Raw genomic sequence first — 52,280 nt, 5'->3', positions numbered from 1 at the left:
GCCATCCTTGTTGCGGTAGTGATCCCCGCCCGACCCCACCTCCGTCACTCCCTCGCCAAGCTCCTGGCCGGTACTGGAGACCCGCCCGGCTCTCAATTTGTTCAGACGCTCCATCTCGTCGCCCTGGCGGCGCATGGCATTGGTGAGCTTGTCCACGCCGCCCGCCGCGTTGCCCGCGCCGCGCCCCGCCGCCTCCTGCGCGCGGGCCAGCTCCAGGGTGGACTTGCCCGCCTCGTCCGCCGCCACGCGGTAGCCGCGCAGGCTGGCCTCGGTCTGTACCCAGGCCGGCGCAATGCCGTCGTTCGCGGCAATGGCGGCAGCGGCCGCTTTCTTGAAGCCCTCGCCCAGTTCGCGCGCGCTGGCCGTGCCGCTGGCGGCCAGCGTGTCGTAGGCGTCCTTGGTGCTGGCGGCGGTTTTCTTGAGCGCCTCGTCCGACGTAATGCCCAGCAGCTTCATCGCCTCGCGCGCGCCGTTGATGCCGGGGGTCGCTTTGTCGAGGGCATCCCTGAGCGCATCCGCCTTCTCCCGGGCCTGGTCGAGCAGGCCATCCGTGATCTTGTCGCCCAGCGCCTTGCGCATGCTCTCGATGCGCGCGCGCAGCGTGTCGATGGCGGCCTGGCTGTCGGCGGTATCAATCGCCCTGGTGAACGAGGCGGCAAGCGCCCGGCCCGCATCGACACCATCGGCCTTGAGCCTGTCCAGGCCGACGATGATCGCCTCGACATCGTTGATCGCGCTGCGCGACGCGGCGCCAACGCGCCCCTGGAGTTGCTCGTACTCCATGCCAGTGCGCCGCACCGCTTCGCGCACGATGCCATCCATAACCTGCGCGATGCGTTCGCCATCACGCCCAACGGCGCCCAGCGCCACGGCCGCTTTGGTCCGCAGCTCTTCCAGGGGCACTCCTGCGACTCCTGCGGCAATTGCCTGGCGAACATCTTCGGATGCTTTGTTGGCTGCAGCGACGGTTGCACCAAACGCCGCACGGGCGGTGATCTCGAATTGCGCCAAGTCCTTCCCGCTCAAGGCTTGCGCCCAGGCCGCCTCGAACTCGGTGGCGCTCACCTTCCCATCAGCCGCCAGCTTGTCCAGCGTGGCCGCGAAATCCTTCACGCCTTGCACCTCGCCCAGGTCAAAGCCCTCGGTGATCTTCTTCACCGCCTCCGCCGAAGACGTGCCCGCCTTCGTCAGCACGTCGAACTCGGCCACGGCAGACCGTGCTGCCTTGGAAAGCTCAAACTGCTTGTCGATGGCCGCCTGCGTCGCCGCCGCCAGGCGCGCCCGGTCGGTCGCCGCATCCTTGGCGATCTGCACCTGCACCTGCTCCGCGCGGGCCAGCTCCTCGGTGCGGTCCTTGTAGCCCATCAGCTTCGCGGCCGCCTCGCCGACCCACGTGCCGATGTCCTTGAAGTTGGCGGCCACCGTCACCAGCGCAAACGTCTGGATGCCGCCCAGCAGCGCACCAAAGCGGCCCAGCAACCCCGCCGCCGCGCCCGCCTTTGCGCCCACGTCCTGCACCGCCCCTGCCGCAGCAGCGGTGGCGGCAGCATTGGCCCGCGCGGCAGCCGTATTCGCCACCGTGGCAGCCGTGCTTTGTGCCGTCGCCATCGCCGCCGCCTTCGTCGCCTCGCCGATGCCCAGAAAGTGCTGCGCCAGCCGCAGCGCCGTGAACGCCGCCACGGCCTGCCCGGCATCCAACAGCAGCCCGCCGACGGTGTTCAGGTTGTTCGCCAACGCGCTGATCGCGGTCGCCGCCGCCGCGCTGGCCCCCGTGGCCTTGTCGGTCTCGGCCACGTACAGGCTCCACTGCGTGGACAAGTCCTGCATCGCCCGGCCCACCGTGGGCGGCAGCTTGGAGAACTCGGTCGCCACCGTCTCGCTCTGCCCCTTCAGCGCGCCAATCACCGTCTCGCTGGTCAGCGCCCCGGCCTCGGCCATCTTGCGCAGCTCGCCCGTGGTCACCCCCAGGCCATCGGCCAGCGCGCGCGCCAGGCGCGGGCTCTGCTCCATGATGGAGTTGAACTCGTCACCCCGCAGCACACCACCCTGCAGGCCCTGCACCAGTTGCGTAATGGCCGCGCTGGACGCCTGGGCGCTGGCCCCGCTCAGTTGAATGGCCTGGTTGATCGTCTCGGTCAAACCCAGGGCACTTGCCGAGGCATCCGCCGTGGACTGCCCCGCATCCTTGCCCGCCTGCACCAGCTTGGCAAACAGCGTGCCCGTTTCTTCCAGCGCGCTGTGCGTGCGCAGCGCCACCTCCGTCACACCCTGCCAGGCGTTGGCAAAACTCTCGCCTTCGCCCGTCACCAGCTTCAGGCGGCCTTGCAGGTTGTTCACCTGGTCGGCTGTGGCCGCCAGGTCTGTGGCCACGCCCTGAAACGCTTGCAGCCCTTGGAACGCCACGAACAGTCGCTGCACGCGGGCGAGCTGCGTGCTGATGGAGCTGACGCCTTCGCCAATGTTGCGGTGCGTGCGCACCATGGAATCCCCAGCGCTGGCGGCGCCTGCGGCGGCCGCCTGGTGCGCGGGCACCAGCTCCTGCACCGCGTCGCGCACGGCATCCACCTGCTGCTGCAGCCGCTGCTGCGCCGAGCCCGCATCCTTGGCGCTGATGCCAAAGCGCGTCAGCTCGGCCTGCGCCCCCTTCAGGGCCGTGGTGTGCTGGTCGTAGGCCGCCTTGGTTTCCTTGACCCGGGCCTGCAGGCGCACCAGGCCATCGGCTTCTTCCTTGGTCAGCAGCGCACCACGGCCGACCTGCGCGGCGTAGTTCGCCGCTTCCTTCTCCGCCGCCTTGAGCGCCTGGCCTGCCTGGCGCGCCTCGCGCTCCAGGGCGCTGAAGTTCTTGATCGCCGCGTCCTGCTGCGCCAGCTCGCGCAGCTGGGCCGCCGCCGCCGTGGCGGCAGTCTTCATGTCGCCATCGAGCACCTTGGCAACGCTGTCCAGGTCGTCGGCCAGCCCGGTAATGGACTCGCGCCCGCTCACGCCCATGCGCAACTCGGTGCTGATCTGCTTGTCTGTCAAGGCTTACTTCCTGCACAATGCGGCCATGCCGCGCCTGATCCTGTTCGTCCTCTGCATCGCCTTCCTGGTGGGGGCCGGTGCGTCGGTGCCTGCGGGCATGGCGGTCGCTGCGCTGGGTGTGCTGGCCCTGGCGGGCTTCGTGGCCTGGGGCCTCGTGCGCATGTTCATTGGCGAGCGGTGACCGCACTCATGTCCATGGCGTGACTTTCTCGCGTGCAGCACAAAAAACTAAGGCCGACATATGTCGGCCTTAGTGCTTTGGGAATGGGAAACGCGCGGCGTTTAAACCTTGCGCACCCGGTAGTACTTGCTGATGCCCGCGCCGTTCTTGGTGTCGTCCTTGAGCACCGCGCCCGACACGGGCAGGCTCGCAAAGCCCTTCTCGGCCAGCAGGCCGATGGACGAAGCCACCCCCTGGCTCGCGCGCCACACTTCCACGATGCTCGGCTTGCCATCATCGGCTTCGTTCAGGCCCTCGAAGACCAGCTCCAGCTCCTTCGCCTTGGTGGTCAGCGCCTCGATCACGGCGTAGGCCGCGTACGTGTAGTCCAGCTTCACGTCATCGTCGTCGGCCAGGTCCGCCGCATCGGGGAACACGAACACACCAGCGGCGCGTGCTTCCCAGTTGCCCGCAGCGGGCACGGGCGTCCCGACGGACGGGTGCTCGTAGCTGACCCAGAAGCCCTTGCCGTCGGTCACGCCGGGCGCATCCGCAGCCACCACCAGGGCCGAGGTGGCGCCCGCGTTGCTGATGGTGTAGTTACCCGCCGCCGCCAGCACCGTTGCCGTCGCCACGCTGTCGCCCGTGCGCACCACCACGTTCGTGGCCCCCGCATGCGCCAACGACACCGTGTCGCCTTTGCTCACGTTCAGGTGCTCTTCGTCGGTCACCGTGGCCGTGGTGGCGCCGGTTCCCTTGCGCACCACCATGCCGGTGGGCTGGATGTGCGCGGTGCGCAGCAGGCCGCCCAGCGTCACTTTGTGCGCCTCGCCTTCCACGGTCCCGCCTTCAACGCCCGTCACCGTGCCCAGCGACGCACGCGCCCAGTTCTTCACGTTCAGGTCGGCCAGCTTCATTTTGATCTCGACATCGGTCACGCGCCGCACTTCGCCGTGCGCGCCGCCGCCCAGTTGCGTCATGTCGGGCTGTGTCTGCACATCTTCCTTGTGCGAAAGCTCCAGCTCCAGCACGTTGCCCATGGGCATGGGCGCGGTGGCGGTGCCGCGCTCACGGGCATAAACGTGGCCCACGAGCGCCGTGGGAGAGAAAACCCGCTTGATGATGTTGGCTGCGGTAGTGGTCATCTTCTATTCCTTCATGGTTGAATGGTTGGGGTGGACAGGGATGGGGACACAGCCCCGACGGCGCGCAGCCAGAGGGCGATGTCAGGGTGTACTTCGATCTCTGCGCCGGGTGCGTGCGAGACGCCCAGGTGCGTGTGCTCGCGCGCCAGGCGCACGCGCTCCAGCGCGGGCGGGGCGGGCGCTGGCGGGGCTGCAGCGGCAGGCTTCTTGCGCTTGGTGGTTGTGGGCGGCTTCGTGGTCGTGGTCATGGCTTTCTCCATTCGGCCCAGTTGCGGGTCTTCAGGCCCAAGGCGGCGCTGTGGCACAGCACCCCCGCGAAATACACCGGCCCCGCGCTGGTGACCTGCACCCCACGCTCCTCGGCCAGGCTGGCGCCCAGCAGGCCGGGCAAGCCCAGGTTGCCCGCCAGCCGCACGGCTTCGCGCATGCGCTCGACCAGGTCGTCAAAGATCAGCTCGCTGCTGATCGCATCGCGGAACGCCATGTATCCGCGCACCAGCCAGGTGTGCTCGTTCAAGATGCGGCCATTGGTGTTCAGCTCGGTCGTGGCAGTGCGGCGCATGTACCAGCCCCGGATGTGCGGGTCGGCGCCAAAGGCATCCGCAGCCGGGTCGGTGTGCGTGTACAGGTAGGCCCGCTTAAAGCCTTCTTCGCCATCGGCGAAGCGCTCGCACGGATGCACCACACCCACAGCGGGCACGGCGGCCAGCAGGGCCTGCAGCGCGCCACGGGTCGCGGCCAGCGTGTTGGGCATCGTCATGCGCCACCCCCGGCCATGTGCGCCATCACCTTGTCGGCCGCACGCTCGAACAGGGCAACGATCTGCCCCTCGGTGGCCTGCGCCGCGCGGCGCATGGGGTACTGCGCGGGCGTGCCCTCGCGGGCGATCTTGCGCGCTACCAGGAAGGCCACGCTCTTGACCTCCTTGGGGTCGCGTATGCCCAGCACGGCCTTGATCCAAGGCTCCAGTGCTTGGGCAGGCGGCATGTGGGGCCTGGTGCCCAGTTCAACAAACAACGCACTGGGCTGGCTGCTGCCCACCACGCCCAGCACCCCTGCGGGGGTGCTGGCAACGTCGCTCGTGATGCTGGCGACCGTCAGGTCCGAAGCCCCACGGGGCATGTTCTCCTGCCACTCGCGCTGCAACAGCAGCGTGGCTTCTGTTATGGTCTCCTGCAGCACCTGATCGGTGTACGCGGGCGCTTCGCGCAACCCGCGCGCGAAGGACTGCAGGCCGCCCAGGCTAATGCTCATGTTCAACATGGTCAGGCCCCGTTCCTGCGCACCAGGCGGTGGCGCGGGTTGAGCGAAGGCCAGCTCACCACTCCAGCGGCTGCGGCGCCGGGTGCGCTGCTCGCGCCCGAGGATTTAAAGGGGTCCAGCACGCCCACCCCTGCGAAGTAGGCGGTACGCAGCTCGCGTGCGCGGTCGGCAAACTGCCGCGCCCGCGTCTCCGTCATGCTTGCGTCCGCCCCCATGCTGGCCTCGCGTTGCGCGCTGTAGTAGGTGGCGAGCTGGTGGCACAGCAAGTGCGCCGCGTACTGCGCCACCGGCAGGCGGTGCCGGGCCGGGATCGTGTCCGCATCGGCCGCCAGCACGTGCTCGGCCATCATCGTCAGCCGCACCACGGCGCCCGCTGGCACGTGGCATGCGGCCATGATCTGCCAGCCGTCGGGGGTCAGGTACGGCGCCACCTCGATCACGGCCCGGGGGTCGCGGCCAATGGGGTACTCCGCCGATTCCACCCATGCGCCTTCGGTCCAGCCCGCAGGCGCGGGTGCCGAGCTGCCGCCCGGCCAGGTCACATCTTCCACCGCCAGGCGCGGGCAGTCGGCGCTGTACTGCAGCCGCGCGGCTTCCAGGGCGCGCGTGCGGGCATCGGCGGCCAGCACGGCACCCTGGTCGCGTGCCAGGTCGTTGAGCAGGGCGGTGAAATCGGCCAGGGGCATCTTGTGGTTTGGGGGTTGCGTTGGTCGGCTTGGGGTTGCCCAAGGCTCCAGGTCCATATCCAGACCGGGGGCCCTGGACAACCCGCCCCTCGCGGGGCGGGCCGGGCTGTGTTCACGAAGGGGGGCCACCCCCTGGCGCCGCGTGGCGCCCGCTTCTCCTCGGGGTGAGTCCGGTCAGGCCACCACGGCCTTGGTGAAGGCGCGGTAGTCGGTCACCGCGCCGCCGTAGATGTGGCGAATCTTGTAGGTCAGCTTGTCGGCCGTGAACATGGAGCCCACGGTGGGCGAGTCCTGCACGAACAGCTCGGGCTCCTGCTGGCCGTCCAGGAAGCCGACCTCGATGCCGGGGATGTCGGCCGGATCGGCGGCGGTGCACCAGTCGTTGGCGTCCGCCCAGTACCACACGGGGATGATGTTCATCGTCAGCGACTGGATGAACGTCTTCTCGTTGTTGGTGGACAGCTTGAACAGATCGACCGCCGCCTCCTGCAGCTCCACGGGCACGATCAGGCGTGTGGGAGTGATGCCGATGCGGTCGTTGCTCGACAGCTCGGTCTGCTTGAGCATCGCCAGGCGGTGAGCGGCCAGCTCGGCCTTGGTCAGCGCGGCGGTGAACAGGTTGGCGTGGTCGGCGTGGAACAGCGCCTTGCCGTCGTAGATGACCGGGTTGCTGCGCAGGAAGTCGAACACAAACTTGGCGAGCGTGCGCTTGGCCGCGCGCGAGAGCTTCGTGGGAATGCGGCGGATCGCACCCACGTCGTCGTTCTTGATCATCTCCAGCGTCACGTCTTCCGTGCCGCCCTTCTTGGCGGCCTGGTAGGTGGCCTCCTCGTCGGTCGGGCTGCTCAGGGCCAGGTAGTCGGCACCCTCGGCCACCGTGGGCAGGTCGCCATAGCCGCCCCAGCGCGTGCGGTGCTGCATGCGGAAGTCCGAGACCGGAACCACGTTGACGATCTGGCGCCAGCCGTCGAAGTCCACCGCCGCGCGGTACTCGGCCAGCATGCGGCGCGTCACGCTGTCGCCCAGCACTTCGCCAAGGGTCGAGCTGCCCATGGATTCGGCCAGGCGCGACTGGTCGCACTCGCGCAGGCGGCCCGTCACCAGGCGGTCGCCCGTCATCTCGACGTAGCACTCCTTGAAGGACTGCACGCGGCCATGGTCCTTGTGGGTGGGGTCCCAGAAGGCATCCAGCATGTCGCGCATGGTCAGGCTGCGGTCGCCCACGGTGATGGCACCATCGCCGAACACCGGCACGCGCACCGTGCCGCTCTCGGTCATGCGGGCGATGTATTCGCCCTCGGCCTTGATCAGCTCGCCTACGGCAGCTTCGGTCAGGCGGTCGGCGCCAACGGTGGCGATCTGGCCCTGCAGGCGGTCCTTGGCGGCCTGCGGCAGCTTGGCCGCGTTGATGCGGTCGCGGGCTGCGCTGCGCAGCTCGAACACCTGCAGGTCGGCACGGGTCAGCGGTGCGTTGTCGCCCTGGGCCTCGGCCACGCGCTGGGTGCCCGGCTCGGGCACCAGCGGGCCGCAGACGGCCTCGTGCAGGTTGACCACTTCGTCATCGGTGATCGTGTCCACGTTGATCGTGGCGTGCTTTACCGGGTCTTTGGCCTTGATGGCCTCCAGCATGCGTTGCTTCCAGAGAGGCATTGCTTCTTCCTTCGGGTTGGGGATGGATGGATCAGCGGCGGCTTCAGTGAGACGATCCAGGCCGCCGCCAGCGCCCGGCTCGACAATCAGGTCAACGGAATGCACCTTGGTGAACTTGATGGCTTCGCGCAGGGACTCGCCGCCCGCCTTGCGTGTGCGGGTCCGCGCGTCGGCGTCGATGGACAGGCCCAGCAGGCTCTGCATGCCGCGCTTGACGGCTTCGGTCATCTTGGTGACGGCGGCTTCGCTCGGGTCCAGGGCCTTGAAGGTGCCCACCAGCGCGCCGGTATCGGGCGCCTTGCCCTCGACAAAGCGCACGCCGTAGATGCCGCCGATCAGGTTGCGAACGTCCTTGCCCTTGCCTGCGATGTGCTCGGCGTCAGACTTGGTGAACACGCGCACGCCCTCGAACATGGGTGCCGCCTCGCGCAGGGTGGCGTCGGGGTAGTAGTTGCGGTTGCCGCTGCGGCCCGCGCGGATCAGCGTCACCTCGATGGCGCCATCCGCTGCTTCGCGGAACACGGCGGCTTCCCGGGCCTGCATCTGCGCCTCGCGCACAGGTGCTGCGGGCACCGCAGGCGCGGTCGGTGCCGCACCCACCGGCGCGTACTCGGCCACCACTTCCGTGGCCTCGCCCACCGTCACGGTGTTGTCGTCCGCCACGGTGTAGGCGTAGCTGTACAGGCGGCCCTTGAAGCCCACCACGGCACGGTCGGGCCAGATGCCGCGCACGTCCACGTAGTAGTCGCCGTTGTTGACGGCCAGGCGCATCTTGTCGCGCACGGCCTGGCGCACCAGCTCGATGAGCTGCCCGTACTCGGTGGTCACGGCCTCGGTGAGACGCGCAAAGCCGAGGCCAGCGGGAATAAGCTTGATCGTCATGCGCGCTTACTCGCTCGCCAGGCTGGACAGCTTCTGGCCGTCCGTGGTGACCACGACAACGTGCGTGCCGTAGTCGCGGAACGACAGCACCTCGTCTGCCTTGACGGGCACGCGCTTGACGCGCTCCACCTTGCCGGGTTTTCCGGCGCCGTCTTTTTCGTCCACGACCTCGATCACCTGGCGCTGCACGCGCTTGGCGGCCTCGGCGGTGGTCAGCTCTTTGGACTTGCCCTTGTCGTTCTCGGGCGGCAGGTTCGGGGTTGCGGACATACATCACTCCATCCATGTGAGCCGCGCGGGGCGGCGGGTTGCGATGGAGTGACTGTGCCGATGGGGGTACAAAAAACTAAGGCCGACATAGGTCGGCCTGAAATCGATGGGCGGTGTTTTTTGGCTAACCGTTACCGACGTTTGTGGGGGACTAGGGCATCAAGGCCGCGCCCGAAACCCTGGAATTGCCCCTTGGGGCGAGAACCCGCCAGCACCAGCAAGCGCGAACCGCTTTAAAACCGCTTTAAATCGCCCGGCAAGGCCCCTCGGATCAAATTTCCAAGGGGTAGCCGCCCCGAAAGTGTTTAAAGCGCCACAGCGCCCCGGCGCTCCCGCCTCTCATTCCTGGCGCCTGCCCGCTGCGACAGAGCACTGTCAGGCGGGCTTTGTTCTTATATATAAAAGCGCTGCCATCAGGCCACCTTTGCAGCAGCCTCACGGGCCTGGCGCTTGGCCCGCCCGGCGGCTACGGCGGCGTCGGCCAGCAGCCGGGCCGCAGCCGCGTCGTGGGGGTTGGTGCCAAACACCCGCACACCGTCGGCATGGCGCCGCTCGCGCAGCGCCTGGGCGGCGCGGCGGTGGGCGTCGTATTGCGCCCGCTGTGCGGGTGTGAGGCCGAGGTCGTCTTTCGTCGTCATGATTTCTCCCGGGTATAGCGCAAGCCGAATTTTCGCGCAACCCGCACCCACACCTGATGGTTCAGCTCGGCCTGGGCAAACCGCTCCGCCAGTTCGTCTGCGCCCACCAGGGCGGCAACGGCCTGCTGCGCATCCTCCGCAGCCCGGGCCACCTCGGCTTGCAGTTGCGCGGTGGTCGGCCAGCCGACCGCGCCAGGTGCCATCATGTGCCGCAGCGTCGGCCCCACAGCGCGGATTTCGGCCAAGCGCAGCTCCGCCGCGTTCTCAATGTCGTCGAGTGAGAAGGTTCCGTTGCCCGGGTGGTTGTGGCTGAACGTGTCGCCCGCCCGCACGGCGGCCAAGTCCTGCGCGGTGAAGCTGACCATGTTGGGCTGGCCGGTCTTGCGGATGCGCTCGGCACCGGCAGGCGAGAAGAATGCCGCCGTTTCCAGGTCGTCGCGCCGCACCTGGTTCTCCAGCGCCACTGCTGCGGCGCGGGCGGGTGTCGATGTGTCGGCGGTTTTTTGAGGGTAGGCACCGTCATAGACGGTGAAGTCCCCGCGAGGCTGCTTGAATGCCATGTCTGCATTCTGCCCGGTCGGCAGTTCGCGCCGCGCCCCGGCCTTCTTCGCCGCTGCATCCAGCGCGGCTTTGCGCCCGTCCAGTCTCAGCTCCTGCGCCGTGAACGGCTTGGCCCCCGGCGTCGTCACCTTCCAGTGCTTCATCCACGGCAGGCTGATGCAGCCGCAGCGGATGACCTGCTCGGGCGGGGCTTTGGGGTCGTGCGGGCACTGCATCAGGTCGATGCCGCCGCCTGGGTTGGGCACCTTAAAGGGCTTACCCGCCTCGGCCACCTGGCCGTCTATCAGGTCGTGGTTCCAGCGGCTGTGAATCTTGCCGCTGCGCCGCCACTGCTTGCCCAGGCCGGGCACCAGCCCGGCGGCTTGCACCAGACGCTCATTGGCGGCCACGGCGAAGGCGCGGCTGACTTCGGTATGCACGATGGTGGCGGCGCGCTGGGCGGCCTGGCCGCCCAGCACCTGGCCCACGGCTTTGATGGCGGCGAAGGGGGTTTGCGCGCCGAGGGTGACCAGGCCGAGCTGGCGACCGATCTTGCCCGCCGCCTCGCGGCCCACGTCTTTGAGGCGTAAGGTGCCGAATGCCTGCATTTGCTTGAGTACGCCCGCGTCGAGCACGGGCAGGCGCAGCTCCACGTTGTGGCCGATGGAAGACAGGGGCTTGTCCACCACGGCTTCGCCCTGCTGCCAGGCGGCTTGCATGCGCTGCTCGAACAGGGCGCCGACCTTGGCGGTGGCGCCCTCCAGCACGGTTTCGATCTGGGCCAGCAGGCGCGTGAGCTGCCACTGCTGCCAGTCGGCGGGCTGCCCCGCCAGGGTGGTGAGAATTTGCGCGCGCGCGTCCTGCAGGGCTTGCAGCACCTCGGTCTGCCCGGCCAGCAGCAGGCGGGCGCGCTCGCGCAGGCGCATGGACAGCGCGGCCACGAACGCTTTGTCGGGCTTGGCCTGGCTGCCGCCAGCGTCCTGCGGGGGGTCAGTCTTGCGGGCCATCGTCTAGGGCGGGGCCAGCGGCGGTGGGCAGCATCTGGAACACGTCCTCAGCCTTGCGCTTGGCCGCTTCGGCGCGGGCCGCTTCCAGCTCGGTCTTGGCGTCAAAGTCCTGTCCGAAGCGCTGCGCCACGTCGGCCACGGTCTTGAGGGCGGTTTCCTCGGTCAGCAGCCCGGCGTCGATCATCTGGATCACGGCGGCCACCAGCGAGGCCATGGCCGACGCGAACTTGGTGATGTCGCGGTTGAGCAGCTCGGGGAAGACGGCGGTCACCTGCCATCTGTCCTCGGACCAGTCAGGTTTTTCTCCGCTCGCCTGGGCCGCCTGCCACAGCACGAAGCGGCCAATCTCTTCCAGCATGCGCTTGAGGTAGCCCTGGCGCATGCTGTACACCTTGAAGGTTGGCTCGCCCATTTCCGAGGCCGCCGCGCGGTTCACGTCGCCACCGCCGCCGAACCAGTGCTCTGGCACCGTGGCGCCACCCAGCACGTGGTTGCGCAGCAGCCGGGCGCTCTGGCTGGTGTCGGCGGCCTGCAGGCCGGGGGACTTGGCCTCCAGGTTGACCTGGTCGTTGTGGACGAACACGCTGTTGGGGCCGGGCGGCACGAATTCCTTTTCGTACTTCTTGACGGCAGCATCGTCGGCGCCGGTCATGGTCACGTCCCACACGAAGCGCCGCAGATAGTCGATGCGATCCAGCTCCGAGAACAGGAAGTTGTCGTAGGCATCCAGCCAGTCCATCTGCCCGAGCAGGTCGGAGCGGCCTCGGCTGCCGTTGGGGAACTTGTTGAGCTGGAACAGCAGCACATCGCCATCGGTGAAGTCCTCGGCGCGAATACGCACGGTGCGGGCGCTGAACAGAGCGGCATCCTCGCCCAGCACGATCACGCGGTACTTGTGCTGGCGCCCCCGGTTGTCGCGCTTGGTGATCACGCCGATGGGCTGCTCGGGGTTATCGGGGTCATTGACCACGGTGGCGATCTGTCGCGGGTCGAGGTAGCCCAGGCGCACGAAGCCGTCGCCCTCGCGCACGTTGGCGATGTAGCACTGCTCGCCCAGCAGTCCCAGGGCGCGCACGCGCTGCTCCAGTTTCATCGGCCAGTTGTTGATGGGATCGGACCAGAAGGCGTTGAGCAGCGCCTGGTGCTCGTCATCCACGCATTGCAGCGCCACGCCCTCGGCCAGCAGGTAGGCCAGCGGCAGCTCCACCAGGCGGTTGGCGAGCAGGTTGCTCTGCCACAAGTATTCGGCGAGCTTCTGCATGCGATCCTGGGCCATGGGCTCCAGGTCGCGGTCATTCATGCTTGCCAGGCCGTCACCCGAGAGGCGGCGCCAGCCAGCGTCGGCGTCGCGGTCGCCCTGGGCGGCGGCGGCCTCGCGCATGGGTGTTTCCGGGGCCTGATTCCAGCCCATGGCGGATTTAAAGCGGTCGATCATGCCCATGGGTCAATCCTCGGCAGCCAGCTCGGCACCGACCAGGGCGAGCGCCAGGCGGCCGTGGTCGTTGTGCAGCACGACCACCTCGCGCAGCTTGGCCGCTGCCAGTTCCACACCGTGGCGATCAGCTTCGGGCAAGGCGTAGATGGCGCCACGGATCAGCAGGAGCTGTTGTTTTTCTTCGTTCATGAGGGTCTCCGGAACATGCGCGCCGTCTTGCGCGCGTAGCGCTCGCGCGCGGTCTTGGGTTGCTGGGTGTTGCCGCCCTGAGCCATGGCGGCCACGCCGCCCGTCACACACAACATCCACAACATGCACATGGCGTCGGGTCCGTCGTCGTGGTCGGCTTCGGGGAAGTGCTTGAACTGGGCGATTAGCGTCGTCTGATCCGGGTGCAGCCGGATCAGGCCGTTGTGCATGTGCGGCTGCAGGGCCTCGATACGCAGTTCCTTGTCTTCGATGGGCGTGAGGGCGCGGGCCGGCACAGGCACGCCGAGTTGCGCGCTGCGCTTGACCAGCTCGGTGCGCAAGAACTCCTGGAACTGCACGCTCTCGAAGCCCCACACGATGCAGCAGTACTCGCGCTGCAGATCGATGGTGTCGCTGATGATGCGGTCGGGCGTGCGCCTGCGGATCAGTGCCTCGACGCAATCGAGAATGCCCGTCTCGCGGTTGTAGCCTCCCACCAGCAACGCGCTTGGGTCGCTCTTCTTGCCGCCCCTCTTGCCCTTCTTTCCCAAGGAAGGATCGGCGGCACCATAGAAGCGCCAGTCCTTCAGCCGGTTGACCCAAAAGTGGATGCTGTTGGCAAACGGGGCATCTTCACCTGCGCTCGGGTTGTTCTGCTGCTCGCTGTCGAAGGCATCGTGGCCTTCGCGTGCCCGCTTGATCATGAGCTTGACCAGGGGGCGCAGAGCGGGCCAGCTCACCGCCGCGCCCTTGTCCATCTCGGCCTTGCGTTCGTTGTAGAACGCCATGGCTCCCGCCTCGCCCCGTTGCGGCGTCTCGGCATTGAGCAGCAGTTCCTCGAACTGCTCCCACAGATCCATGCGATCCGGCCACTTCATGATGGCCCGGAACGTCGCCTTGTTCCACATCGGGTTGCGCAGGAAACGCGACAGCACCGAGTCGTAGGCCAGGATGGTGCCTACGAGGATGGCGTGCATGGAATCGTCGGGTGGCCCCAGGCTCAACACGCTGCGGGTGATGAACTTCTGCTTCTTGTCCCGCTGCTCGGGCGTGGCGACGTTCTCGTCGTTCTCGATGTCGTCCATCACCGCCAGGTCGGGACGGTGCGGGCCATGGCGGCGGCCCCGGATTTTCTTGGTGCTGCCGAAGGCCTCGACCTTGCGGTTGTTGCGCGTCACGATCACGTCGTTGCGCCACACGCGGCCCTGGCCCGCCATCTCGGGGAAGTCGCTGGCGAGGCGCGGGTTGGCGTCCAGCTCGGCCTTGATCGCTTCCAGCATCTCGGCGGCCTGCTCGAACACGTCCATGATGATGACGGGATACCAGAGGCGCTCGGTCACCACGCACCACAGCACGAACGACATGCTGATCTTGGTGGATTTGGCCTCACCGCGGGGCGCGGCAATGGCGTCGCGCTGACCGCTCTCGGAGAGCAGGATTTCCGGCAGGCGCTTGTAGAGGTACTTGTGCAGCTCGCTGGGCTCGGCGGTGCCGTAGTGGGGAAAGTAGTGCCGATCCCAGTACTCGAAGCCCGACACCGGGTCCATGACACACATGCGGCGCGCCACGGTGGCCTCGGGGCTCACGTCCCAGCCGTCGAGGTTGGCATCGATCTGGCGGCGCAGGGTGTCCGCCACCGCAGCCATGTGCTCGGCGAACTCCTTTCTCTTGGCGGTGCTGGCGCGGCCCATGGACTACCTCACGCCCCCTTCGCCAGCTCTTCGCCGAAGGGCTCCAGCATCTCCACCAGCGCGGCCAGGTGCTGCGGGTAGCGCGCCTTGGCGAACGCGGCAAAGCGTTGGATCACGTCGATCTGCACCGACTGGCGATCCAGGTCAGGCGCCAGCCGTTTAAACGCGGCCATCGTCTTGTTGAAGCTGTCGGCCATGCGCGAGAGCGTCTCGGCGCGCTGCAGCGGCCCCATGTCCGTGGCATCGCGCAGCAGGTCCATGGTGGACTGGTGCTGCACCAGGTAGTCTTCCAGCAGCTTCTTGGAGAGCGAGGCGAAGTTCTCGTCGCCCAGCGCTGTGGCGGCGCGCAGGAAATCCCAGTCGTCGCCCTCGGCAAGGGCTTCCTTCTTCCAACGATTGGCTGTGCTGCGCGGTACGCCCAGCTTCTCGCACGCGGTCTCCATCGGCTGGCGCTGGTAGACATACAAGCCCTTGAGCTGGGCGCGCTTCTCTCCTGGATGGGCCATCGCGATCAGTTCCCCAGGCCGGAGCCGCCGCCGCGCATGTACTGCTTGATGCCTTCAATGGCGAGGGCCACGCCGATGGACACGGCCGATCCGCTGAAGGCGCCATAGACGGCAGCGCGCTGCTCGACCTTGCGCAGGCGCGTGTCTAGCGCCTTGTTCTGCGCGGCCATGTTCGCCTCCAGCTTGTTCATGCGCTCGCTCTGTTGCCGCTCCATGCTGTCCATGCGCTGGTCTTGACGGTTGAGGTGCGATGTGATGCCGTCGAGCTTCCCGTCGATCTTGCCGAGCAGCATCAGTTCGTCTTTTTCGAGGGCCATGGGGCGCCTTCTCCTTCGGGTTGTTTGAGGTGGTCGATCAGGGCGCGGTAGCGCTGCCGGTCTTGGGCGCAGCTCTTGGCGTTGGCGGCGTGGTTGTCCCAGGCGTCTTGGAGCGTGAGGCCGGAGTCCTCGGCACAAGCGGCGTCGGCTCCTTCGGGGGCACCAGCAAGGCCGCAGGCACCGGCTGGCGCGTCGGTGGCCGTGAGGGCGCCGTTCCACATGCGGACAGCAGCGAGAGTGAGAGCAGGCCCGCCAGCGCCAGGATCGCCATTCGCAGCCCGCTCGACCGCAGGCCGCGCTTCACTCCCGCAGGCAGCAACAGCAGGAACAGGCCGATAGACCACAAGAGGGACACGGCGGCCCAGCTCGCAGTACTTGGATTCGAGGACGGCATAGCGGTCTTCCTGGTCGAGGTGTTCAGTGAGGTAATTGGCTGCGGCCTGGTCGGCGCGTTCGTTGGCCTGATCCAGTTCGATGCGGGCCTTGTCGGCGGCCTTGGCCTGGCGTGCAGCCCAGGCGTTGTCGGTGGCGGTGCGCCCCCACCAGTAGCCGCCCGCGACAAGCGCAAGGGCCAGCAGCAGTGCGGAGAGCAGTCGAGCGGCCATGCGTCAGCACATCCCGTGCGGGTGCCCTGTGCAGAGCGTGGCGTAGACGTAGGCGAGCAGCCCGGCCGCGCAGACCAGCGCCACGGCTGCGATCACGCCGAGGACTTTGAACGCGCGCTTCATGGCTGCAGCTCCATGCATTTCTTGTGGCGCTCCTGCTGGCGTGTCCACACGCCACGGCAGACCTTGTTGCCGGGCGTCGAGCAGTCGAACTCCCACCGGACGGGAGCGCCCTGCGCGTCACGCTGGCTGATCACCCAGCCCGGCCCTTCCTTGCGGCGGCTGGTGAGCTTGCGATAGTCGAGCAGCGCGTCGCATGCGGGGGCATAGCGGCCGGCGAGCAGTTCGCGGCGCATGCCGGATTTCAGCCAGGCGCCCGAGCCGTACTGATAGACCCAGTCCATGTAGAGGTCGTATTCGCCCTGGTGCAGGGCCACGCCGGGTAGGCTGTCGCGGAACGCCGCTTCTTCGCGGCTGATGTGCGCCTGCGCCTTGATGAGCGCCCGCACGGGCGTGGTGGTATCGCCCATCTTCACGGGCGATCCGTTTTCGTGGAACGTGGAGCCGAATCCCACGGTAGGCCTGTCTCCCTGGGTGGGGATGACGGCGGTGTTCGTGTAGTTCTCATGCACGGCGAGACCCACGAACGCGGCAAAGGAGAGCGACAGCCCCGCGACCAGCATGCGCGGGCTGACAGCGCCGCGCATCCGGCCCTTGCCGTGCGCCGCGCTCAGGCGGCCCTGGTGGCGGATCGTCGCCGCTGCAATGAGGACGAGCAGCGCGAGAACGAAAGACTGGGGAGTGAAAGCCATGCCGCGACTGTCATCGCGGGGGCACAAAAAACTAAGGCCGACATGTGTCGGCCCGAAATCGATTGGAGTGCTTTTTTACGGTAGCACGGCCCGGCTTGCACGGTCAACATGGGCGCGCTCGTGCCACGCTCATGGCATGCCAGGTGTGGCCGCCACTGTCACTGCATGCGCGCAAAAAATTAAGGCCAGCGCATAGCTGGCCTTAATCAATCAGGAAGGGGCCACTGGCGGACGCGGCTGGGCAGACAAAGGGGCCGATTCACGTGGCCCACGCGCCACGATTCGCGCCCCATTGAATCCGTAAAAGTGCATCAACGCCACCTCCCACCACTTGAGTGGATAGAACTTCTGGTGACGGGTTACGGCAATCTCATTCTGACAATGAATCACGAGGGCGGCAAGAGAAGCAGGCTCGTCCGACTCGGCCTTCGCCACCCGCCCCTTGAAGGCAGAAAGTTGCTCTTCGGTCCATTCCACGCCTACCACGTACATATCTGCCAGGATGGACTTGAACTGCGCCTTGAGCTGACCATGCAATCGCGCCCGCTCGGACAGCCCCAACACGAGCGGCAGGATGGACGCCACCGCAGCCAACAACGCGAACCACCTTCCCCAGTCCGACGTCTTGCCCGCGATATCGGCAAACGCGGAGGTGGCCGCAATGGCCGTCACCGCCTGCAGCAGGCGCTCCACTCCACCAAGAAAGCGCTCGCGCTTGCCGTGGTATCTGGCAGACAGCTCGCAGCGATCCAGCAATGCATCCTGCTGATCCCAGAGGTATTTGGCGCGCTCGGGATTCTCGCCGGTGGACATGAAGGCTCCTACTTTTTGGGTGGGGGCGGCGTGACGTTTTCACGCGGTGCGATGGGCTCTACTCTAAACCCACCTCCATTTGGAGGCGATTTCCAGTCCTCCAAGCTGGGGTGGCGGACTGACTCGCGTAGCCGCTCAACACCGGAGTTGCTCTTGCGGCCCGAGTCAGGCGCCTTGCTTCGGTCATTGTCTTTGGTAGCCATTTCATCCCTCCTTCAGTTATGTCATTGGCCGCATCACGCGGCCTTGGGTTTGCGCTTGACTGCAGCCGCAGGCTCAAGATTTCTTCCTGGCTTCAATAGGCAGCAGGCGGAATGCCGTCTCACCGTCATGCAGGCCCCGCAGAAAGTCGTCTGACGGCGACTCGCCTGCCAAGCTGGCCTCTATTGCCTTGATCTCTCGCACAAAGGCGTCCTGCGCCTGTTTAGCGTGCGGGTGGGTCTGCAACAGCGCCTGCACCATGACCTTCACCGCTGCCAGTTCACCCATCAGATAGTCGTCACGGCCTTGCGCCGTCATGGGCTGTGGCGCACGGCCCGTCAGCACGTATTCCACATTGATCTTCAGCTCAGGGCGTTTCGCCGCCAAGGCGTACAGCTCGACCTCGGGGAAGTTTGCGCTCTGCTTGCGGCCAGCCCACGCTCTTGGAGAAAGCCCCAAGTAGCTGGCTACTTCCTTGTCTTGTGTCACTGCCAGTTGCTGCTTGAGCCGCAGCGTGGCTTCTTCAAAGAAATTCATGGGCACCTCTTGACGAGTACGCTAACGTAATTAAAATACGCTTATGTATTTCAAATACCATTGCGTACTTGTAAAGAAAGGAGCCACAACGTGACCCCCATCCAAGCCAAGGCTCAACAGGTCAAGGCGTCTTTCGCCGATCAAGGCATCCCTGTGTCGCAGTGGGCCGACCAGAACGGCTACCGCCGCTCCGACGTGTACCGCGTGCTCAACGGCTTCACCGCCTGCAAGCGCGGCCTGCCTCACGAAATCGCCGTGAAGTTGGGCCTCAAGCCTGCACCCGCCAAGGCCAAGCCTTGAGCCAGCCAATTACTACACATCAATAAGGAATTCTGGCATGAAGAGCGCCCTTCAACCCTTGGTTTTCGACGACACCGTTTTCACGGTGGTGGACCGCGACGGTCAGCCCTGGCTGCGAGCCCCAGAGATTGCCACGGCCCTGGGCTATGCCCGCGAGGATGCCGTCAGCGGCATTTACCGACGTAATGCCGATGAGTTTTCCGCAGAAATGTCCCAGACCGTCAATTTGACGGTCTCGCAAAACGGCGGTCAGTTGCAGCGTGAAACCCGCATCTTCTCCCTGCGCGGTGCCTACCTGCTGGGCATGTTCGCCAGCACGCCCCCGGCCAAGCGCTTCCGCCGCTGGGTGTTGGACGTGTTGGAGGGCAAGGCCCAGGCCCAGGCCCAACCCGCCCGCGCCGCCCAGGCCGCGCCGCAGCAAGGCGACCTGTTTGGTGCCAGCGTGCCGCAGCAGTTGTTTGACGAAGTGGCGCTGCTGCGCCAGTTGCACGCCACGCAAACGCGGTTGGTGCAACTGCTGGAGGAGCAGATCAGAGGCCGCAAGCGCAACAAGCCGCAGCCGCTCACGGTGGACGAGATCAAGCTGGCGCGCAGCTTGAAGGCGCAGGGCGTAAGCCAGTCGGCCATAGCCCGACACATGGGGCGCTCGCAGGCCACCATCAGCTTGATCCTGCGCGACCTGCATTGAGGGGCATGCACCATGTGGCTCAACCCCGCTCAACTCGCAGGCCTCGGTGGCCTACCCACCAGCCAGCAGCGCATTCGCAAGTGGCTGCACAAGCACGCCATTCCCAGCCGCCCCCGGCAGGCCAAGGGCGGTGGGCTGGAATATGACTGTGCCGCGCTGCCCGCCAAGCTGCGTGCTGCCTTGGCTGCGCGCCACATTGCCACGGCGGGCAGTACGGCGCTGGCGCAGATAGACCCCGCGCCGGTCGTGTCCTTCGCCCCGCCCGAGAAGCCGCTGCCCGCGCCCCTGGCCCCCACGCCCGACCCCAAGCGCCGCCCGCCCAGCCTGACCGACAAGGCCACGGCAGACGCCCGCATGGTGTTGGTCAACATGGTGCTCGACCTGGAGCCCCTGCACGGCATCAAGCGCGCCTGCGCCATCGTGGCCTTGCAGCTCGCCACCGGCCAGGCCAGCGCCGACTTGCAAGCCACCGCCCGCAAGGCCAACCAGCGCGCCCGCGCCGACCAGGTGAGCGCCCGCACGCTGGAGCGCTACCTGGGCATCTACCGCGCCGAAGGCTGGTGGGGCCTGTTGCCTGCGCCAGCGCCCGAGCCCTCCCTGCATGACGTGGAGCAGGACGTGGCCGCCGTGCTGGGCCTGTACCACAGCCGCGATGCGCGCTTCCGCAAGCTCTCAGGCGCGGCCAAAGAGGTCACCCGCCAGTTGGGCCGCGACTTCGACACTTGGCGCGCCCTCTACGCCCGCGCCCGCCGCGCCCTCGACAAGCTGGGCAAGAGCCCCGAGGCCAGCACTGCCCTCATCAAGGCCCGCCACGCCCCCGGCGCGCAGCGCGATGCGCAACTGCCCTTTAAATGGCGCGACACCAGCAACCTCGCGGCCAATGACGTGTGGCTGATCGACGGCCACACCATGAAGGCCAAGGTGCGCCACCCCGACCACGGCGCGCCCTTCGCGCCCGAGTTGACGATCTGCATCGACGGCGGCACGCGCTTCCTCACCGGCTGGTCGGTCAACCTGTCGGAGAACGTGCGTGCCGTGGGCGATGCCTTGCGCTATGGCGTGGGCCTGTGGGGGCCACCCGCCATCCTGTACGGCGACAACGGCGCGGGCGAGACGGCAAAGCAGATGGATTGCCCCATCGACGGCTTCTGCGCCCGGCTGGGCATCACGCACAAGACCGGCATCCCCGGCAAGCCGCAGGGCCACGGCATTGTGGAGCGCGTGCACCAGACGCTGGGCATCAACCTGGCCCGCCAGTTCGCCACCTACCAGGGCCGCGACGTGGACGGCCACCAGGTCAGCGTGCGGTACGACATTCACGACCCGAGCTTCGTGCGGGTTTACACGCTGGCGGGCGAGTTCGTGTGCGATGCCCGCTTCGACGCCAGCAGCCGCGCCTTCTTCCCCACGCCCGTTATCGACATGGCGAAGGACAAGCGCGTGCAGGCCGCCATCAAGCGCCGTCAGCAGCAGATCGACACGGCGCTGCGCGAGCTGCGGCCCACGGTCGAGGCCGACGACACCGTTTTTCTGCCGGAGCCCAGCACCCCCTTCGTGGTGGTGCCCTCCGCCCCGGAGGTTTCTCCCTCCCTCCTCCCCAGCTCTTCCTCCGGGGGCGAGGCCGCGCAAGCGGCCTCGGGCAGACCTTTCTTCGACACCTCCAGCGACCGCTACGAGTGGCTCTTGGCCCATCGCAGCGAGTGGAACGCGGATGACGAGACATGGCTGCGCCAGTACGTGGCGAGCAGCGACTACGAGGGCTTGGCCGACTACTACGCGGCGCGGGGCTTGGAGTGGAGTGACGCGGGCGAGAACGCGCCCGGTTTTAAGAGTGCCCTGTGACGGTTGCAGCCGTCACAGAGCGTGCCTGAGTTGATTGATGAGACCCAAACCCATAGCGAAAGGGAATGTAAGGTGAAAAAAGGATTCGTGCAAACCGCCAACTTCCGCCTCCTCAAAGAGGCCGAGAAGATCGTCGCCCGCCGAGGTGCCCGCGAGGCGAGCCTGGTGCTGATCCAGGGCAAGTACGGCATCGGCAAGTCCGAGCTGACCGAGCGCTGGGCCAGCGAGAACGGCCATGTGTTCATCCGCAGCCTGCGCATCTGGACGCCGCGCACCATGCTGGAGGACGTGGCGACGGCCCTGGGCCTGTCGCTGCGCGGCTCGGCAAAGGATGTCGAGAACCGCATCAAGCAGCACCTCACGCAGACGATGCAGACGCTGATCTTCGATGAGGCCGACTACCTGGCCGACATGAAGAGCGCCGCCAAGCTGGAGACCATCCGCGACATCTCCGACACCACCGGCACCATGGTGTTCCTGATCGGCATGGAGAACTTCCCGGCCATCGTGCAGCGCTATGAGCACATCGCCAGCCGCGTGGCCCGCATCGTGCAGTTGCATCCCCTGGGCCTGGCCGACGTGCAGGCCGCGTGCAAGGCCAAGACCGAGGTGGCGCTGACCCCCGCCCTGGTGGAGCAGATCCACCGCGACAGCAAGGGCCGCATGCGCCACGTGCTCAACGCCATCGCCAACATCGAGCTGTGGGCCGAGGCCAATAGCTGGGCCGAGGTGGACGTGGCCCACGTCAAGGGCCGCTCGCTGTGCGTGGACTTCAACGGCCACCTGGCTGCAAACAGGGGTGTGTGATGCCCTGGCAATGGTTTGTTCCCCCCGCGTTGGCGGCACTCGCTCGCAACGTGAAAAGCCCTGCCCAAGTGGTCACCGCCCAGGAGGTGAGCGCCTGGGCCACCGATGCGCAGTTGGACTTTCCGCAGGGCATTGCAGAGCTGGCACTCAATGACTTGCAGCAACGCGGCTTCGTGCGCTCCAAGACGTACCTGCGCAGCACCTGGAAGGCGGACACCAACCGCTGGCACGTCACGCCCCAGGGCATGCACGCGGCCAAGGCCGCGCTGCGGGCCATGCCTGGCGGCCCCACACCCGACATGCAGTCGCTGCCCGTGCGGCTGTGGAACCTGCTGCGCATCCGCCGCCGCCTCACCGCAGCAGAAGCAGCCGAGACGCTGATCGACGCAGGCGACGCGGGTGGCGACTTCGCCGCGCAGACCAAGCGCATCGGCGCGCTGCTGGCGGCCTGGGCAAAGCACGCCCCCAAGGCCGTGGCGGTGGCCCACAAGCGCGAGGCGGGGCGCGTTCGCTACGTGCTGCTGACCGACCTGGGCCGCTGGCCCCCGCCCCAAGGCGCGGGGCAGATGCACCCCACCGACTTCGCCCACGTCAGGGACGTGCCCGCCCGCTACCGCAAAGCTGCCGCCGAATGACGCTGCCCGCCTACATGGAGGAACCATGGTTCGCACTTCTCAAATCACGCACCGAGGGCCAGCAGCGCGTGCAGATCGCCAAGCTGCTGGGCATCAGCCCGGCCACCTTGAGCCAGGTGCTCAACGGCGGGGGCGAGTACGGCAAGGGCAAGGCCAGCACCGCCCACGTGGCCGACAAGGTGCTGCACACCTTTGGCCGCTACGTCTGCCCGCACCTCACCGAGGAGGCCGGGGGCGAGCCGCAGGTGATTACCGCCGAGCAATGCCGCACACGTGCCCACGGCAGCGTGCCCACCACGCCCAGCGCCGCTAGGCATTGGCAGGCATGCCGCCAGTGCCCCCACAAGGCCGCCAGCGCGCCGCCCGTACCGCGCGAGCCCCATCCCCGCCCAAAGAGATCCATCCCCATTCAGGAGACACCGTGAACAGCTTTTTAAAGATCTACATCCAGGGCGGCCCCGTGGGCCTGTCCCACGCGCTGCGCGAAGCGTGGCTCGACCACCGCCTGCGCCGCGTCTGCACCCTCATGGACCGCGAGCGCGCCCTGCACCGCGAGCACATGGCCCAGTTGCGCGCCGAGCTGGACGCGCTGCAGGCACGCCAGATCAGCTCCACCACCCGCGCCACCAGCTTCTGGAAGGGCCTGTCGTCATGAGCGCCGCAGTAGCCACCACCACGGCCACCGCTGCTGCTGCGGCACCCGACTACCAGCGCCCGCCGCTGCGCTGGATCACGCGCCGCGCCCGCTGCCTGCAGAACGGCTTCGGCATCGCTCGCCGCGAGGCCCTGCGTTTCGCCGTCATCGACTACGCCTGGTTCCAGGGCGCACGCGGCCTCACCGTCGCCCAAGGGGGGCGCAGCCATGGCTAAAGGCATCACACTTTCCTGCGGCCACATCTGGCGCGGCATCGCACGCGCGGGCGGCTGGTGGAGCCTGCTGCGCGTGGCGCGCGAGTGGGACGGCGTCTTCGGCCTGGCAGAGATCGAGGAGCACCTGACCACCCTGGCGCGCGGCGGCTTCCTGGAAGCAACCCAGCACCAGCGCGAGGGCACCGTGTACGCCTACACCACCCGCTGCCACGTGCTGCCCGGCGATGGCCTGGTGCCTGTCACCCCCAGCCCGTCCCAGGCGGCGCCCGCGCCGATGGTCCAGGCCGCGCCAGCGCCTGTGGTGCAAGCGCCGCAGCGCGACGTGATGCGCACCTTCTACACGCCGCCCAAGCCCACCTACCGCCCCGGCGCGCTGGACTACGAGCGCCACCCCAGCCTGCACATGGGCCAGCGCCGCGACTACAGGAGCGAGGCCGCATCCACCGCACCGCAGGGTGCGCCCATTCACTGATTCGCCAACACCAACAAGAAGGAATTCACCATGGCAACCAAGAAGCTCAAAGCCAAAGCCTTTATTTACGCGCCCCAGTCCAAGGCCGACTGCCAGGCAGACATCAAGAAGCTGGGCGACCTGCAGCGCGATTTCATGCGCGTGCAGGCCGACATGAACGATGAGATCGCGCGCATCACCAAGGCGGCCACGCCCAAGCTGGAGTCCATCCAAGAGCGCATAGACACGCTCCAGGCTGGCATTCAGACCTGGTGCGAGGCCAACCGCAAAGACTTGTGCGGCAGCGGCAAGACGGCCAACCTGATCACCGGCGAAGTGCAGTGGCGCCTGCGCCCCCCGAGCATCGGCGTGCGCGGTGCCGAGACGGTGATCGAGACGCTCAAGCGCATGGGCCTGGAGCGCTTCGTGCGCGTCAAGGAAGAGCCCAACAAAGAGGCCATGTTGAACGAGCCCGACGCGGTACGCGGCATCGCGGGCATCACCATCAATTCGGGCGTCGAGGACTTCACGATCACGCCCTTCGCCATCGAGGCCCAGCAGTGAGCCGCAGCAGCCCCCTGCAGCGCGCGCAAGAGCGTATGGGCTACCTGTACCACACCCAGCGCGACGGCTGCGGCAACTGCGTCCAGGCCCGGAGCGTGGAGCCCAGCGGTGCCCTCAACGACCGCCACCGCTTGCGCTGCATCCCCGGGGGCTTCGGCACCACTGCTTTCTCCATCTGCAACCAGCACCAACGCAAGGATTCCCATGCCCACCAAGCCCACACCTGAAATGCACCGCAAGGCCACCATCGCCGAGGTCGCCAACTCCGTTCTCAGCAGCGATGCGGCCAACACCCTGAAAGCGGCCCAGGTTCACGGAGCCCTGGACATCGCGCTGCGCACCGTCATCGGCCTCAACTGCCTGGGCGGCCACACGCTGGACATCGACCAGGGGAACGGTCACGTCCTGCACTGCAGCCTCAAGCGGGTTGTCGGCCCCACCGACGTTTAAAGGAGCACCACCCATGCCCAAAGCAAAGCCTAAGGCGTCCAAGCCCATGAAGCTCCAGGCCAACACGGCCGGGGCCTGGAAGGACGTCATCACCTTTGACGGTGCCGAGGACCATGTGACCGACGAAGTCATGAACAACGTCCACTTCCTCGGAATCCATGACAGCGGCAACGCTTCGTTCCGCATCATCGCCATTGACCCGCTGATCGGTGTGCTCGCGCGCTGGACGCGCGCCGAGGGCTGGAAAAAGGAGCAGCGCCGTGCACAACGTTGAAATGCTCTCCGCAGCCCTGTGGCTGCTCGGCGCCATCCTGCTCGCCACCAAGAGCCGCTACGCGGGCCTGGCCTTCGTGGCTTGGTTCGTCAGCAACATCGGCTGGCTGATCTTCGGCGCCCGCAACGACCACTGGTTCTTCTTCGCCCAGCAGATCGGCTTCACCGTCACCTCGCTGCTCGGTATCTGGAACTGGCTAGTGCACCCCGCGCTGCGCGAGGCCGAAGCCGAGGCTGAAGGCGCCCGAGAGCAGCGCGCCCGCGCCGTCATCGTGCACCACCTCGACCGTGACTTCGTCGCATTGACGATGGGCAGCCACATCCTGCACACCACGGCCCCCGTCACCTACATGGCCCTGGAGCGAATCTACGTGGCAGGCGAGGAAGAGGGCCGCGCGCTGGAGCGCGAGCGCGCAGGAGTGCGGCCATGAAGAAAGTCAGTTTCGGGGCTTCCATCCGCTCTGGTGCATACACCGTCATCGTGACAGGTTGGCAACTGCGTTGCGGCGCGGTCGTGCACCGCGCAGTCTTTGCCAGTGGGCCAAAGGGCCGCTGGCCCGCGCAATATGACGATTGCTGGTCGGTGTCCGATCCGGTCAGCGGCTGCGCCATCGTCCTGCAGAAATGGTCGATGGCAGATGCGGTGGCGAAATACCGCCACCTGCGGGCTGCGTATGGTGCGCGCTTTGCAGAGGTGCTTGCTCTCAAGCGCCAGGAAGTGGCGCGCAAATTCAGAGCGGGGGCAGCAGCATGAACCGCGATGACGCCCTTAAGAAGATCAAGAAGTGCTTGGCCTTGAGCCGCAGCGCCAGTGAGCACGAAGCCGCCGCAGCACTGCGCCAGGCCCAGGCCCTGATGCGCGAGCACGGCCTGCGCGAGCAGGACGTGTCCCTGGCCGACGTGAATGAAGTCATGGTGAAGGCGACTACCACCGCCGCCAACGCCTGGGAACTGCGCTTGGTCGGCATGATCGCCGAAGCCTTCGGCTGCGAGACCTTCGGTCAACTGGAGGGCCGCTATAACGACGCGGGCAACTTCGTGCGTTCGCGCCATTGGGTGTTCGTGGGCATGCACGCCGCTCCCACCGTGGCGGGTTATGCCTGCGAAGTGCTGCTGCGCCAGTGCGCCAAGGCACGGCTGGCCCACATCGCCAAGCAGCCCAAGAACTGCAAGCCCATCACCAAGACGGCGCGTGGCGATGCTTTCGCCATGGGCTGGGTGCAGGGCGCAGAGCTGCTCGTGGATCGCTTTCATCGTGGCGTGGGCGGCATTCCCGCGCAAGGACTGCTCACATGATCCACCTTGTCTCCATCTCAGGCGGCAAGGACAGCACCGCCACCTTGATCCTCGCACTAGAGCAGCACGGCCACGACAACGTGCGCGCCGTGTTCGCCGACACGGGCAATGAGCACGAAGCCACCTACGAATACGCCCTGGGCTATCTGCCCCAGGAGCTGGGCATCGAGGTTGCCGTGGTGCGCGCCGACTTCACCCGCGAATTCGAGGTCAAGCGTGCCAACCTGGCACGCATCGCTGCGGGCGAGCCGGAGTCCGCCGTGTATGGCGGCCGCCAGTTCGACTACCCCTGGACGCCCGAGGCCGCCGCGCGTGCGTTGGAGCTGCTGCACCCCACTGGCGTGCCCTTCTTGGACCTGTGCCTGCTGCGCGGCGGCTTTCCCAGCCGCAAGCGCCAGTACTGCACCGAATACCTCAAGACGATTCCGCTGACCGAGCACGCCATGGGCTTCATCGACCAGGGGCATGCGGTCTGGAGCTGGCAGGGCGTGCGCATTCAGGAGAGCGATGCCCGCCGCACGCGCCTGCAAGGCACGGGCGCATGCGTGCGATCATTCGAGGTGGTGGGCGGCGGGCTGTTCATCTACCGGCCGATCCTGCGCTGGCTGGTGCAGGACGTTTTCAAGGCCCATGAGCTGGCGGGGGTCAAGCCCAATCCGCTCTACCTGCAAGACATGGAGCGCGTCGGCTGCATGCCTTGCGTCAACTGCTCGAAGCTGGAGCTGCGCGCCATTGCCAAACGCTTCCCGCACCACATCGAGCGCGTGGCGGAGATGGAGCGCCTGGTGTCCATGGTGTGCCGCCCTGGGTCGCCCGTGAGCTTCTTCCACCGGGGCACGCAAGGGCACAGCGGGCAGGTCAGCACCATCCACGGCGTGGTCGAGTGGTCCATGACCTCGCGCGGTGGTCGCCAGTTCGACCTGCTGGCAGCGTCCGAAGAGCCCGCCGCGTGTTCGTCTTCCTTCGGCCTTTGCGAGTGAGGTGGTGATGCCTTTCTACCGCCTCAAGACCGGCATCGTCCACGTCAAGGGCACTCGCCTGCCCGCGCCCTGCTGCGTTCGCTTCTGCTGGCCGAGCAGCGGCAAGGAACAGGTCTGCATGGCCCCCAGCGCCTACCTGTGCGACGGCCCCAACAACGCCAACCGCAGCGGCACCTGCGACGCGCCGCTGTGCGAGGTCCATGCCCGTCAGATCGGCCCCAACCGGCACCTGTGCCCCGCGTGCCACCTGTCCCACAGCGCCGCCGAGCGGCAGCGCAGCCTGTTCACTTCCATCGTTTAAAGGCCCCGAGCCATGACAACCACCACCCGCCGATTCACAGCGCACACCAACGAGGACAACGTCCAGGCCCAGCGCAAGCGCGAGCTGGGCCACATCCACCAGGGCAAGACGCTCCTCGGCTGGAGCGATGACGACTACCGCTTTCACCTGCGCAACCTCACCGGCAAGAGCAGCTCATCCGAGCTGGACGCCGCGGGCCGCCGCAAGGTGCTGGCCCACATGGCAACTCTCGGCTACGCCCCGAAGGCTGCCAAGTTCCAACCCTTCGACCAAGCCGCAAAGATCAAGTGGCTTTGGCGCAAGGTAGGCGAGCACGGCGGTCTGCGCGACCCCAGCCCCGCCGCGCTGCTCGCATTCGTCGGCCGCACCACCGGCACCGGCGTGGCCGACGTGAAATTCCTGCCCACGCTCGAAGCCTCCAAGGTGATCGAAGCCCTCAAGGCCATGCTGGATCGGGCGAAGCGGGCGCAGGCCGCAGGAGGTGCACACCATGGCTGATCTGCTCACTCCTGCGGAGGTGGGCGTGATCCGCGCTCTGATCGAACTTGCCCGCGTCACGTTCCGCGCCTTTGACGATTCCGAGGAATTCGAGGGCGATGATGGCCGCTGCCACAGCATCAGCAGCCAGGACTTCGATGACGTCGAGAAGGCCATCGACGTTCTGGACGAACTGCCCGATGACAAGCCCGGCTACGCGCCGGCACCTTATGGAAAGGCTCAATGGGCGCTGCGCAGGCTGCTCATATCGGCCGACCTGCCATCGGAGCCATTGGTTCGCTACTGCCCAGGCTGCGGCAGCGTGGGCGTGGTCGAAAGCAAATACCGCGACTGCTGCCCCGATGGCGGCGAGGCTCGCATGATCCCGCAGCCCTTGGCTGAGAAGTGCCAGGACACATTCCAGATCGCCATTGGAAACCTGGGAGCCACCCAAGCCGAGATCGCCGGCCTTGAGGCCGCCAACCTCCACCTGTCAGCCATGATCGATGAGCTGCGCGAGCTGCTCCAAGACGCCAAGCGCACCATGACGGAACTGCACCAGGCCGCCATTCCCGACGAGTCCACCGAAGGTGTCCCAGCCATCATCCCGCCCGAGGCGTTCCGCAAGTTCGTGGACGCCCACGCGATGCTGTGCTTCTGCATGCACCAGCGCGGACACAACCCTCCGAAGGACGGGCCGCAACGTGGCTGATCTGACCTACGAGGAGCGCAAGTGGCTGCGCGGCCTAGCCATAGACGCCCGCGATGCCTGCAACCGCCACTACGGCCCCTTCGTGGATGCCGTGGCGCACCCGCTCAACATCCTCGCGCTACTGGATATGGCGGCCCGCTCGGCCACCAGCGAAGTCTTGGCTGCCGCCGTGCGCCATGCGCTGGCCGAGCTGTCCCAGGTGAACGAGCACCACGAATCCCTGCCCGCCGAAGCCGCATCGGCCCTAACCAATGCCATCAAGGCGCTGCAACGCGCCCTTGTTTAAATCCACATGAGCGACCTAGCTGACGTACTCGAAATCGATCTGCTGCCCGAGCGGCTGCGGGGCTTCGAGCGCATCATCGGGCTCGCTGCCACGCTCGATTTCGTGCGTGCCTACGGCGGCCTGCGTATCTTCATTCCTACCCCGGCCCGGGCGCGGCCGGATCACCCCTTTGCCAAGGTCATCGGCTACGACAACCTGCTCGCGCTGGCTGAGGTCTATGGCGCCGAGGAGCACTTCCTTCTGCCCAAGGCTGAGCAGGCCATCCTGGCCGTGCGAAATGCCCGCATCGCCCGCGCCTACGCCACTCACAAGACCGCCCGTGAACTGGCGGCCGAATATGGTCTGACCGAGCGCCAGATCGAGCGCATCGTGGCCGCTGCGGGTGTCACGGCGCCTGTGGATAGAAGGCAGGCGATGTTGTTCTAAAGAACTTCTAAAGGGTTTTAAAGGCGTCCGACCTTGGCGAGGTTGGACGTTGTGGATAACCGTAGCGCTCTACGCACTAACCATTTGATTTCATTGAAATATTTAAGGTCGGACGTGCCTTTTTTGTCCAACCTCTAAACGTCCGACCTCGCCTCAAGGGTAAGCCGGTCTATAGGTGTTCTAAAGAAGCCTCGCTGTGCAGGTAGCGAATCCGGGCCCACCCCAATGAAAAGCCGGGCTACAAGGCCCTGAAACCATTTCCTGTCACGCTGAGCCCACCCGGTACCAAAGCCGGCCCAAAATGGCCATTCCTGCCCCTTGGGCCGCCCATTCCGTGCCAAAGCCACCGTCGCACCAGCAGAGCCTAGAATCGCCCGCAAACCCGCGCCAGCATTAGCGAGGGCCAAACTTATCCACAGCCCCGGTCAGTGCCAAAGCGATCACTCCCCCACTCTCCATCCCGGGGATGCCCCATGGCGGGCGGCGTGCGGCACCGGGCCGTTCGGGTCAAGCTGCCGTGCTCAGGTCACGGCATTCCGTTGGTTGAACTCGGGGCGCTGCCATTCGCCGCTGTCGAGCACCTGGCGCAGGTGCTCCACGGCATTCCACACGTCCTCGAAGCCCAGGTACAGCGGCGTGAAGCCGAAGCGCAGGATGTCCGGGTACGCGCCATCGCCCTTGCGGAAGTCGCCGACCACGCGGCGGGCGATGAGGGCTTGCACGATGGCGTAGGCATATTCGGCACGGGTCAGGCACACCTGCGAGCCGCGCTGCGCGTGGTCGCGCGGCGTGGCCAGGCCCAGGCCGTGGCCCGCGCAGCGCTCCTCGACGAGTGCGATGAACAGGTCGGTGAGCGCCAGCGACTTTGTGCGCAGCGCCGCCATGCCGCCCAGGGCTTCGGCGGCGGTGAACACGTCCAGCCCGCACTGCAGCGCCGACAGGCTGATGATGGGCTGCGTGCCGCACAGGTAGCGCGTGATGCCCGGCGCGGGCTGGTAGCCGGGCGTGAACGCGAACGGCGCGGCGTGGCCCCACCAGCCGGACAGGGGCTGCAAGAACTTCGCATCCGGCCTGTCCGCATGGCGCGGGTGTACCCACACGAAGGCCGGGGCGCCCGGCCCGCCGTTGAGGTACTTGTAGCCGCAGCCCACCGCAAAGTCGGCGTTGGCCCCGTGCAGATCGACCGGCACCGCGCCCGCGCTGTGGCACAGGTCCCAGATGCACAGAATGCCCCGCGCCTGCGCGGCGGCGGTGAGGGCGGCCATGTCGTGCATGGCGCCGGTGCGGTAGTTCACGTGGGTCAGCATCAGCACGGCCACGTCAGGGGTGAGCGACGCGGCGATCTCGCCCGGCTCCACCAGCAGCAGATCCAGGCCGCGCTCCTGGCACAGCCCCTCGGCGATGTAGAGGTCGGTAGGGAAGTTGCTGCGCTCGCTCACCACGCGCCTGCGCGCCGGGCTGTCGGCGCGGGCGATGTTGAGCGCGGCGCTCAATACCTTGAACAGGTTGATGGACGTGGTGTCGGTACACATCACCTCGCCGGGGCGCGCGCCGATGAGCGGCGCGAGCTGGTCGCCCAGGCGCTGGGGCAGGTCGAACCAGCTGGCGGTGTTCCACGACTGGATCAGGTCCGCCCCCCATTCGCGCGCCACCACGTCGGCCACGCGGGCGGCGGTTGCCTTGGGCAGCACGCCCAGCGAGTTGCCGTCCAGGTAGATCACCCCCGGCGGCAGCGTGAAGTGCGCGCGCAGCGGGGCCAGCGGGTCTTGCGCGTCGAGGGCGCGGCAGTCTTGCAGGGTGGTGGTCATGGAGGTTTGCTTCTGTTTTTATAGCTGATCGCGCCTGTCAGATAAGCGCTGGAGGCCGATTTGACCTGAAGTCTTGGTGTGTCATTCAAATCAGCAACCCCTCGGGAACCGGCGGCAGCCCGTGCCGCATGCGCGCCCGCTCGCAGGCGGGGCTGCCCGCCTCGAACTCGCGGCAGGGCGATGGCCGCCATTCGTAGATGCCGCAGGCCGCCCGCGCGCCCACCTTGCCGGTCAGCGCCGCGCAGCGGGCGGGCGAATGGTCGGTGCCGCGCATGCGGCGGGTGGTGTCGGTGACGTCAACCGCCAGCCCATCGGGCACGCTGCCGCCCTGTGCCTCGGTCTCGTGCGCCGAGAAGTCCACGCGAAAGCTCGCGCAGCAGGCGCCGCAGGTCAGGCAGGGGTGGATGGCGTCAGGCATGGGGCGCCATTGTCCGGCATCCCCCCGTGCCGGACAGGCGGCGAGGGCAGGGGAACCCCTTCCTACAATGGCGGATCAATGCCGCAGGCATCCACAACAACAGGAAGACCATGGAACACGGGCTCGACCAACTGCCCCTGCACGCCCGCGCCCGCGTCACGGGCCTGAACCCCGCCAGCGACGCGCAGGAGCGCGGCATCGTCCGGCGCCTGCTGGAGATCGGCTTTCTGCCCGGCGAGCCCGTGCGCGTGGTCGCGCGCGGCGGCCTGGGCGGCGAGCCCATCGCCGTGCGCGTGGGCCAGGCCACCTTCGCGCTGCGGCGGCGCGAGGCGTCGCTGGTGACGGTGCAGCGGGAAGCCGCGCAATGAACACTGCCCCGCCGCCCGAAACCCTGCGGATCGCCCTGCTGGGCAACCCCAACTGCGGCAAGACCGCCCTGTTCAACCTGCTCACCGGCGCGCGCCAGAAGGTCGCCAACTACGCGGGCGTGACCGTCGAGCGCAAGGAAGGCTTTCTGCACACCGCCAGCGGTCGCCGCGTGTACGTGCTGGACCTGCCCGGCGCCTACAGCCTGCACGCCCAGGGCCTGGACGAAGCCGTCACCCGCGACATCGTGTACGGCCAGCGCGCGGGCGAACCCGTGCCCGACCTGCTGGTGTGCGTGACCGACGCCACCCACCTGCGCCTGAACCTGCGCCTGGTGCTCGAAGCCCGCGCCCTGGGCCTGCCCATGGTGCTGGTGCTCAACATGATGGACGTGGCCGAGCGCCAGGGCATCGCCATCGACCGCGAGGCCCTCGCGCGCGAGCTGGGCATGCCCGTGCTGGCGACCGTGGGCGTGCGCGGCGGCGGTGCCGACGAGCTGCTGCAGTGGCTGGACACGGCCATGCCCGCCGCATCCACCACGTCCGCCCCGGCGGCGGGCGCAGACGCCGAGCAGGACGTGCTGCGCACCCACCAGGAGGTGCGCCGCATCATGGCCCTGGCCGTGCGCATGCCGCCCGTCAGCCTGCGCGCCGACGACCGCATCGACGCCGTGGTGCTGCACCCCGTCTGGGGCCTGTTCATCCTGGCCGCCACGCTGTTCCTGATGTTCCAGGCCGTGTTCAGTTGGGCCGAGCTGCCCAAGGGGTGGATCGAGGACGGCGTGGCCTGGCTCACCACGCAGGTCAATGCGCACATGGCCGACGGCCCGTTGCGCAGCCTGCTCACCGACGGCGTGCTGGCCGGGGCGGGCGGGGTGCTGGTGTTTTTGCCGCAAATCCTGTTTTTGTTCTTGTTCATCCTGGCGCTGGAAGACTCGGGCTACCTGCCGCGCGCGGCCTTTTTGCTCGACCGCGTGATGGGCACCGTGGGCCTGTCGGGGCGCTCGTTCATCCCGCTGCTGTCCAGCTTTGCCTGCGCCGTGCCGGGCGTGATGGCCACGCGCTCCATCACCGACTGGCGCGACCGGCTGGTGACGATCATGATCGCGCCGCTCATGACCTGCTCGGCCCGGCTGCCGGTGTACGCGCTGCTTATCGCCGCCTTCATCCCCGACCGCACGGTGGCGGGCGTGTTCAACCTGCAAGGCGTGGTGCTGTTCGCGCTGTACCTGGCGGGCATCGTGGCCGCCATGGCCGTGGCCGCCGTCGCCAAGCTGGCCCGCCGCGACACGCGCGCCACGCCGCTGATGATGGAGCTGCCCGCCTACCGCTGGCCCAGCCTGCGCGGCCTGGCCCACGGCCTGTACGAGCGTGCCGTTATCTTCATCCAGCGCGTGGGCGGCATCATCCTCGCCATCACCGTGCTGCTGTGGTTCCTGTCGTCCTACCCCGGCGCGCCCGAAGGGGCCACGCAGCCCGCTATCACCTACAGCCTGGCGGGGCAACTGGGCCGCTGGCTGGAGGTGATCGTCGCGCCCATCGGCTTCAACTGGCAGATCGCCATCGCCCTGGTGCCCGGCATGGCCGCGCGCGAGGTGGCGGTGAGCGCGCTGGGCACGGTCTATGCGCTCTCGGCCACGGGCGACGAGGTGGAGCGCCAGCTCGGCGCGCTGATCGCGGGCTCGTGGTCGCTGGCGACGGCCCTGTCGCTGCTGGCGTGGTACGTGTTCGCGCCGCAGTGCATTTCAACCATCGCCGCCGTGCGGCGCGAGACGAACGGCTGGCGTTACCCGGCCCTCATGACGGTGTATTTGTTCGCCATGGCGTATGCGGCCAGCTTCGTGACCTACCGCGTGGCCCTGGCATTGGGCGGGGGGTAGTTTTTATGGCGCAGAACCTGGTTGTCGGCTTGATCGTCATCGCCGCCGCGCTCTACGTGGGCTGGCGCTACCTGCCTAAAGGCTGGCTGCAGCGGCTGGGCGTGAAGCCCGCGCCCGGCTGCGGCGGGGACGATGGCGGGTGCAGCAGTTGCGGCAGTTGCGGGTCGGGACAGCAGCCGCCCGAGGAAAAGACGGTCGCCATGCCGCGCTCTCGGCAGCAATCAAATTGATAGCTGCTGGCGCTTGGTGCATAAGCGCTAGAGGCTGATTACTTCATGCAACCCGGCCCAGCAAAAGGTACTCCATGAGTGCCTTCTGCACGTGCATTCTGTTTTCCGCTTCGTCCCAGACCACCGATTGCGGCCCGTCGATCACGTCCGCATCCACTTCCTCGCCCCGGTGCGCGGGCAGGCAGTGCATGAACAGGGCGTCGGGCTTTGCGGCGGCCATCATCTCGGCGTCCACGCGCCAGTCGGCAAAGGCTTTTTTGCGCGCCTCGTTCTCGGCCTCGTAGCCCATGCTCGTCCACACGTCGGTGGTGACGAGGTCTGCGCCCCGGCAGGCGTCCAGCGGGTTGCTAAAGAATTGATAGCTGCCAGCGCTTGTCCCGCTTGGGCTAGAGGCCAATTTCTCATCAATCTCGTAGCCGCGCGGTGTGCTCACGTGTACCTTGAAGCCCAGCAGCGCGGCGGCCTGCAGCCAGGTGTTGGCCATGTTGTTGCCGTCGCCCACCCAGGCCACGGTCTTGCCCGCGATGGAACCCCGGTGCTCGATGTAGGTGAAGATGTCCGCCAGGATCTGGCAGGGGTGGTATTCGTTGGTCAGGCCGTTGATGACGGGCACGCGCGAGTTGGCGGCAAAGCGCTCGATCTTTGCCTGCTCAAAGGTGCGGATCATCACCAGGTCGGTCATGCGGCTGATGACCTTGGCGCTGTCTTCGATCGGCTCGGCGCGGCCCAACTGGCTGTCGCCCGTGGTCAGGTGGACGACCGAGCCGCCCAGCTGGTACATGCCCGCCTCGAAGCTCACCCGCGTGCGCGTGCTGGCCTTCTCGAAGATCATCGCCAGCGTGCGATCCACCAGGGGGTGGTGCTTTTCGTAGCTCTTGAACTTCTTCTTGATGAGCGCGGCGCGCTCGAACAGGTAGGCGTATTCGTCGGCGGTGAGGTCGGTGAATTGCAGGTAGTGCTTCATGGGTTGTCTCATTCGGCCAGCAGGGCTTTGACCAGCGGGGTCAGCTTGGCGACGATCTCGTCGGCCTCGGCAGTGGTGAGGATCAGCGGGGGCACGAGGCGGATCACGGTGTCCGCCGTGACGGACAGGAGCAGGCCCGCCTCGGCGGCGCGGGCGATGAGTGCGCCGCAGGGCTTGGCAAGCTCCACGCCCAGCATCAGGCCCTGGCCGCGCACGTCCTTCACGCCGGGCAGGCTGCCCAGCTCGCGCTGCAGCGCGGCCTTCAGGTGCGCGCCCACCGTGGCGGCGTTGTGCAGCAGGCCGTCTTCTTCCATGATGCGCAGCGTCTCCACCCCGGCGCGCATCGCCAGCGGGTTGCCGCCAAAGGTGGTGCCATGGTTGCCGGGTTGCAGCACGTTGGCGGCCTTGGGGCCTGCCACGACTGCGCCAATCGGCACGCCCGAGCCCAGGCCCTTGGCGAGCGGCATCACGTCCGGCACGATGCCCGCCCATTGGTGGGCAAACCACTTGCCGGTGCGGCCCACGCCGCACTGCACCTCGTCGATCATCATCAGCCAGCCGCGCTCGTCGCAGAGCTTGCGCAACTGCTGCAAATAGTCCACGCGCATGGGGTTGATGCCGCCTTCGCCCTGGATGGTCTCGAAGAACACCGCGACCACGTTGGGGTTGCCCTCGGTGGCCTTCTGGATGGCCTCGATGTCGTTCATGGGCACGCGGATGAAGCCCTCGACCAGCGGGCCGAAGCCGTTGTGGATCTTGGGGTTGCCCGTGGCGGACATGGTGGCAATCGACCGGCCGTGGAAGGCGCGCTCATAGACCACGATCTCGGGCTTGGCGATGCCTTTATCCACGCCGTACTTGCGCGCGATCTTCAGCGCTGCCTCGTTGGCCTCCAGGCCCGAGTTGCAGAAGAACACGTTGGTCATGCCCGACAGCTCCACCAGCTTGGCGGCGAGCTGCTCCTGGCCCGGCACGTGGTAGTAGTTGGACGTGTGGATCAGCTTGGCTATCTGGTCTTGCAGCGCGGGCACCAGCCGGGGGTGGTTGTGGCCCAGCGTGTTGACGGCGATGCCGCCCAGGCCGTCCAGGTATTCCTTGCCGTTCACGTCCCAGACGCGGCAGCCCTGCCCACGGGCCAGCGCGATGGGTACGCGGCCATAGGTGTTCATCACGTGGGGCGAGGCGGCTTCGATGAAAGCGGTCATGCAAGGGTCTCCAGAAGGCGGGTGTCAAAAACGAAGCACGATTCTAGGCGCGGCCCATGGCGCGGCTGTTGACGATTGCGCATCACTGCAATGCCCTCGGGCACGGAAACTGCATGCCGCCAGGGCGTGCTGGAGCGGGTCAGCTCTTATATAAGAGTTACAATGTACGCTGCAGTGCAGCATGCAGCGATCCTGTGTCTGGCGCGTCCCTCACCACACCTACCCCCCGATGGTTTCTCCCAGCTCCAAAGAAGTCTTCATCCAGGGCATCACCCACGACGGAAAGACCTTCCGGCCCAGTGACTGGGCCGAGCGGCTGGCCGGAGTGATGAGCCAGTTCCGCCCCGGCGGTAGTCGCCCCGGCAGCCACCTGAGCTATTCGCCCTGGTGCATTCCGACCACGCTGGGCGGCGTGAAGTGCGTGGTGGTGAACCGCGATCTGCGCGATTGCGAGCCCATGGCCTGGGACTTCGTCATCAACTTCGCGCGCGACAACAACCTGCAGGTGGCCGAGGCTTGTCTGCTGCCGGACGCGCCGCAGCCCACGCCCTGAAAATCAACCGCCCAGCAGCAGTCTGTCGGCCTGCAGCTTGGCGACCCAGGCTTTTTCAACGAACGGGTCGGTCACACCGTAGTGGCCATGCTTCACGCGCATGAGCAGGTTGGCGGCGGTCATCATGCCCAGAACGCCCTGCACCTCCTGCGCCGTTGCCTCGCGCCCGATCTGTGCCGCGTAGGCGCCCAGGGCTTCCGCCGTGAACACGCCCCTGACTTCGCCCCCGATGCTGCAAATGCGCGAGAACACGGCCTCGGCCAACGGCCCCATGGCCTCCACTTTCTGAATCTCCACGTCGGTCGCCGCAGCGCCCAGCGACTGCGCGATGGTGGGCAGGTGCTCGTCGGCCTGGGCGCCCGGCGGCAGGCTGCGCAGGACATTCAGGGCTTTCATCAGCTCCTCGGGTCGGCTGCCCATGCTTTTGAAGGCGGCTTCGGCCACGTCCGCCGACGGCAGCATCGCGCCAAGCTGTGGGCGCACCTGCGCCAGCACGTAGTCGATGAAGTCCCGCCCCAGCACCGGAAACTCGTTGGTCACCGCGCCGTTGAATGCCTGGTTGCCCTTGATCGTCAGCTCCTGCACCCGGGCGCGGTGCGACCCTGTGCCGATGAACAGGAAATGGCCCGGCGTGCCGGGCCGCGTGTTGATGGCGTCGCGCGTGGCCTTGAGCGCGTGCAGCAGCGTGTCGCCATCGGCGCTGCCCAGCGCGTGCTGCACCTCGTCCACGATCAGCACCACGTCCGTGCGCGCCTGGTCGATCAGCTCCGTGAACGCCTGGGCCAGGCTCACGCCCTTGTCCTTGCCCACGTCCGCGAGCTTGAAGCCGAACTGGAAGCCCGCCGCGCCCGCGTCGATGCTCGACACCTCTTTGAGCCGCCGCAAAATGGCCGAGCCGGGCGTCTGCAACTCCTTGAGCGCCTTGCGTATGGCTTCATGCACCAAGTCCGCCGGGTTGGACTGGGGCTGGCTCCACAAATCCACATAGACCACGATGGCGCCCAGCGCCTCCAGGGCGGGGATGAGGTCGGTGGCAAGGAACGTGGTCTTGCCCACCCGCCGCTGGCCCGACAGGAACAGGCCCGAGCGCAGCGAGGTGTCCAGGAACGAGGGCCGCAGCAACTGGGTAGCCATCTGCTGTGCCAGGGCTGTGCGGTGGAAGGTCATGGTTTAGGGTGTTTTATGAAATTCGTATAATTATGCCAATTCAATAATTTACCGTAAAGCGACGATCAAGAACCGGTTCCCCAACGAAAAAACCGCCCGAAGGCGGTTTTGTTCGTTGCTGGCAGCGCACCCGTGACAAACGGCGGGCGGCGGATGGCCGCCCGGGCTGTTGGCCTGAAAAGGTCAGGCGGTGAAATTAAGCGGCAAGTGCCAGGGCTTTCACCTTGGCGGACAGGCGGCTCTTGTCGCGGGCGGCCTTGTTCTTGTGGAAGATGCCCTTGTCGGCCACGGAGTCAACCACGGCCTGCATCTTGGCGAACAGTTCGCTCGCCTTGGTCTTGTCGCCAGCCAGAACAGCCTTCTCGACGTTCTTGACTGCCGTGCGGTACTTGGAGCGCAGCGAGGTGTTCGCGGCGTTGATCTTCACGTCCTGGCGGACGCGTTTGCGGCCCGACGCCAGGCGCGGGTTCTTTTTCTTGGGCTTGGTGGATGCCATTGATTCGTTCCTAAAGGTTTGTGGATGTTGCCAGCAAAGCCTGCGATTATAGCCCAGGGCGCTTTTGCCGGGGCGCTACACTCCCGCCGGTGTCCCTGCTCAAAGCCGCTTCCACCGTCTCTTTGCTCACCCTGGCCTCGCGCGTGACGGGGCTGATGAGCCAACTGCTCATGGCATCGATCTTCGGGGCCAACGCCCTGACCGACGCCTTCCAGGTCGCCTTCCGCATCCCCAACCTGTTCCGCCGCCTGTTCGCCGAAGGGGCGTTCAGCCAGGCGTTCGTGCCCGTGCTGGGCACCACGCGCACGCAGCAGGGCGAGGAGGCCACCAAGCAACTCATCTCCGCCGTCGCCACCGCCCTGGCCTGGGTGCTGCTGCTGACCTGCATCCTGGGCGTGCTGGGCGCGCCCGTGCTGGTGTGGCTGCTCGCCAGCGGCCTGCGCCAGAGTGGCGGGGCGTACGACGCCGCCGTGCTCATGACGCGCTGGATGTTCCCCTACATCGGCTTCATGTCGCTGGTGGCGCTGTCGGCGGGCATCCTCAACACTTGGCGGCACTTTGCCGTGCCTGCGGCGTCGCCGGTGCTGCTCAACGTCTGCATGATCGCCGCCGCCCTGCTGGGCGCGCCGCAGTTCGAGGCGCGCGGCATCGAGCCCATCTACGCCATGGCGGGCGGCGTGATGCTGGGCGGCGTGCTGCAGCTCGCGGTGCAGGTGCCCGCGCTCCTGCGCCTGGGGCTGCTGCCGCGCATCGGCGTCACCTGGGGCGCCGTGCGCGCCGCCTGGGCCGCGCCGGGCGTGCGCCGCGTGCTCACGCTCATGGGCCCCGCCGTGCTGGGCGTGGGCGTGGCGCAGATCTCGCTGATGATCAACACCCAGATCGCCTCGTACCTCGCGCCGGGCAGCGTCACCTGGCTGTTCTATGCCGACCGGCTCATGGAGTTCCCCACCGCGCTGCTGGGCGTGGCGCTGGGCGTGGTGCTCACGCCGCAGCTCACGGCGGCCAAGGCGGCGGGCGATGCACAAAAGTATTCCGCCATGCTCGACTGGGGCTTGCGCATCGTGGTGCTGCTGGCCGTGCCCTGCGCCGTGGCGCTGCTCACCTTCGCCACGCCGCTGGTCGCCACGCTGTTCCACTACGGCAAGCTCACCGACGGCGACGTGGGGCAGATCGCGCTGGCGCTGTCGGGCTACGGCGCGGGGCTGGTGGGCATCGTGGCGGTCAAGGTGCTGGCGCCCGGCTACTACGCCAGCCAGGACATCCGCACGCCCGTCAAGATCGCCATCGTGGTGCTGGTCGTCACGCAGCTGCTCAACATTGCCCTGGTGCCGTGGATCGCGCACGCGGGCCTGGCGCTGTCCATCGGCCTGGGGGCGCTCGTCAACGCGCTGTGGCTGCTGATCGGCCTGCTGCGGCGCGGCAGCTACCAGCCGCAGCCGGGCTGGGGCAGGTTCGCGCTGCAGGTGGTGGCCGCCAGCGCCCTGCTGGCCGTGCTGCTGGTATGGGGCGCGCAGTATTTCGACTGGGTGGACATGAAGGGCCAGGCCGCGCGGCGCGTGAGCCTGCTGGCCGCGCTGATGGCGGGTGCCGCCGTGGTCTATTTCGGCGCGCTGTGGGCGGCGGGGCTCAAGCTGCGGCAGCTCCTGCGGCGCTAGTTTGGTGGCATTTTTGCTACCATGCAGCCATGCGCGTGGTCATCGACACCAATGTCTTCGTCGGCGCCTGTATGGGGTTCGGCGCTTCGCGGGGAGTGATCGAAGCCTGCCTGCGCCAGCGCTGCCTGCCGTTGATGGGGGCGGCCCTGCTGGCTGAGTACGAGGATGTGCTGCAACGCGAAGCCTTGTTTCGCGCATGCCGCCTCGATGGGGGCGAACGCGACGAGTTGCTGGACATCTTCCTGTCGTGCTGCGAATGGACGCGGGTGTATTACCTGTGGCGCCCCAATCTGCGAGACGAAGGAGACAACCATTTGGTGGAGCTGGCCGTGGCCGGAGCCGCAGACCGGCTGGTGACGCGCAACTTGCGCGATCTGCGTGCGATGGAACTGCGGTTCCCCGGCCTGCGGGTCGTTGCCCCCGAGGATTTTTTGCAGGAGCTGTGAAATGACCGCCTTGACCGTGCGTCTGCCCGACGAGAAATACCGCCGCCTCAAGGCCCTGGCGCAAAGCCGGGGCACGCCGCTCAACCGCCTCATCGACGAGATGGCGACCTTGATGCTGGCCGAGTTCGATGCGGAAACCCGCTTCAAGCTGCGCGCGGAACGGGGCGCGAACCGCGCCGGGCGCGGGCTGGAACTGCTGGAGAAAGCGGCAGGCCATTGAAGCCCGTATATGTCCCCCGAATCCGCTCTTTCTATCGCTTGACGCTGCCAGGCGCGGCGCGTAGAACGTGTTTACGATCTGTTCATGGTGCCCGCAAGGCAGCAAAAGGCCGCAATCTAGGCGCGCGGCGCAGGCCATGCTGGTGGCCTGGACAAGGTGCGCAACGACGAGTGCGGTCTTTTGCTGCCTTGCCCGAAGGGTTGCCCCGCAAAGGCAGCGTCTGCTGCGTTGCCCATCCTCGCCGCACATGAGTGCGGCTTGCGGTGGGCGCCTTGCATCCACTGCCTTTGCGGGGCAACGGGCACCATGAACAGATCGTAAACACGTTCTTAAACCCTGCCATGCCCCTGAGCCTTTCCGTTCCCTCCTCACTGGAGTACTTTGCATCGCTGGTGCAAAGCGACGATCACTTTCCGCTGCTCGAAGCCGCCGCCTGCCTGGCCCACGACGAATACCCCGACCTGGACGTGCAGCAACTGCTGGGTGACGTGGACCAGTTGCTCGCCCGCGTGCGCCGCCGCCTGCCCGCTGATGCGCCCGCGCTGCAGCGTCTGCGCGCGCTCAACCAGTTCTTCTTTGCCGACCTGGGCTTCGGCGGCAACGTCAACAACTACTACGACCCCGAGAACAGCTACCTCAACGCGGTGCTGCGCACGCGCCGGGGCATCCCTATCAGTCTGGCCGTGCTGTGGATGGAACTGGCCCAGGGCCTGGGCCTGCATGCGCGGGGCATCGCGTTTCCGGGGCACTTCATGGTCAAGGTGCTGCTGCCCAAGGGGCAGGTGGTGCTGGACCCCGTCACGGGCCAGTCCCTGAGCCGCGAGGAGCTGGCCGAGCGGCTGGAGCCCTACAAGCGCCAGCGCGGCCTGGTGGACGACTACGACGTGCCGCTGGGCCTGTACCTGCAGGCGGCCATGCCGCGCGACATCATTGCCCGCATGCTGCGCAACCTCAAGGAGATCCACCGCTCGCAGCAGGACTGGCAGCGGCTGCTGGCGGTGCAGGACCGCCTGATCGTGCTGCTGCCCCACGCCTGGGGCGAGTGGCGCGACCGCGGCCTGGCCCATGCCGAGCGGGGCAACACGGAGCGCGCCGTGGCCGACCTGGAAACGTATCTGGCCCACGCCGAGGACGGGCTGGACATCGACCTGATCGCCGACCGCCTGAGCGCGCTGCGCGGGCCGCTCTGAGTTGTCACGCCCCTGTCATGGGCGCGGGCCACCATGGCGCTTTTGCGTGCCTGTCTGAAAACCATGTTCCAGAACACCGATGACTTGATGCAGCGCATCGCCAACGACCTGATCGACAGCTACGACGAGGAGCTGGAACTGGAGATCGAGGACCGCGACCTGAACGGGCTGGACGCACCGGCCCCCAGCGCCGCCGACAAGCTGGCGCGCCAGCGCTACTTCAAGGAGCTGTTCCGCCTGCAGGGCGAACTCGTCAAGCTGCAGGACTGGGTGCAGCACAGCCGCCAGAAGGTGGTCATCCTGTTCGAAGGCCGCGACGCCGCTGGCAAGGGCGGCGTCATCAAGCGCATCACCCAGCGCCTGAACCCGCGCGTGGCCCGCGTGGCCGCGCTGCCCGCACCCAACGACCGCGAGCGCACGCAGTGGTACTTTCAGCGCTACGTGGCGCATCTGCCCGCAGCGGGCGAGATGGTGCTGTTCGACCGCAGCTGGTACAACCGTGCGGGTGTGGAGCGCGTGATGGGCTTTTGCACCGACGAGGAGTACGAGGAATTCTTCCGCACCGTGCCCGAGTTCGAGAAGATGCTTGTGCGCTCGGGCATCACGCTGGTCAAGTACTGGTTCTCCATCACCGACGAGGAGCAGCATCTGCGCTTTCTGGGCCGCATCCACGACCCGCTCAAGCAGTGGAAGCTGAGCCCCATGGACCTGGAAAGCCGCGTGCGCTGGGAGGCTTACACCAAGGCCAAGGAGACGATGCTGGAGCGCACCCACATCCCCGAGGCGCCCTGGTGGGTGGTGCAGGCGGTGGACAAGAAGAAGGCGCGCCTGAACTGCATCGCGCACCTGCTGTCGCAACTGCCGTATCAGGAAGTGCCGCGCCCCGTGGTGGCGCTGCCTGCACGCGTGCGCAACCCCGAGTACCTGCGCCAGCCCGTGCCCGCGTCCATGGTCGTGCCCGAAGTCTATTGACTGCTATCGTTAGGATAGCTGCCAGCGCTTGCTGAATAAGCGCCGGAGGCCAAAAATACCTGGAGAGTACGGAAGCGGCGCAGCCGACAAGGGCAGGGGTGCCAAAAAAGAAGCCAAAATGGCCTCAAGCGCTTGCTGGATAAGCGCCAGAAGCTATCGAATTAGTAGCGTCTACACCATGCGCGCCGCGACCAGTTCCTTCTTGAGGTAGGCGTAGAACAGCGGCGCCGCCACCAGCCCGGCGGGCCCGAACACCGCCTCGGCCACGAACATGACCGACAGCAGCTCCCACACCCCCATCTGCGTGCGGCGGCCCACCACCTTGGCGTTGATCACGTACTCGGCCTTGTGGATCAATATCAAAAAGCCCAGGCATGCGGCGGCAGCCAGCGGCGACACCGACAGCCCCACGATGGTGATGACCACGTTGCACACCAGGTTGCCCACGATGGGCACCAGCCCCGCCAGGAAGGTGAAGGTGACGAGCACCGGCGTGTAGGGCAGCGCCAGGCCCCACAGGGGCAGCACGAACAGCAGGAACAGGGCGGTGAGCAGGGTGTTGAACGCGGCGATCCAGAACTGCGCCGCGACGATCTGGCGGAACGCCTCGCCGAACAGCGTGATGCGCTGCGCGAGCTGCTGCGCCAGCGGGCCGTGCGCCAGTGCGGGCGGGCGCACGGCGGCCAGCGCCCCGATCAGCAGGCCCACGTAGGCGAACAGCAGCCCGGCCAGCCAGGCGCGCCCGGCCATGGCCAGCGCCCCGGCCTTGGCGCCCAGGTAGCTGGCGATGACGCGCTGGATCTCGGCCGCGCCCTCGGGCAAATGCGATGCCACGTCGGCGGGCAGCTTCAGGCGCAGCTCCAGCACGGTGCGGGCCACGTAGTCCAGCAGCTCGCGGTACTGCTGCGGGGCCTCGACGATGTAGCCGCGCGAATGCGTGGCGCCCAGGGCCAGCAGGGCCAGCGGCAGCAGCATCACCAGCCCGGCGGCCACGGCCTGCGCCACCCCGACCGTACGGGCCGAAGGCACGGCCTGGCGTTGCAGGCGGCCCAGCCCGGCGGACAGCCAGCGCGCGAGCGCCCGCGTGGCCAGAAAGCCCAGGCACACGCACAGCAGGCCGGGCAGCAGGCCGCGCCACATCACCAAGAGCAGCGCGCCAGCCACCAGAAGGTAGCTGGCGACCACGATGCCCCGGGTCAGGGGGCGGGGGGGCTGGGGTGCGGTCACACCCCGTCAGGCCACCACCACGGCGGCGCCGTTGCCGCGCGGGGCGATGGCGCCGATGGCATACACCTGCTCGCCCGCAGCCCGCAGCGTGGCGGCGGTGGCTTCGGCGTGGGCGGCATCCACCACCACCACCATGCCGATGCCGTTGTTGAAGGTGCGGTTCATCTCGATGTCGGAGATAGCAGCCGTTTTTTGCAGCCACGCGAACAGTTCGGTCTGGGGCCAGCTGCCGGCCTTCAGGTGCGCGGCGGTGCCCTCGGGCAGCACGCGGGGGATGTTCTCCAGCAGGCCGCCGCCCGTGATGTGGGCCAGGGCCTTGATGGGGTGGGCTGCGAGGGCGGCCAGCACGTTCTTCACGTACAGGCGCGTGGGCTCCATGATGGCCTGCTTGAAGGGCTTGCCGTCCAGCGTGGCGGGCAGGTCATTGCCCGCTCGCTCGATGCACTTGCGCACCAGGCTGAAGCCGTTGGAATGCACGCCGCTGGACGCCAGGCCCAGCACCATGTCGCCGGGTTTCACGTCCTTGCCGGTGAGGATCTTGCTTTTTTCGACCGCACCGACGGCAAAGCCCGCCAGGTCGTATTCGCCCGCCGGGTACATGCCGGGCATCTCGGCCGTCTCGCCGCCAATCAGCGCGCAGCCGCTCAGTTCGCAGCCCCGGGCGATGCCGCCCACCACGGCGGCGGCGGTGTCCACGTCCAGCTTGCCGCAGGCGAAGTAGTCCAGGAAGAACAGCGGCTCCGCGCCCTGCACCAGCACGTCGTTCACGCTCATGGCGACGAGGTCGATGCCCACGGTGTCGTGCATGTTCCACTCGAACGCCAGCTTGAGCTTGGTGCCCACGCCGTCGGTGCCGCTGACCAGCACGGGCTCCTGGTAGCGCTTGGGCACCTCGAACAGCGCACCGAAGCCGCCGATGCCCGCCAGCACGCCCTCGCGCATCGTCTTCTTGGCGAGAGGCTTGATGCGCTCGACCAGGGCGTCGCCCGCGTCGATGTCAACGCCAGCGTCTTTGTAGGAAATGGGGGTAGAGGTGGTCATGGAATGTTCAGCCAAGGGGGCGTGGCGCGAGTGCCACTAAAATTTGCGCGGATTTTACGGGTTGCGCACAGTGCGCCGCCCGCGCGTCCCCTCACCTTCCCCTTCTATTTGTCCACGCCAATCCCCCAGACCTGACGATGAAGCAGTTGGCATTGGACATCGGCCTGGCCCCCGCGCCCACCCTGGCGCGCTTCTTCGCGGGCCCCAACGAGGCCGCATTGCAGCACCTGCGCCTGGCCGCCGAGGACGGCAGCCGCTCGCCCGTGCCCACCTACCTGTGGGGGCCGCCCGGCAGCGGCAAGACGCACCTGCTGCGCGCCGTGCGCCAGGCGCTGCGCGAGCACGGCGCGGCCGTGGGCTGGCTCGACCCGTCCGTGGCCGAGCCGCCCGCGTTCGACGAGCGCTGGGCCGCCATCGTCATGGACGACGTTGACCTGTACGACACGGCGCAGCAGGCCACGGCCTTCAACTGGTTCGTCAACGCCGTCAGCCCGGCCAACGGCATGCCGCGCTGGGTGCTGGCCGCGGGCAGCGTGCCGCCCGCCGACCTGCCCCTGCGCGACGACCTGCGCACCCGCCTGGGCTGGGGCCACATCTTCCAGTTGCAACTGCTCGGCGAGGCCGAGCGCCGCGCCGTGCTGCGCCAGGAGGCCGACGCGCGCGGCGTGTTCCTCTCCGACGAGGTAATGGACTACATGCTGCACCGTTTCTCGCGCGACCTGGGCCACCTCATGCTGCTGCTCGACCGCCTGGACGCCTTCGCGCTGCGCGCCCAGCGCGCCATCACCATTCCGCTGCTCAAAGCCGCGCTTTCCGAAGAATGACCCGCCCCCGCCTCGCCCTGTTCGACCTCGACCACACGCTGCTGCCGCTCGACTCCGACTACGAGTGGGGCGAGTTCACCATCCGTATCGGCTGGAACGACCCCGTGGAGTTCGCCCGCCGCAACGCCGCCTTCTACGCCGACTACCAGGCGGGCACGCTCGACGTACACGACTACGTGTACTTCGCCACCGAGGCCGTGCGCCAGCGCGGCCCCGAGGCGGCCGCCGCCGCGCATGAACGGTTCATGGACGAGGTGATCCGCCCCGCCATCCGCCCCGAGGCCCTGGCCCTGCTGCGCCAGCACCAGGACGCGGGCGACGAGGTGCTCATCATCACCGCCACCAACGAGTTCGTGACGGCCCCCATCGCCCGCGCCCTGGGCGTTTCGCAACTGCTCGCCATGCAACTGGCGCGCGACGCCAGCGGCTGGTACACCGGGGAAATTGAAGGCATACCCACCATGCGCGAGGGCAAGGTGTACCGCATGGAACAATGGCTGGCCGCGCGCCAGCTCGGCTGGGCCGATGTGGAGAGCACCTTCTACAGCGACTCCCTGAACGACGTGCCCCTGCTCGACAAGGTGGATCACCCCGTCGCCACCAACCCCGACCCGCGCCTGCGGGCGCTGGCCCTGCAGCGCGGCTGGCGCATCCTCGACCTGTTCACCGTACACCCATGATCAAGAAGTTCATCGACAAACTGCTGGGCAAGCCCGGCGCGCCCGCCAGCGGCAAGCTGCGATTCGGCAAGCGCGAGGAAGTACCCGCCAGCGTACACGGCATCAACCCCGCGCTCGTGGACCGGCGCGCGGTGGACGTGGTCACCACGCTGCAGCAGGCGGGCTACCAGGCGTACATCGTCGGCGGCGCCGTGCGCGACCTGCTGCTGGGCCTGCGCCCCAAGGACTTCGACGTGGCCACCAACGCCACGCCCGAGCAGGTCAAGGGGCTGTTTCGCCGCGCGTTCATCATCGGCAAGCGCTTTCGCATCGTCCACGTGGTGCATGGCCGGGGGCGCGAGCACGAGGTCATCGAGGTCTCCACCTTCCGCGCCTACCTGGACAACGCCGCCGCCGAGGCCGTGAGCGGCAACGAAAAGACCAGCAAGGCCCAGCTGGCAGGCATGCAGCACGCCGTGGACGCCTCGGGCCGCGTCCTGCGCGACAACGTCTGGGGCCCGCAGGACGAAGACGCCACGCGCCGCGACTTCACCGTCAACGCCATGTACTACGACCCCGTGACCCAGGTCGTGGTGGACTACCACAAGGGCATCCAGGACGCGCAGAAAAAGACCCTGCGCATGATCGGCGACCCGGCCACGCGCTACCGCGAAGACCCCGTGCGCATCATCCGCGCCGTGCGCTTTGCCGCCAAGTTGAGCGGCCTGGGCTTCACCATCGAACCCAAGACGGCGGCCCCGCTCGTGCAGTCGCAGACCCTGCTGGCCGACGTGCCGCAAAGCCGCATGTTCGACGAGATGCTCAAGCTGCTGCAGACCGGCCACGCCATCGCCACCATCGAGCAGCTGCGCAAGCTGGGCATGGCCCGGGGCATCTACCCGCTGCTGGACGTGGCCGTGGAGCGCGCCGACACGCCCTTCGTCAAGGCCGCGCTGCAGGACACCGACCGCCGCGTGAACGAGGGCAAGCCCGTGGCTCCGAGCTTCCTGCTCGCCTGCGTGCTGTGGGAAGACGTGCGCACGGGCTGGACGCAGCGCCTGGCAGAGCGCCAGCACCCGCTGCCCGCCTTGCAAGAGGCCATCGACGAAGTGTTCGACCGCCGCATCGGCGACGTGTCGGGCCGGGGCAAGCTGGCCGCCGACATGCGCGAAATCTGGGTCATGCAGCCCCGCTTTGAAAAGCGCGTGGGCAGCACGCCCTTCGGCATGGTCCTGCAGCCGCGCTTTCGCGCCGGGTTCGACTTCCTGCGCCTGCGCGCCGACATCGGCGAGGTCGAGGAAGCCCTGGCCGAGTGGTGGCAGGACTTCCAGGGCGCCGACGACGAGCGCCGCCAGGACCTGATGGACCAGGCCCGCGAGGAACAGCGCGCCCGCCAGAAGGCGCAGCAACCGGTGGCCCGGCGCGTGCCGCAGCCAGCCCCCGCCGAATCGCCCGACGCGCCGCTGACCGAAGGCAGCGCCCCCAAGAAGCGCCGCCGTCGCCGCCGCAAGCCCGGTGGCGGTGGCAACGGCGGTGAGGGTGGCGAGGGCGCGGCGCCTGCCGCCTGACGTGACCATCGCTTTCATCGGCCTGGGCGCCAACCTGGGCGATGCGCCCGCCGCCCTGCGCACGGCCTTGCAAGCCCTGGCCGCGCTGCCAGAGACGCAGTTGTTGCGCACCTCGCCCCTGTACCGCAGCGCCCCGGTGGACGCCACGGGGCCGGACTTCTACAACGCCGTCGCCGCGCTGCAAACCCGCCTGGCGCCCCTGGCCCTGCTGCGCGCCCTGCAAGCCATCGAACAGGCCGCAGGCCGCGAGCGCCCCTACCGCAACGCCCCGCGCACGCTGGACCTGGACGTGCTGCTGTACGGCGACGAGCGCATCGCCACCCCGGAACTCACCGTGCCCCACCCGCGCATGGGCGAGCGCGCCTTCGTGCTGCGCCCCCTGGCCGACATCGCGCCCGAGCGGGTCAGCGCCGCGCAGTTGGCTGCCGTGGCGGGGCAGCGTATTGAAGTCCTGAATTGATAGCTGCCAGTGCTTGTGCAGCGGTCACGATGGGAATGCGCTGGTAATGGCCGAGCACCAGCAAATCCTTGTCGCCAGAGACGATGCAATCGGCACCGGCTGTCAGCGCGCAGGCCAGCACGGCGTCGTCGTCAGGGTCGCGGCAGGTGGGGGCAATGGGGTGCGGGTACACGAGATGGCACTGTTTCGCAAAGCTGTCGAACAGTTCATTGGGCCGGACATTGCGTGTGGATAGCAGGTGTGCAAACTTGGCCCGGCGCAGAACGCCTGCCAATTCTTCCAGCAGGGCCGGGCTGCTGAAAAACATGGCGTGGGTGCTGTTGATGATCTGGCGCGGTGCGCCACTCCAGAGAAGGCCCGAGATGATGGTGTTGGTGTCAGCGACCAGCCGCTGCATGCTTTTCACGGCGGTAGGCGTCGATTTCGGCCCGTATTTCGGCGTCATCCATCGGTGGGAGCGGGTCGGCGTCGAGTTTTTTCGTCAACTGCCGCAATTGCGAGCTTGCCTCGCGTGTGCGCAGCGCCTGACCGATCAGGGCGGCAACTTGTTCCGGCTCAAGCAGCCCGGCCTGGCGCGCTTGCCGGGCGAGGCCGTCGGGTAACTGGATGGTCAGGGTGGTCATGGCGGCGTGTCTCCATGTCGATGGGCCTAGCAAGTATCTGCGAGATGGGGTTGCGCAGCAATGCGGGCGATGTTTGCTTTTTTGATAGCTGCCAGCGCTTGCTGCATAAGCGCTGGAGGCCGATTTGACCCATATTCTTGGTCAATCCACCTTCGCGCCCGACGCCTTCACCAGCGGCTGGTACTTGGCCCGCTCTGCCGCCATGAAGCTGTCGAACTGCTGCGGCGTGGTGGGCACGGGCTCGGCCAGCAGCGCGGCGAAGCGGGTCTTGGTTTCGGGCGCATTCAGGGCGGCCACGAACGCCTTGTTCAGCTTGTCGATGACCGGCTTTGGCGTGCCGGCGGGGGCCACCAGGCCCCACCAGGTGTCGATGGAAAAGCCCTTGTACGTGGCCGACAGCGGCGGCACGCCGGGCAGCATGGGCGATTCGTTCAGCGAGGTCACGGCCAGGGCGCGGAGCTTGCCCGAGCGGATGTTGGGGGCTGCGGCGGCCAGGTTGTCGATGTTGAAGTCCACCTCGCCCGCCAGCAGCGCCAGCTGCGCGGGGCTGGCGCCCCGGTAGGGAATGTGCAGGGCGTAGATGCCCGCCTGCTGCTTGAACATCTCGCCCGCCAGGTGGCCCGCGCTGCCGTTGCCGCCGCTGCCGTAGTTGAGCCTGGCGGGGTTTGCCCGGGCGTAGGCGATGAAGTCGGCCACGGTGCGGATCTTGAGCTGCTCGGCGCGGGCGGCGTTCATGACCAGCACGTTGGGCACGCGCACCATCTGCGTGATGCCCGCGAAGTCCTTGCCCGCGTCGTAGGGCATTTTGGAATACAGCCAGGGGTTGACGGCGTGCGTGGCGGTGGCGGCGATGCCGATGGTCAGGCCGTCCGGCGCGGCCTTGGCGATGGCGTCGGCGCCGATGTTGCCGCCCGCACCGCCCTTGTTGTCGATGATGACCGTGCCCAGCGTGTCCCGCACGCGCTCGGCCAGCGCGCGGGCCGTCACGTCGATGGGGCCGCCCGCCGCGTAGGGCACGATCAGGCGGATGGTGTCCTGCGCGGATGCGGGGGCGCTTGCAAGGGCCGCTGTGGCAGCGGCGGCGATGAGGAGAAGGTGGTGTCTGCGGTTCATTGCGCCATTATGGTGCGCGCTGATTCGACCCGCCAGCCTCAGCCGCCGTGCTTGTCCGCCTCGGAGGTGAAGGCGTCGGCGAAGAATTCCTCGGGCGGCAGGCCGCGATGGGCGCTGTACGCCGCGCGCGCCGAGTCCACCACGATGGGCGCGCCGCAGGCATAGACCTGGTGGCCCGAGAGGTCGGCGAAGTCGTCGAGCACCGCCTGGTGTACGAAGCCGGTGCGACCCGTCCAGCCGTCCTCGGGCAGGGCGTCGGAGACGACGGGCACGTAGGTCAGCTGCGGCATCTCGGCCGCGCGGGCCAGCACCCAGTCGTGCAGGTACAGGTCGCCCGGGCGGCGACCGCCCCAGTACAGCGCCACGGGCCGGGTGATGCCCTTGAACTGCAGGTGTTCGATCAGCGCCTTGATGGGCGCGAAGCCCGTGCCCGAGGCCAGCAGGACGATGGGCTTGGGCGAATCCTCGCGCAGGAAGAAGCTGCCGAACGGGCCTTCCACGCGCAGGATTTCCTTCTCTTTCATCGCGCCGAACACGTGGTCGGTGAACTTGCCGCCGGGCATGTGGCGGATGTGCAGCTCCACGCCGGGCGCCTGGGCCTGCGCGTGGGGCGCGGTCGCCATCGAATAGGCGCGGCGCGCGCCGTCGCGCAGGATGAACTCGATGTACTGCCCCGCGTGGTAGCGGAAGGTGTCGGCGGCGGGCAACTGCAGGCGCACCAGCATCACGTCGTGCGATTTCTTTTCAAGCGCCGCCACGCGCACGGGCATCTTCTTGACGGGGTAGGCGCTTTCGTCGGTCACCTGGCGCGATTCGAGCACCACGTCCGTGAGCGGGCGGGCGCAGCAGGTCAGCACCAGGCCCGCAGCTTCCTCGTCGACCGTCAGGGCCTTGGACTGGTGCTCGCCGTGGTGTACGGCGCCGCTGATCTTTTTGCACTTGCACGAGCCGCAGGCGCCGTCCTTGCAGCCGTAGGGCAGGCCCACGCCGCTCCTGATGGCCGCCGCCAGGATGGCCTCGCCCGCGTTGGCGCTGAAGGCGCGGCCGCTGGGCCGCACGGTGATCTGGAAGGCGGTCGCTGCGCTGGTCATGGGGTGGGTATCCTCGCCGGGTCTTGTCAAAAAAAAACGGCCCTGATTTTGCCTTCAAACCAAACCCCTCTCGGCGCGCTGCCCGCGCGCTTTCGGCGCGAGCGCCTGCTCATCGTGGGCTGCGGCGACGTGGGCCAGCGCGTGCTGCGCCAGGTCGGTGGCCGCATGCAGGTGCTGGCGCTCACGTCCAGCCCCGCGCGCGTTCCCGCGCTGCGCGCCCAGGGCGCGCGCCCGCTGGTGGGCAACCTGGACGACGCCGCCACGCTGCGCCGCCTGTCGGGTGTTGCCACGCGGGTGCTGCACCTGGCCCCGCCGCCGGGCGAGGGCGCGGGCGGCGACGGCTGGTGGCGCGACCCGCGCACGGTGGCGCTGGCGCGGG

Annotated in this window: 68 protein-coding genes (1 of these 68 running past the window's edge); 37 read left to right on the top strand and 31 right to left on the bottom strand. The window is 67.5% G+C overall.

Annotated features, from left to right (window positions below; all coding sequences use genetic code 11):
- Window positions 1-3,021: the 5' portion of a tape measure protein gene (locus QM569_RS14950; RefSeq protein ID WP_414988033.1), read on the bottom strand. Its footprint begins 504 nt before the window's first position; 3,021 of the gene's 3,525 nt are visible here — the first part of the coding sequence; it begins with the start codon at window positions 3,019-3,021; the stop codon falls past the left edge of the window.
- A gap of 25 nt (window positions 3,022-3,046) precedes the next feature.
- On the opposite strand from QM569_RS14950, the gene QM569_RS14945 reads away from it, so the two are divergent.
- Window positions 3,047-3,202 (top strand): hypothetical protein, encoded by a 156-nt coding sequence (locus QM569_RS14945; protein ID WP_414988032.1) that lies wholly within the window; start codon window positions 3,047-3,049, stop codon window positions 3,200-3,202.
- 101 nt (window positions 3,203-3,303) lie between these two features.
- On the opposite strand, the gene QM569_RS14940 is transcribed toward QM569_RS14945, so the two are convergent.
- From QM569_RS14940 to QM569_RS14855, 18 genes are all read right to left on the bottom strand, one after another.
- Window positions 3,304-4,326, bottom strand: a complete 1,023-nt coding sequence (locus tag QM569_RS14940) for a hypothetical protein (RefSeq protein ID WP_414988031.1) — start codon at window positions 4,324-4,326, stop codon at window positions 3,304-3,306.
- An 11-nt stretch (window positions 4,327-4,337) separates the two neighbouring features.
- On the bottom strand, window positions 4,338-4,574 hold the full coding sequence (locus QM569_RS14935; protein ID WP_414988030.1) for a hypothetical protein: 237 nt from the start codon (window positions 4,572-4,574) through the stop codon (window positions 4,338-4,340).
- Window positions 4,571-5,086 carry a hypothetical protein gene (locus tag QM569_RS14930; RefSeq protein WP_414988029.1) on the bottom strand — a complete coding sequence of 172 codons (516 nt, stop codon included), beginning with the start codon at window positions 5,084-5,086 and terminating at the stop codon, window positions 4,571-4,573. Before QM569_RS14930 ends, QM569_RS14935 begins: the two co-directional genes overlap by 4 nt.
- The gene (locus tag QM569_RS14925) at window positions 5,083-5,580 is read right to left on the bottom strand and encodes a hypothetical protein (protein WP_414988028.1); all 498 of its coding nucleotides are present in this window, start codon (window positions 5,578-5,580) and stop codon (window positions 5,083-5,085) included. The genes QM569_RS14930 and QM569_RS14925 overlap by 4 nt, the downstream gene beginning before the upstream one ends.
- Window positions 5,581-5,591: 11 nt before the next feature.
- A complete protein-coding gene (locus QM569_RS14920) occupies window positions 5,592-6,275 on the bottom strand; it encodes a hypothetical protein (protein WP_414988027.1) in 684 nt (227 codons plus the stop codon).
- A gap of 174 nt (window positions 6,276-6,449) precedes the next feature.
- Window positions 6,450-8,807, bottom strand: coding sequence for a hypothetical protein (locus QM569_RS14915; protein ID WP_414988026.1), 2,358 nt, complete (start codon window positions 8,805-8,807; stop codon window positions 6,450-6,452).
- A gap of 6 nt (window positions 8,808-8,813) precedes the next feature.
- Window positions 8,814-9,077, bottom strand: a complete 264-nt coding sequence (locus QM569_RS14910; protein ID WP_414988025.1) for a hypothetical protein — start codon at window positions 9,075-9,077, stop codon at window positions 8,814-8,816.
- Window positions 9,078-9,490: 413 nt separating this feature from the next.
- Complete coding sequence (locus tag QM569_RS14905) at window positions 9,491-9,715, bottom strand: hypothetical protein (protein WP_414988024.1); 225 nt, start codon at window positions 9,713-9,715, stop codon at window positions 9,491-9,493.
- On the bottom strand, window positions 9,712-11,262 hold the full coding sequence (locus tag QM569_RS14900; RefSeq protein ID WP_414988023.1) for a hypothetical protein: 1,551 nt from the start codon (window positions 11,260-11,262) through the stop codon (window positions 9,712-9,714). The genes QM569_RS14905 and QM569_RS14900 overlap by 4 nt, the downstream gene beginning before the upstream one ends.
- Window positions 11,246-12,703: a hypothetical protein gene (locus QM569_RS14895; protein WP_414988022.1), complete on the bottom strand. Its 1,458-nt coding sequence runs from the start codon at window positions 12,701-12,703 to the stop codon at window positions 11,246-11,248. The genes QM569_RS14900 and QM569_RS14895 overlap by 17 nt, the downstream gene beginning before the upstream one ends.
- A gap of 3 nt (window positions 12,704-12,706) precedes the next feature.
- Window positions 12,707-12,886 (bottom strand): hypothetical protein, encoded by a 180-nt coding sequence (locus tag QM569_RS14890; RefSeq protein ID WP_414988021.1) that lies wholly within the window; start codon window positions 12,884-12,886, stop codon window positions 12,707-12,709.
- On the bottom strand, window positions 12,883-14,577 hold the full coding sequence (gene terL, locus QM569_RS14885; RefSeq protein WP_414988020.1) for a phage terminase large subunit: 1,695 nt from the start codon (window positions 14,575-14,577) through the stop codon (window positions 12,883-12,885). The genes QM569_RS14890 and terL overlap by 4 nt, the downstream gene beginning before the upstream one ends.
- Window positions 14,578-14,585: 8 nt before the next feature.
- Complete coding sequence (locus QM569_RS14880) at window positions 14,586-15,083, bottom strand: DUF1804 family protein (protein ID WP_414988019.1); 498 nt, start codon at window positions 15,081-15,083, stop codon at window positions 14,586-14,588.
- A gap of 5 nt (window positions 15,084-15,088) precedes the next feature.
- Window positions 15,089-15,400 carry a hypothetical protein gene (locus tag QM569_RS14875; RefSeq protein ID WP_414988018.1) on the bottom strand — a complete coding sequence of 104 codons (312 nt, stop codon included), beginning with the start codon at window positions 15,398-15,400 and terminating at the stop codon, window positions 15,089-15,091.
- The gene (locus QM569_RS14870) at window positions 15,376-16,005 is read right to left on the bottom strand and encodes a hypothetical protein (RefSeq protein ID WP_414988017.1); all 630 of its coding nucleotides are present in this window, start codon (window positions 16,003-16,005) and stop codon (window positions 15,376-15,378) included. Before QM569_RS14870 ends, QM569_RS14875 begins: the two co-directional genes overlap by 25 nt.
- A 119-nt stretch (window positions 16,006-16,124) precedes the next feature.
- Window positions 16,125-16,817 carry a glycoside hydrolase family protein gene (locus QM569_RS14865; protein ID WP_414988016.1) on the bottom strand — a complete coding sequence of 231 codons (693 nt, stop codon included), beginning with the start codon at window positions 16,815-16,817 and terminating at the stop codon, window positions 16,125-16,127.
- A 210-nt stretch (window positions 16,818-17,027) separates the two neighbouring features.
- Window positions 17,028-17,630 carry a hypothetical protein gene (locus tag QM569_RS14860; protein ID WP_414988015.1) on the bottom strand — a complete coding sequence of 201 codons (603 nt, stop codon included), beginning with the start codon at window positions 17,628-17,630 and terminating at the stop codon, window positions 17,028-17,030.
- 276 nt (window positions 17,631-17,906) lie between these two features.
- Window positions 17,907-18,368, bottom strand: a complete 462-nt coding sequence (locus tag QM569_RS14855) for a hypothetical protein (RefSeq protein WP_414988014.1) — start codon at window positions 18,366-18,368, stop codon at window positions 17,907-17,909.
- Between the two features lie 90 nt (window positions 18,369-18,458).
- Between QM569_RS14855 and QM569_RS14850 the strand changes: the two genes are divergently transcribed.
- From QM569_RS14850 to QM569_RS14745, 22 genes are all read left to right on the top strand, one after another.
- A complete protein-coding gene (locus tag QM569_RS14850; RefSeq protein ID WP_414988013.1) occupies window positions 18,459-18,668 on the top strand; it encodes a DNA-binding protein in 210 nt (69 codons plus the stop codon).
- A 37-nt stretch (window positions 18,669-18,705) separates the two neighbouring features.
- Window positions 18,706-19,356, top strand: a complete 651-nt coding sequence (locus tag QM569_RS14845; protein WP_414988012.1) for a BRO family protein — start codon at window positions 18,706-18,708, stop codon at window positions 19,354-19,356.
- A gap of 12 nt (window positions 19,357-19,368) precedes the next feature.
- On the top strand, window positions 19,369-21,198 hold the full coding sequence (locus QM569_RS14840) for a transposase (RefSeq protein WP_414988011.1): 1,830 nt from the start codon (window positions 19,369-19,371) through the stop codon (window positions 21,196-21,198).
- An 87-nt stretch (window positions 21,199-21,285) separates the two neighbouring features.
- On the top strand, window positions 21,286-22,005 hold the full coding sequence (locus QM569_RS14835) for an AAA family ATPase (RefSeq protein ID WP_414988010.1): 720 nt from the start codon (window positions 21,286-21,288) through the stop codon (window positions 22,003-22,005).
- A gap of 50 nt (window positions 22,006-22,055) precedes the next feature.
- The gene (locus tag QM569_RS14830) at window positions 22,056-22,640 is read left to right on the top strand and encodes a hypothetical protein (RefSeq protein ID WP_414988009.1); all 585 of its coding nucleotides are present in this window, start codon (window positions 22,056-22,058) and stop codon (window positions 22,638-22,640) included.
- Entirely contained in the window at window positions 22,637-23,065 is a 429-nt protein-coding gene (locus tag QM569_RS14825; RefSeq protein ID WP_414988008.1) for a hypothetical protein, read from the top strand. Before QM569_RS14830 ends, QM569_RS14825 begins: the two co-directional genes overlap by 4 nt.
- Complete coding sequence (locus tag QM569_RS14820) at window positions 23,062-23,295, top strand: hypothetical protein (RefSeq protein ID WP_414988007.1); 234 nt, start codon at window positions 23,062-23,064, stop codon at window positions 23,293-23,295. Before QM569_RS14825 ends, QM569_RS14820 begins: the two co-directional genes overlap by 4 nt.
- A complete protein-coding gene (locus QM569_RS14815; protein WP_414988006.1) occupies window positions 23,292-23,510 on the top strand; it encodes a hypothetical protein in 219 nt (72 codons plus the stop codon). The genes QM569_RS14820 and QM569_RS14815 overlap by 4 nt, the downstream gene beginning before the upstream one ends.
- Window positions 23,503-23,982, top strand: coding sequence for a hypothetical protein (locus QM569_RS14810; protein WP_414988005.1), 480 nt, complete (start codon window positions 23,503-23,505; stop codon window positions 23,980-23,982). Before QM569_RS14815 ends, QM569_RS14810 begins: the two co-directional genes overlap by 8 nt.
- A gap of 30 nt (window positions 23,983-24,012) precedes the next feature.
- Window positions 24,013-24,525, top strand: a complete 513-nt coding sequence (locus QM569_RS14805) for a host-nuclease inhibitor Gam family protein (protein WP_414988004.1) — start codon at window positions 24,013-24,015, stop codon at window positions 24,523-24,525.
- The gene (locus QM569_RS14800; protein WP_414988003.1) at window positions 24,522-24,752 is read left to right on the top strand and encodes a hypothetical protein; all 231 of its coding nucleotides are present in this window, start codon (window positions 24,522-24,524) and stop codon (window positions 24,750-24,752) included. Before QM569_RS14805 ends, QM569_RS14800 begins: the two co-directional genes overlap by 4 nt.
- Window positions 24,730-24,975, top strand: a complete 246-nt coding sequence (locus tag QM569_RS14795) for a hypothetical protein (protein ID WP_414988002.1) — start codon at window positions 24,730-24,732, stop codon at window positions 24,973-24,975. Before QM569_RS14800 ends, QM569_RS14795 begins: the two co-directional genes overlap by 23 nt.
- A 13-nt stretch (window positions 24,976-24,988) precedes the next feature.
- Complete coding sequence (locus tag QM569_RS14790; RefSeq protein ID WP_414988001.1) at window positions 24,989-25,249, top strand: hypothetical protein; 261 nt, start codon at window positions 24,989-24,991, stop codon at window positions 25,247-25,249.
- The gene (locus tag QM569_RS14785; protein ID WP_414988000.1) at window positions 25,236-25,679 is read left to right on the top strand and encodes a hypothetical protein; all 444 of its coding nucleotides are present in this window, start codon (window positions 25,236-25,238) and stop codon (window positions 25,677-25,679) included. The genes QM569_RS14790 and QM569_RS14785 overlap by 14 nt, the downstream gene beginning before the upstream one ends.
- Window positions 25,676-26,002, top strand: coding sequence for a hypothetical protein (locus tag QM569_RS14780; RefSeq protein WP_414987999.1), 327 nt, complete (start codon window positions 25,676-25,678; stop codon window positions 26,000-26,002). The genes QM569_RS14785 and QM569_RS14780 overlap by 4 nt, the downstream gene beginning before the upstream one ends.
- Window positions 25,999-26,544, top strand: coding sequence for a DUF2786 domain-containing protein (locus QM569_RS14775; RefSeq protein ID WP_414987998.1), 546 nt, complete (start codon window positions 25,999-26,001; stop codon window positions 26,542-26,544). Before QM569_RS14780 ends, QM569_RS14775 begins: the two co-directional genes overlap by 4 nt.
- Window positions 26,541-27,524 (top strand): phosphoadenosine phosphosulfate reductase family protein, encoded by a 984-nt coding sequence (locus QM569_RS14770; RefSeq protein WP_414987997.1) that lies wholly within the window; start codon window positions 26,541-26,543, stop codon window positions 27,522-27,524. The genes QM569_RS14775 and QM569_RS14770 overlap by 4 nt, the downstream gene beginning before the upstream one ends.
- A 7-nt stretch (window positions 27,525-27,531) precedes the next feature.
- Window positions 27,532-27,825, top strand: a complete 294-nt coding sequence (locus QM569_RS14765) for a hypothetical protein (protein ID WP_414987996.1) — start codon at window positions 27,532-27,534, stop codon at window positions 27,823-27,825.
- A 12-nt stretch (window positions 27,826-27,837) separates the two neighbouring features.
- Window positions 27,838-28,323 carry a phage protein GemA/Gp16 family protein gene (locus tag QM569_RS14760; protein WP_414987995.1) on the top strand — a complete coding sequence of 162 codons (486 nt, stop codon included), beginning with the start codon at window positions 27,838-27,840 and terminating at the stop codon, window positions 28,321-28,323.
- On the top strand, window positions 28,316-29,014 hold the full coding sequence (locus tag QM569_RS14755) for a hypothetical protein (RefSeq protein ID WP_414987994.1): 699 nt from the start codon (window positions 28,316-28,318) through the stop codon (window positions 29,012-29,014). The genes QM569_RS14760 and QM569_RS14755 overlap by 8 nt, the downstream gene beginning before the upstream one ends.
- Window positions 29,007-29,300: a hypothetical protein gene (locus QM569_RS14750; RefSeq protein ID WP_414987993.1), complete on the top strand. Its 294-nt coding sequence runs from the start codon at window positions 29,007-29,009 to the stop codon at window positions 29,298-29,300. The genes QM569_RS14755 and QM569_RS14750 overlap by 8 nt, the downstream gene beginning before the upstream one ends.
- Before the next feature lie 6 nt (window positions 29,301-29,306).
- Window positions 29,307-29,726: a Mor transcription activator family protein gene (locus tag QM569_RS14745; protein WP_414987992.1), complete on the top strand. Its 420-nt coding sequence runs from the start codon at window positions 29,307-29,309 to the stop codon at window positions 29,724-29,726.
- Window positions 29,727-30,247: 521 nt separating this feature from the next.
- Here the strand turns inward: QM569_RS14745 and kynU are convergent.
- Together kynU and QM569_RS14735 are read right to left on the bottom strand one after the other, a co-directional pair.
- Window positions 30,248-31,534, bottom strand: a complete 1,287-nt coding sequence (kynU, locus tag QM569_RS14740; RefSeq protein WP_414987991.1) for a kynureninase — start codon at window positions 31,532-31,534, stop codon at window positions 30,248-30,250.
- Between the two features lie 85 nt (window positions 31,535-31,619).
- The gene (locus QM569_RS14735) at window positions 31,620-31,952 is read right to left on the bottom strand and encodes a YkgJ family cysteine cluster protein (protein WP_414987990.1); all 333 of its coding nucleotides are present in this window, start codon (window positions 31,950-31,952) and stop codon (window positions 31,620-31,622) included.
- 110 nt (window positions 31,953-32,062) lie between these two features.
- Between QM569_RS14735 and QM569_RS14730 the strand changes: the two genes are divergently transcribed.
- From QM569_RS14730 to QM569_RS14720, 3 genes are read left to right on the top strand one after another with little or no spacing between them, the layout of a single operon-like run.
- Window positions 32,063-32,320: a FeoA family protein gene (locus QM569_RS14730; protein WP_414987989.1), complete on the top strand. Its 258-nt coding sequence runs from the start codon at window positions 32,063-32,065 to the stop codon at window positions 32,318-32,320.
- Window positions 32,317-34,197, top strand: a complete 1,881-nt coding sequence (feoB, locus tag QM569_RS14725) for a ferrous iron transporter B (RefSeq protein ID WP_414987988.1) — start codon at window positions 32,317-32,319, stop codon at window positions 34,195-34,197. The genes QM569_RS14730 and feoB overlap by 4 nt, the downstream gene beginning before the upstream one ends.
- A gap of 5 nt (window positions 34,198-34,202) precedes the next feature.
- The gene (locus QM569_RS14720) at window positions 34,203-34,427 is read left to right on the top strand and encodes a hypothetical protein (RefSeq protein WP_414987987.1); all 225 of its coding nucleotides are present in this window, start codon (window positions 34,203-34,205) and stop codon (window positions 34,425-34,427) included.
- A 43-nt stretch (window positions 34,428-34,470) separates the two neighbouring features.
- On the opposite strand, the gene argF is transcribed toward QM569_RS14720, so the two are convergent.
- Window positions 34,471-35,391, bottom strand: coding sequence for an ornithine carbamoyltransferase (argF, locus tag QM569_RS14715; RefSeq protein ID WP_414987986.1), 921 nt, complete (start codon window positions 35,389-35,391; stop codon window positions 34,471-34,473).
- 8 nt (window positions 35,392-35,399) lie between these two features.
- Window positions 35,400-36,596, bottom strand: a complete 1,197-nt coding sequence (locus QM569_RS14710; protein ID WP_414987985.1) for an aspartate aminotransferase family protein — start codon at window positions 36,594-36,596, stop codon at window positions 35,400-35,402.
- A 229-nt stretch (window positions 36,597-36,825) separates the two neighbouring features.
- Here QM569_RS14710 and QM569_RS14705 point away from each other — a divergent pair, with 229 nt between their 5' ends.
- Complete coding sequence (locus QM569_RS14705) at window positions 36,826-37,149, top strand: DUF3579 domain-containing protein (protein ID WP_414987984.1); 324 nt, start codon at window positions 36,826-36,828, stop codon at window positions 37,147-37,149.
- Window positions 37,150-37,152: 3 nt separating this feature from the next.
- Here QM569_RS14705 and QM569_RS14700 read toward each other — a convergent pair whose 3' ends face one another.
- Complete coding sequence (locus QM569_RS14700; protein ID WP_414987983.1) at window positions 37,153-38,316, bottom strand: AAA family ATPase; 1,164 nt, start codon at window positions 38,314-38,316, stop codon at window positions 37,153-37,155.
- Between the two features lie 196 nt (window positions 38,317-38,512).
- Complete coding sequence (rpsT, locus tag QM569_RS14695; RefSeq protein ID WP_414987982.1) at window positions 38,513-38,812, bottom strand: 30S ribosomal protein S20; 300 nt, start codon at window positions 38,810-38,812, stop codon at window positions 38,513-38,515.
- Between the two features lie 89 nt (window positions 38,813-38,901).
- On the opposite strand from rpsT, the gene murJ reads away from it, so the two are divergent.
- The 5 genes from murJ (at window position 38,902) to ppk2 (ending at window position 43,295) form a co-directional block, all read left to right on the top strand.
- Window positions 38,902-40,467, top strand: coding sequence for a murein biosynthesis integral membrane protein MurJ (murJ, locus tag QM569_RS14690; protein WP_414987981.1), 1,566 nt, complete (start codon window positions 38,902-38,904; stop codon window positions 40,465-40,467).
- 29 nt (window positions 40,468-40,496) lie between these two features.
- Window positions 40,497-40,913 carry a putative toxin-antitoxin system toxin component, PIN family gene (locus QM569_RS14685; protein WP_414987980.1) on the top strand — a complete coding sequence of 139 codons (417 nt, stop codon included), beginning with the start codon at window positions 40,497-40,499 and terminating at the stop codon, window positions 40,911-40,913.
- A gap of 1 nt (window position 40,914) precedes the next feature.
- The gene (locus tag QM569_RS14680; protein ID WP_414987979.1) at window positions 40,915-41,133 is read left to right on the top strand and encodes a toxin-antitoxin system HicB family antitoxin; all 219 of its coding nucleotides are present in this window, start codon (window positions 40,915-40,917) and stop codon (window positions 41,131-41,133) included.
- Between the two features lie 341 nt (window positions 41,134-41,474).
- Window positions 41,475-42,323, top strand: a complete 849-nt coding sequence (locus QM569_RS14675; RefSeq protein ID WP_414987978.1) for a SirB1 family protein — start codon at window positions 41,475-41,477, stop codon at window positions 42,321-42,323.
- Window positions 42,324-42,386: 63 nt separating this feature from the next.
- Window positions 42,387-43,295, top strand: coding sequence for a polyphosphate kinase 2 (ppk2, locus tag QM569_RS14670; protein ID WP_414987977.1), 909 nt, complete (start codon window positions 42,387-42,389; stop codon window positions 43,293-43,295).
- Between the two features lie 171 nt (window positions 43,296-43,466).
- On the opposite strand, the gene QM569_RS14665 is transcribed toward ppk2, so the two are convergent.
- Window positions 43,467-44,522: an AI-2E family transporter gene (locus tag QM569_RS14665; RefSeq protein WP_414987976.1), complete on the bottom strand. Its 1,056-nt coding sequence runs from the start codon at window positions 44,520-44,522 to the stop codon at window positions 43,467-43,469.
- Between the two features lie 6 nt (window positions 44,523-44,528).
- Entirely contained in the window at window positions 44,529-45,563 is a 1,035-nt protein-coding gene (purM, locus tag QM569_RS14660; RefSeq protein WP_414987975.1) for a phosphoribosylformylglycinamidine cyclo-ligase, read from the bottom strand.
- Between the two features lie 137 nt (window positions 45,564-45,700).
- On the opposite strand from purM, the gene hda reads away from it, so the two are divergent.
- Genes hda through folK form a run of 4 tightly spaced genes read left to right on the top strand, consistent with a single transcriptional unit; the run spans window position 45,701 to window position 49,074 of the window.
- Complete coding sequence (gene hda, locus QM569_RS14655) at window positions 45,701-46,387, top strand: DnaA regulatory inactivator Hda (RefSeq protein WP_414987974.1); 687 nt, start codon at window positions 45,701-45,703, stop codon at window positions 46,385-46,387.
- Window positions 46,384-47,067: an HAD family hydrolase gene (locus QM569_RS14650; protein ID WP_414987973.1), complete on the top strand. Its 684-nt coding sequence runs from the start codon at window positions 46,384-46,386 to the stop codon at window positions 47,065-47,067. Before hda ends, QM569_RS14650 begins: the two co-directional genes overlap by 4 nt.
- Complete coding sequence (gene pcnB / locus QM569_RS14645; protein WP_414987972.1) at window positions 47,064-48,614, top strand: polynucleotide adenylyltransferase PcnB; 1,551 nt, start codon at window positions 47,064-47,066, stop codon at window positions 48,612-48,614. Before QM569_RS14650 ends, pcnB begins: the two co-directional genes overlap by 4 nt.
- Window position 48,615: 1 nt before the next feature.
- The gene (gene folK / locus QM569_RS14640; RefSeq protein ID WP_414987971.1) at window positions 48,616-49,074 is read left to right on the top strand and encodes a 2-amino-4-hydroxy-6-hydroxymethyldihydropteridine diphosphokinase; all 459 of its coding nucleotides are present in this window, start codon (window positions 48,616-48,618) and stop codon (window positions 49,072-49,074) included.
- Here the strand turns inward: folK and QM569_RS14635 are convergent.
- The 4 genes from QM569_RS14635 to QM569_RS14620 form a co-directional block, all read right to left on the bottom strand.
- On the bottom strand, window positions 49,019-49,519 hold the full coding sequence (locus QM569_RS14635) for a putative toxin-antitoxin system toxin component, PIN family (protein ID WP_414987970.1): 501 nt from the start codon (window positions 49,517-49,519) through the stop codon (window positions 49,019-49,021). The two genes, folK and QM569_RS14635, sit on opposite strands and share 56 nt — an antisense overlap.
- On the bottom strand, window positions 49,452-49,697 hold the full coding sequence (locus QM569_RS14630; protein WP_414987969.1) for a hypothetical protein: 246 nt from the start codon (window positions 49,695-49,697) through the stop codon (window positions 49,452-49,454). The genes QM569_RS14635 and QM569_RS14630 overlap by 68 nt, the downstream gene beginning before the upstream one ends.
- Before the next feature lie 141 nt (window positions 49,698-49,838).
- Window positions 49,839-50,810, bottom strand: a complete 972-nt coding sequence (locus QM569_RS14625) for a Bug family tripartite tricarboxylate transporter substrate binding protein (RefSeq protein WP_414987968.1) — start codon at window positions 50,808-50,810, stop codon at window positions 49,839-49,841.
- Between the two features lie 38 nt (window positions 50,811-50,848).
- Window positions 50,849-51,901, bottom strand: coding sequence for a CDP-6-deoxy-delta-3,4-glucoseen reductase (locus tag QM569_RS14620; RefSeq protein ID WP_414987967.1), 1,053 nt, complete (start codon window positions 51,899-51,901; stop codon window positions 50,849-50,851).
- Window positions 51,902-51,949: 48 nt separating this feature from the next.
- Between QM569_RS14620 and QM569_RS14615 the strand changes: the two genes are divergently transcribed.
- Window positions 51,950-52,280: NAD-binding protein (locus QM569_RS14615; RefSeq protein WP_414987966.1), on the top strand; the 331-nt coding region annotated here is incomplete at its 3' end.

Source organism: Acidovorax sp. (assembly GCF_047607405.1).
Classification (GTDB): domain Bacteria; phylum Pseudomonadota; class Gammaproteobacteria; order Burkholderiales; family Burkholderiaceae_C; genus Acidovorax.
Note: the sequence above shows the minus strand (reverse complement) of the source record. Positions and strands in the feature narration are given on the sequence as shown.

What these genes read in the sequence shown, in the direction of transcription:
- QM569_RS14945 (WP_414988032.1), top strand. Translation starts at nt 3,047, where the DNA reads ATGCCGCGCCTGATCCTGTTCGTCCTCTGCATCGCCTTCCTGGTGGGG.
- QM569_RS14940 (WP_414988031.1), bottom strand. Translation starts at nt 4,326, where the DNA reads ATGACCACTACCGCAGCCAACATCATCAAGCGGGTTTTCTCTCCCACG.
- QM569_RS14935 (WP_414988030.1), bottom strand. Translation starts at nt 4,574, where the DNA reads ATGACCACGACCACGAAGCCGCCCACAACCACCAAGCGCAAGAAGCCT.
- QM569_RS14930 (WP_414988029.1), bottom strand. Translation starts at nt 5,086, where the DNA reads ATGACGATGCCCAACACGCTGGCCGCGACCCGTGGCGCGCTGCAGGCC.
- QM569_RS14925 (WP_414988028.1), bottom strand. Translation starts at nt 5,580, where the DNA reads ATGAGCATTAGCCTGGGCGGCCTGCAGTCCTTCGCGCGCGGGTTGCGC.
- QM569_RS14920 (WP_414988027.1), bottom strand. Translation starts at nt 6,275, where the DNA reads ATGCCCCTGGCCGATTTCACCGCCCTGCTCAACGACCTGGCACGCGAC.
- QM569_RS14915 (WP_414988026.1), bottom strand. Translation starts at nt 8,807, where the DNA reads ATGACGATCAAGCTTATTCCCGCTGGCCTCGGCTTTGCGCGTCTCACC.
- QM569_RS14910 (WP_414988025.1), bottom strand. Translation starts at nt 9,077, where the DNA reads ATGTCCGCAACCCCGAACCTGCCGCCCGAGAACGACAAGGGCAAGTCC.
- QM569_RS14905 (WP_414988024.1), bottom strand. Translation starts at nt 9,715, where the DNA reads ATGACGACGAAAGACGACCTCGGCCTCACACCCGCACAGCGGGCGCAA.
- QM569_RS14900 (WP_414988023.1), bottom strand. Translation starts at nt 11,262, where the DNA reads ATGGCCCGCAAGACTGACCCCCCGCAGGACGCTGGCGGCAGCCAGGCC.
- QM569_RS14895 (WP_414988022.1), bottom strand. Translation starts at nt 12,703, where the DNA reads ATGGGCATGATCGACCGCTTTAAATCCGCCATGGGCTGGAATCAGGCC.
- QM569_RS14890 (WP_414988021.1), bottom strand. Translation starts at nt 12,886, where the DNA reads ATGAACGAAGAAAAACAACAGCTCCTGCTGATCCGTGGCGCCATCTAC.
- terL (WP_414988020.1), bottom strand. Translation starts at nt 14,577, where the DNA reads ATGGGCCGCGCCAGCACCGCCAAGAGAAAGGAGTTCGCCGAGCACATG.
- QM569_RS14880 (WP_414988019.1), bottom strand. Translation starts at nt 15,083, where the DNA reads ATGGCCCATCCAGGAGAGAAGCGCGCCCAGCTCAAGGGCTTGTATGTC.
- QM569_RS14875 (WP_414988018.1), bottom strand. Translation starts at nt 15,400, where the DNA reads ATGGCCCTCGAAAAAGACGAACTGATGCTGCTCGGCAAGATCGACGGG.
- QM569_RS14870 (WP_414988017.1), bottom strand. Translation starts at nt 16,005, where the DNA reads ATGGCCGCTCGACTGCTCTCCGCACTGCTGCTGGCCCTTGCGCTTGTC.
- QM569_RS14865 (WP_414988016.1), bottom strand. Translation starts at nt 16,817, where the DNA reads ATGGCTTTCACTCCCCAGTCTTTCGTTCTCGCGCTGCTCGTCCTCATT.
- QM569_RS14860 (WP_414988015.1), bottom strand. Translation starts at nt 17,630, where the DNA reads ATGTCCACCGGCGAGAATCCCGAGCGCGCCAAATACCTCTGGGATCAG.
- QM569_RS14855 (WP_414988014.1), bottom strand. Translation starts at nt 18,368, where the DNA reads ATGAATTTCTTTGAAGAAGCCACGCTGCGGCTCAAGCAGCAACTGGCA.
- QM569_RS14845 (WP_414988012.1), top strand. Translation starts at nt 18,706, where the DNA reads ATGAAGAGCGCCCTTCAACCCTTGGTTTTCGACGACACCGTTTTCACG.
- QM569_RS14840 (WP_414988011.1), top strand. Translation starts at nt 19,369, where the DNA reads ATGTGGCTCAACCCCGCTCAACTCGCAGGCCTCGGTGGCCTACCCACC.
- QM569_RS14825 (WP_414988008.1), top strand. Translation starts at nt 22,637, where the DNA reads ATGACGCTGCCCGCCTACATGGAGGAACCATGGTTCGCACTTCTCAAA.
- QM569_RS14815 (WP_414988006.1), top strand. Translation starts at nt 23,292, where the DNA reads ATGAGCGCCGCAGTAGCCACCACCACGGCCACCGCTGCTGCTGCGGCA.
- QM569_RS14810 (WP_414988005.1), top strand. Translation starts at nt 23,503, where the DNA reads ATGGCTAAAGGCATCACACTTTCCTGCGGCCACATCTGGCGCGGCATC.
- QM569_RS14805 (WP_414988004.1), top strand. Translation starts at nt 24,013, where the DNA reads ATGGCAACCAAGAAGCTCAAAGCCAAAGCCTTTATTTACGCGCCCCAG.
- QM569_RS14795 (WP_414988002.1), top strand. Translation starts at nt 24,730, where the DNA reads ATGCCCACCAAGCCCACACCTGAAATGCACCGCAAGGCCACCATCGCC.
- QM569_RS14790 (WP_414988001.1), top strand. Translation starts at nt 24,989, where the DNA reads ATGCCCAAAGCAAAGCCTAAGGCGTCCAAGCCCATGAAGCTCCAGGCC.
- QM569_RS14780 (WP_414987999.1), top strand. Translation starts at nt 25,676, where the DNA reads ATGAAGAAAGTCAGTTTCGGGGCTTCCATCCGCTCTGGTGCATACACC.
- QM569_RS14775 (WP_414987998.1), top strand. Translation starts at nt 25,999, where the DNA reads ATGAACCGCGATGACGCCCTTAAGAAGATCAAGAAGTGCTTGGCCTTG.
- QM569_RS14770 (WP_414987997.1), top strand. Translation starts at nt 26,541, where the DNA reads ATGATCCACCTTGTCTCCATCTCAGGCGGCAAGGACAGCACCGCCACC.
- QM569_RS14765 (WP_414987996.1), top strand. Translation starts at nt 27,532, where the DNA reads ATGCCTTTCTACCGCCTCAAGACCGGCATCGTCCACGTCAAGGGCACT.
- QM569_RS14760 (WP_414987995.1), top strand. Translation starts at nt 27,838, where the DNA reads ATGACAACCACCACCCGCCGATTCACAGCGCACACCAACGAGGACAAC.
- QM569_RS14755 (WP_414987994.1), top strand. Translation starts at nt 28,316, where the DNA reads ATGGCTGATCTGCTCACTCCTGCGGAGGTGGGCGTGATCCGCGCTCTG.
- QM569_RS14745 (WP_414987992.1), top strand. Translation starts at nt 29,307, where the DNA reads ATGAGCGACCTAGCTGACGTACTCGAAATCGATCTGCTGCCCGAGCGG.
- kynU (WP_414987991.1), bottom strand. Translation starts at nt 31,534, where the DNA reads ATGACCACCACCCTGCAAGACTGCCGCGCCCTCGACGCGCAAGACCCG.
- QM569_RS14735 (WP_414987990.1), bottom strand. Translation starts at nt 31,952, where the DNA reads ATGCCTGACGCCATCCACCCCTGCCTGACCTGCGGCGCCTGCTGCGCG.
- QM569_RS14730 (WP_414987989.1), top strand. Translation starts at nt 32,063, where the DNA reads ATGGAACACGGGCTCGACCAACTGCCCCTGCACGCCCGCGCCCGCGTC.
- feoB (WP_414987988.1), top strand. Translation starts at nt 32,317, where the DNA reads ATGAACACTGCCCCGCCGCCCGAAACCCTGCGGATCGCCCTGCTGGGC.
- QM569_RS14720 (WP_414987987.1), top strand. Translation starts at nt 34,203, where the DNA reads ATGGCGCAGAACCTGGTTGTCGGCTTGATCGTCATCGCCGCCGCGCTC.
- argF (WP_414987986.1), bottom strand. Translation starts at nt 35,391, where the DNA reads ATGAAGCACTACCTGCAATTCACCGACCTCACCGCCGACGAATACGCC.
- QM569_RS14710 (WP_414987985.1), bottom strand. Translation starts at nt 36,596, where the DNA reads ATGACCGCTTTCATCGAAGCCGCCTCGCCCCACGTGATGAACACCTAT.
- QM569_RS14705 (WP_414987984.1), top strand. Translation starts at nt 36,826, where the DNA reads ATGGTTTCTCCCAGCTCCAAAGAAGTCTTCATCCAGGGCATCACCCAC.
- QM569_RS14700 (WP_414987983.1), bottom strand. Translation starts at nt 38,316, where the DNA reads ATGACCTTCCACCGCACAGCCCTGGCACAGCAGATGGCTACCCAGTTG.
- rpsT (WP_414987982.1), bottom strand. Translation starts at nt 38,812, where the DNA reads ATGGCATCCACCAAGCCCAAGAAAAAGAACCCGCGCCTGGCGTCGGGC.
- QM569_RS14685 (WP_414987980.1), top strand. Translation starts at nt 40,497, where the DNA reads ATGCGCGTGGTCATCGACACCAATGTCTTCGTCGGCGCCTGTATGGGG.
- QM569_RS14680 (WP_414987979.1), top strand. Translation starts at nt 40,915, where the DNA reads ATGACCGCCTTGACCGTGCGTCTGCCCGACGAGAAATACCGCCGCCTC.
- QM569_RS14675 (WP_414987978.1), top strand. Translation starts at nt 41,475, where the DNA reads ATGCCCCTGAGCCTTTCCGTTCCCTCCTCACTGGAGTACTTTGCATCG.
- ppk2 (WP_414987977.1), top strand. Translation starts at nt 42,387, where the DNA reads ATGTTCCAGAACACCGATGACTTGATGCAGCGCATCGCCAACGACCTG.
- purM (WP_414987975.1), bottom strand. Translation starts at nt 45,563, where the DNA reads ATGACCACCTCTACCCCCATTTCCTACAAAGACGCTGGCGTTGACATC.
- hda (WP_414987974.1), top strand. Translation starts at nt 45,701, where the DNA reads ATGAAGCAGTTGGCATTGGACATCGGCCTGGCCCCCGCGCCCACCCTG.
- QM569_RS14650 (WP_414987973.1), top strand. Translation starts at nt 46,384, where the DNA reads ATGACCCGCCCCCGCCTCGCCCTGTTCGACCTCGACCACACGCTGCTG.
- pcnB (WP_414987972.1), top strand. Translation starts at nt 47,064, where the DNA reads ATGATCAAGAAGTTCATCGACAAACTGCTGGGCAAGCCCGGCGCGCCC.
- QM569_RS14635 (WP_414987970.1), bottom strand. Translation starts at nt 49,519, where the DNA reads ATGACGCCGAAATACGGGCCGAAATCGACGCCTACCGCCGTGAAAAGC.
- QM569_RS14630 (WP_414987969.1), bottom strand. Translation starts at nt 49,697, where the DNA reads ATGACCACCCTGACCATCCAGTTACCCGACGGCCTCGCCCGGCAAGCG.
- QM569_RS14625 (WP_414987968.1), bottom strand. Translation starts at nt 50,810, where the DNA reads ATGAACCGCAGACACCACCTTCTCCTCATCGCCGCCGCTGCCACAGCG.
- QM569_RS14620 (WP_414987967.1), bottom strand. Translation starts at nt 51,901, where the DNA reads ATGACCAGCGCAGCGACCGCCTTCCAGATCACCGTGCGGCCCAGCGGC.